We start from the raw sequence: 57671 nt of genomic DNA, 5'->3' as shown, positions 1-57671 counted from the left end.
TCCCGTGGAGCCACCAGGTAGCCACAGCGAATGGCCGGGGTGAGCGTCTTGGACAGAGTGCCCAAGTAGATGACGCGCTCGGGGTCCAGCCCAGTCAGCGTGGGAAGGGGCGGCCCATCGAAGCGGTATTCGCTGTCGTAATCGTCCTCAAGGACGAACGCGCCCTCCCTACGGGCCCAGGCCACCAGGTCAAGGCGGCGTCCGACGCTCATACGGACACCGAGCGGGAACTGATGGGACGGGGTGACGTGCGCCAGACGCGGTGCGCGCCTGCCTCGGGGCAGGTCCTGCGGCCGGGCCCCATCGTCGTCTACGGGCAAGGCCACAGCGGCGAGACCGAGGCAGTTGATAAGGGCTCGTACTGCCGGATGCCCGGGTTCCTCGCAGGCGACAGCATCGCCGGCTGATACAAGCGTCCGCATGATCAAGTCCAATGACTGGGTGGCTCCGCTTGTCACGACGACGTTCTCCGGTTCGACGGTCAGCCCACGGGACCGAGCCAGGTACGCGGCGATCGCCTCCCTCAGCGCCGGCTCACCTTGTGCGTCCAAGTACCGGTTGGGTGGTGTGATACGTGCCGTCTTCCGCAGTGCGGGACCCCAGCCGTCCGGGGCGGAGTCCGGTGCGGTGACACCGGTACGGAAGGCGAGCCGTGGTGTCGAGGCGACGGTGGCGACGGGAAGACGCTCGGGTTTCGGGCGTATGACAGCCCCTTGTCGCGCTGCCTCGTTGAGCCGGCAGACGTACGTCCCCGACCCATGCCGGCTTTCGAGGTAACCCTCGTCGACCAGTCGCGTATACGCCTCCGCGGTGACCGTGCGTGAGACGGAGAGCTCGTGGGCGAGGGTGCGTGTAGAGGGCAGACGCGTGCCGGCCGACAGGAGTCCCTCGTGCACGGCTTTGCGCAGCGAGGCGACGAGTTGGTCGGTCAGTGTCAGCCGGGACGCTCGGTCCAAGGTCACGGGCACGAGGAGGGTCGGTGTGCCGCGCCGCCGCGCGGGACGCGCCGTCCCAGAAGAAGGTGGCCTCATGGATTACCTCTGAACGGCCATTTGGAGACGTCCACTCTACTGTAGCGACACCACCGGCCGGGAGTCGGCCAACAGAGGCCTGACCAGAAACCGCCGCGTCAGGGGGCAGGCCTACCAGTCGAGTCCACCCGGATGGCGCTCTGTCGCTCGCCGAGTGGCCTTCTCGACGAGCCTGCTCGGATCGAAGCCGAGATCACCATGTCCGGAGAAGACCTCGCCCGGCTTCCGGTCAAACCGGACGAGTGCGGCGCCGCCCCTCATTCCGATGCTCGACGACGCTCGCTTCCACCGTCCCACCAGATGATTGTTCGCGTCCCGCCGCCGCATTACCGAGTCCTGTTGCTCGGACTCCCCGTGACCGGGCACGCAGGTCCGTTGTGTAAATCTAGGCTGGGGTGATGACGAGGACGGGGCGACCGAAGGCGCCGTTTTCAGTGACCGCGGCTGAACGAGCGGAGTTGGAGCGCGGGGCGCGGGCAGCGACCTCGACGCAGACATATGCATTGCGGTGCCGGATCGTGCTGGGGTGCGCCGAGCCGGGCGCCACCCACCGGTCGAGGGCCTTGATGGCCGAACGCACCAGCTTGAGCAAGTCCACCATCGGGCGGATCTGATGCCGGTTCGATCTCAAGCCGCACCGGACCGACACCTTCAAGATCTCCACTGATCCGCTGTTCGTGGAGAAGGTGGTGGACGTGGTCGGGCTCTACCACCACCCACCCGAGCGGGACGTGATGCTTTGCCTGGACGAGAAGTCGCAGATGCAGGTCCTCGACCGCTCGCAGCCGATGATGCCGGGCATGCCCGAGCGGCGCACCCACGACTACGCCCGGCACGGCACCACCAGCCTGTTCGCCGCCTTCAACATCGCCGACGGCACCGTCATCGCCGAGTTGCACCGCCTGCATCGCGCGCCCGGGTTCAAGGAGTTCCTGGTCGCGATCGACAAGGCCGTCCCGGCCGAGTTGGAGGTGCACCTTGGTCTGCGACAACCTGGCCACCCACAAGACACCGCTCGTGCGCGATTGGCTGGCTCGCCACCCCCGCTTTTACATGGGCTTCACCCCGACCGAATCGTCCTGGCTCAAGCAGGCCGAGCGCTGGTTCGCCTACCTCACCACCCAGCGCACCCAGCGCGGCGTCCACAAAAGCGTCGACTCCCTTGCCCGATATCTACAACGGGTTTCAGGCGCAGGACACTAGCCGGGGCCCTGCTGATGGCGTCCTCGCACCAGTTCTCCCCGGAGCTTGACGGCCGGCGTGGAAGACCTTGCCGGAACCACGCTGTTGGCCGTGGGCCGCCCCCGCCTCACATTGTTTGGCTGACGTTACGTTCCATCCCCTGCCCGCGCCCCTTCGTGTCGGCTACCTCGAACGATGAGTTCGGCGGATCGATCGTTGAGTAGGTCGTGCTTGTTGCGTGGGTGTGGTGGTTCGAAGCTGGTCAGGCCATTCAGATCGGCAGAAGGGAATCTCATGGCCGTCACCGAATCCTCACCTCCTCTCCGTCCCATGCATGATGTCCAGGCTCCTCAGCGGCGTGCGGCCATCGCCGAGGCGGCGTTCACCGCCCGAGAGCGGCTGGTGGTGGTCACCCTGTGCTGCGCAACTTTCATGTGCGGGCTGGACTTCTCCATCGTCACCGTCGCTCTGCCCGACATCGGTAGCGGCCTGGGCTTCTCCTCGGCGGGCACTCTGCAGTGGGTGGCCACTGCGAGCCTGCTGCCGTCTGCGAGCCTGCTGCCGCTGTTCGCCCGGATCGCCGACCTGGTCGGCCGCAAGCGGCTGTTCACGCTCGGCGTCATGGCGTTCACCCTGTTCTCCGTCGGCGCCGCCGTCGCGAACTCCCCCGTGGTGCTGATCGCCGCACGCATCGGCCAGGGCACCGCCGCCGCGATGATCGCCCCCGCCGCCATCGCGCTGATGACCGGCTACTTCAAGGAAGGCCCCAAGCGAGCCCGCGCGCTGGGCCTCAACGGTGCGGTCATGTCGCTGGGCTTCGTGCTCGGCGCGCTCGGCGGCGGCGTCATCACCAGCGGCTTCAGCTGGCGCTGGACCATGGTCACGCTGGGCGTCATAGGCGCGCTCGCGCTGGCCGGCGCGCTCGCGCTGCCGGCCATCGAGGACTCGAGTGCCGTCCGACGGCTGGACGTCCCCGGCGCGCTGCTCGCCACGATGGGCCTTTTCGGCCTGGTCTTCGGTATCTCCAACGGCAGCGATCAGGGCTGGGCCAGCTTTGAGGTGCTCGGGCCCATTGTCGGCGGCCTCGCGCTGCTCGCCGCGTTCCTGCTGGTCGAGCGGCGCCACCCGGCGCCGCTCGTGCCGCTGACCGTCCTGAACCAGCCGTCGGTCAAGTGGTCCGGTCTGCTCGGTGTCATCACGTTCGGAATGTGCGCCGGCACCACCGTTCTGCTGAGCCTCTACATGCAGAACGTCCTGGGTTTCACCCCGGTCGAGGCCGGCCTGAGCTACCTCGGCGAAGGCATGGCCGCGGTCATCGGCGGCATGCTCGTCGCCCGCCTGCTGAGCCGGTTCGGCGGCGTGAAGATGCTGATGGCGGGGTTGTTCGTGCAGGGCGCCGGTACCGCTGCGATGTTCGCCCTTCCGGAGAACGTCAACCTGCCGGCCCTGCTCGTCACCTCCTCGGTCATGGGGCTCGGCCACGTCTTCAGCGTGGTCTCCTTCATCACCGTCATGACGACGGGCGTCAGTGAGCGGGATCAGGGCGTCGTCGGCGGCCTGTCGCAACTGCCGCAGTACGTCGCCGCCATCGGTGTCTCGGGCCTGAGCGCCATCGCCGCCGCGCGCACCGGCGCTCTTTCGGCCGACTCGGCTCCCTCGCGCGCGGACGTCCTGGGCGGCCTTCACGCCGGCATGGTGACGGCCGGTGTCGTCGCCCTGGCAGGAGCGCTGCTGACCGGTGCTCTCCTGCGCGAACGGACGAGAGCGTAGACAGTCGCGCGAGCTGTTATCCACAAGGAGGGGACAAGTCTCGCCGTCATGGCCACCTCGGCCACCCAAGGCACCGTCCTGGGCCTGGACCACCTCGGTGCCGACGGCGTCTCTCGTGCTGATGTGCCGCCCTCCCTCGGCGGGTTTCGCTAGCGATTTGCTCGCCGCGGCCGTCGAGGGAGGGCTCGAGACCTTCGCCATCCACCGAGTACTCGCATCGGGTCGTCATTCCATAGGACCACCGGCTGTTCTCTGATGCCGGCCCAGGGCGCCCTACGCGAGGTCCCCTCTGGACTTCCCGCCTTGTGGGACGCGCTGCGAAACGGAGCACGCTCCTCCGTGGCTTCCAGCACTGCCACCACCTGACTTGCCAGAAATTACTCACACGGATAATTTTAGCCGCATGGATAAGCTCAGTCGTCAACGAACCCCTGTGCTGTCATGACCAGACGCGAGGCGGCGACGGCGGCGCGTAAGAAGCAGATCATCAGTGCCGCGATCACACTGCTGGCCGAACGCGGCTACCAGGCGACCACGTTCGAGGCCATCTGCGACGAGGCCGGGCTCAGCAGCAAACGCCTGATCACCTATCACTTCTCTAGCAAGGACGAGCTGTTCACAGCCGTCGCTGACCAGATCGTGGCCGATGGCGAGGCCTGGATGCGGCTCGCCATCGAGTCCGTGGCCGGTACGCGCGACCTGCTCGCCGCCGTCATCCGGGCGAACGTGGCATTCATTGCCGGTCACTCGCAAAAGGTACGGGCGCTTAGGCAGATCATTCTGAACGGCGGCCTCGGCAACTGGGAGCGGCACCATCTCGAGTCGCTGAGGCAACTCGTCCGTCTCTTCGTCAGAGGGCAGGGTGACGGCGTGTTCCGAGCATTCGACCCACAGGTCATGGCGGCCGCCGTGCGCGCTTCGATTGACGGCGCTGCGCCGCTTCTGTCCACTGGCCTCGACCCAAGCATGTACGCGAACGAACTGGTCGAACTTTTCGACCGGAGCACCCGGGCCGAGTCCCGAGACATCGGGCCTGCCCACGACGGAAGCAGGCGAGGAAACCGATGACGCGACCTGAACACTCTGGCCGGACGTACGTCGTGACTGGCTCGGCGTCGGGCGTTGGGGCCGCGACTGCGGCGCTGCTCCGTGAGCGTGGCGCCGACGTCATCGGCTGCGATCTCAGCGATGCCGACATCCAAGCTGACCTGTCCACGCCCGACGGACGGCAATCGCTGGTCGATGAGGTAGCGAGCAGAGGGGCCATCGACGCTGTGCTCGCCATCGCCGGTGGCGGTAAGAGAGGGCTTCTGCAGACGAACTACTTTGGCGCCGTCGCAACGCTCACAGGGTTGCGGCCGTTGCTGATCCAGAGCGAAGCGCCTCGAGCCGTCGTGGTGTCGTCGACCTCCTCGCTGTCGCCCGCGGATGAGCAAGTGCTGCAAGCATGCCTTGACGGAGACGAAGCCGCTGCCCAGGCCTACGTCGACGCGGACCCATCCGCCGGCAGCGCCGCTGGTGCTTACGGTGCCGCCAAACGGGCGCTCAACCGGTGGGTGCGCAGGGTCGCTCCGACTCCCGAGTGGGCCGGAGCCGGCATCGCCCTTAACGCCGTCGCGTCCGGTGTTGTCGACACGCCCGCCGCTTCCTGGATCTTCGCGAGCGAGGAGACGCGCATCGCCGTGGAGACCGCGGCGCCGCAACCGTTCGGGGGTTTCCCAGGACGCCCCGAGTGGGTCGCCGAGCTCATCTGCTGGCTGGCCGGTGCGGGCAACCGGTTCGTCACCGGTCAGATCATCTTCGCCGACGGAGGAGCGGAAACGATGCTGGTCGGAGATCGTCACTGGCGTTGACAAAACCACGGAACAACGGAATATCCGATGTAGATCGGGAGGTTGTCGATGGAAGCGCTGCAAGGTAAGAAGGTCGTCGTCACTGGGGGCTCCCGGGGGATCGGCCGCGCGATCGTAGAGCGGATCGCCGGCGAGGGAGCGCACGTGGTTTTCAGCTACGCGCAGAGCAAAGGCCGAGCCACCGAAGTCGAGAAGAAGGTCGCACAAGCCGGCGGCAGGGCGCAAGGCCTACAGGCCGACTTCACCGATCCAGCCAATGCCGAACGCCTGATGAAGGATGCTGAGGACCTGCTCGAGGGACTCGATGTACTCGTCAATAATGTGGCCATGGCCTTCACGCCGACCTCCATCGTAGAGATTGATGATGATCTCTACGATCAAGTGATGGCAACCAACCTGAAGTCGACTTTCCTTACCGTGCGTTACGCCGCCAGGAATATGCGCGATGCCGGGCGCATCATCAACATCTCCACCGTGAACACGATCAGGCCGGGGCTCGGCATAGCCCTGTACACCGCGAGCAAAGGGGCGATCGAGCAACTCACCGCCGCGGCCGCGAGGGAACTGGGGCCGCGTGGCATCACGGTGAACACGGTGTCACCCGGATTCACCGACACGGATCTTCTGCGCGGTGCGAACAGCGAACAGCAACTCGCGCAGATCCCCGCCGTCACTCCGCTCGGCCGAGTCGGGCAGCCGGCCGACATCGCCGATGTCGTGGCCTTCCTCGCCGGACCCGACAGCCGTTGGATCACCGGCCAGAACATCCGTGCCACCGGTGGATTCGCTTAGCTGTTGAGGTGCAGGGCCAGGAGCGGTGGTGACTCGTCGCCCCTGCTCCTGGTTGTCGAAATCGCGAGGCACACAGTCATCGCGAACACGTCGGGTGTCCGGGACCTGTTCAAGGACGAACAAGGTCGGCAGGTCTCTCAGGCACAATGCCGCCGTGGTTCCGGCCTGCTCTTCACCTTGACCGACGGGACGGGCGACGGGCGAGATCCAGCGCGAAGACGACGCGGCCGATTCCCGGGCCGTCGTAGTCCGGCTGGAAGGGAGTGTCGCCAGTCCCCTGTTCTCCGGACAATATATCGAAGCCGAGCCGACGATGAAATGCTTGAGAGGCGGTGTTTCCGGGGCTGGTAACGCAATGGACGTGACGGCGCCCGTGCGATCGGACCTGATCAAAGAAGCCTTGGTAGAGGGCGGTCGCGATGCCTTGTCCATGCAAGGCAGGATCAACGCCGACGAAGTGGATGTAAGCCACTTCGGGATCGCTTTGCGATAGGAAACCGATCAGAAAGGCGCCGAGACTGCCATCCGGTCGTTCAGCCAAATAGCTGGTCGTGTTGAAATGCTGAAAGAAGAGCCGCGGGAGCAGCAGTGCGCGCTCCGTGGACCCGGCCTCTCCTCCCAGCCCGCCCCACCAGCGATCGAGTACCGCAAGCACACGCGCATGATCCCCTGCCGCTGGACGCCGTACCACCAAATCCGAAGGAAAGTCGTTGATCACTCGTCAATACTCGCATGGCACGCCTCAGAGCGCACAGTTGCGGATCTGCTTCATCGGTGACTCTTTCGTCCAAGGGATCGGTGACCCGGAGTATCGGGGCTGGGTCGGCCGGGTGCTGCAGGCGACGGGCGATGGGATCACCGCCTTCAATCTGGGAGTCAGGCGCAACACCTTCCAGGACGTCCTGCGTCGATGCCGGCGGGAGATACTCGCTCGTGCGGTTCCCGACGCCGACAACAGGTTGGTGATCTCCTGCGGCAGCAACGACACCCTGGAGGAGGACGGCGAGATCCGGGTCGACCCGTCCGACAGTCTCCATGATCTGGCAGCCGTCCTGGACCAGTGTCGCCATTCGGGGATCGCACCTCTGGTCGTGGGACCGCCTCCTGTCATCGATGCAGGCGCTGACCATCTGCTGCGGACGTCGAGTCTTGCCAGCGAAATGGCGACCCTGTGTCTCTCGCGCGGCGTCCCCTTCATCGACACCACGTTGAAATTGGCGCGTGACCCGGTCTGGGTCGAGGAGGCGATGGCGGGTGATGGCGCCCATCCTGGAAGTGGTGGCTACCGCAGGATGGCCGACCTCGTCCTCGCCGACTGCTGGCATCAATGGATCGCTCACCCCCGCGGGCATCTGTAGCCCACCCCGTCTCTGCTCGCTCGCCGTTGGCGTGCGCTGAGCGATGGGCCGCACTCTGAGCAGGTTGGCCGGAAGTAGGCGCCGCCATCGACTGCACCAGTCCGGCGGTGGTTGAGACGGTCGCGCCCCCGTTCGACGACTGGAGGAAGCAAGATCCGTCTGCAACGAAACAATCTGCTACGGTTCTTGTTGGCCGGGAGTCCTGGCCGGAAGACTTCGAGTTCCGATGTGACCTTCCCATCGGAGCAATCCCTACTGGAGGGGACATGTCAGTACGCGCTCTCGTGGTGGATCGGTCGGCCAGTGAGTTGATGCGTGTGGCTGAGCTGCCCGAGCCCGTCGCGGGACCTGGACAGGTGGTGATGGAGGTGTCTCACGCCTCACTGAATCACGGGGATCTCAACGACGCTCGATCTGGCCGCGTACCGCCTGGTGCAGTACTCGGTTCAGACGCTGCAGGTGTGGTTACGCAGGCAGCGGCCGATGGCACTGGCCCGGCGGTCGGCACACGCGTGGTGGCCATGGCTCCAGGTGCTTTTGCCGAACGTGTCGCGGTCGATGTAACCGCGCTGGCTCCCGTTCCTGCGTCGGTCGACTTGGCAGTAGCAGCGGCGCTGCCCGTGGCAGGACTGGCGGCGCTCCGCTCGTTGCGCGCCGCGGGGCTGTCGAGAGAAAAGCGAGTGCTCGTCACCGGCGCGTCTGGCGGTGTCGGACTATTCGCGGTGCAGCTCGCGACCCACGCCGGAGCCTATGTGATCGCCTCTGTGGGCTCGGCCGCCCGTGCGGAAGGGCCTGCCAGGGCGGGTGCCAGCGAGGTGCTGATTGGGCTCGAGGGGCTCAGCATGTCGCCCGACATTGTGATCGACAGCGTCGGAGGCCCGCAGCTCGTGCAAGCTTGGGACAAGTTGGCACCAGGAGGCAGCCTGCAGAGCGTGGGCTGGACGTCCGGCGAACCAGCCGTCTTCCCACCGTACGCCACCGTCGGACCGGCCAAATCGCTGAACTCCTTCCTTAATCAGGGCGAGTTTGGTGGGGATCTGGCTACGCTCATCCAGCTAGTCACCGAAGGGGCTCTCACCGTTGAAATCGGTTGGCGTGGATCCTTGGAGCAGGTGGCCGAGGCGGCCAAGGCACTGCGCGAACGGCGGGTTAGCGGCAAGGCGATCCTGGCCATCGGCTCTGCCGAGACGGAAGCCTCCGTCGTCGGCCGTTAGAGATTCCAACCAGAATCATGCGTGGCTCTCACCTTGAGATCTAGCTGTGGGGTCTCAGACCACCCGACTGAAACTCGCGCTGGCGTCCAGCGCACTTCGGTATCTCGGCTTCCGCACAACGCCTCAGGAGCACATGCTCGGTCGGCCGTCTCGGTCCCTGAGGGCCGACCGGTAACGGTGAACGATCAAGTTCCCCCCAGGGGCGCCTTATGCACCTTCGTAATGCTGGTCGAATGGTCGGTCGAGGCGCCTGGGACGATGGGTCCGACCATGGGGTGATCGGGTTGGTGAGGCTGTCCCTGTGGAGCTCGCGGTTCTCCTTCGAAGGGCAGCCGACGGCCGCCCGGTGAAGATTGCCCCTTCGGTCCGCTTGGAAGCGAGCTGCGAGACCTTCGTCTCGGACTGCCACGTATGGGCTGCGGTCGAACTCATCAACTATACGTCCACCACGGGCAGACAGCTTCACCGCTCACGCAGTAGTCACTGGAGAGCCGGATGATCGGGAAACCATCAAGTCCGGTTCGGCGGGGGCCGAGCGGAAAAGGGACCAGCTCCGGCTGGCACCTCGCCGCTCGGCCGACCCATCGTCCTGGCTTATGCTGCACCGCCGCCTGGCCCGCGGCTACGAAACCCTCCCCACCAACTCCGCCGCTGTGATCCACATCGCCATGACCGACCTCATGACCCTCCGCCTCACCGGTTGCGGCGGCGTTTGGTGAGCGGACAGTTGCTGAAGCGAACCTGGCTAGGCGGTTTGCACGGAGGACCCGTGACAGAAGTCATGGGATGCGTTGCTTGAGGGAGCCGACTTGCACATTTTCGCGCACCCGCGTTTCCGCAAATCACTCGTCTCGGGGGTGGCCCTGGTGGTCGCGGTGGCGGTCACCGCGGTAGCAGTCTCCTGGAGGCTGTCCGGGGGGCCCACGACCGAGTCGCGGTTGCGCACGCATCTGAAGACGCTGCTGCGCGATCCTCGACTGGCGTCTGCGCAGAGCGGAGCCGATGTACGCGATGCGAGGACCGGTAAGACGCTGTTCGCCAAAGACCCCACCAAGACACTGATTCCGGGCTCGAATCAGAAGCTGCTCACGACCGCCGCTGCGTTGGAGGTCCTGGGCCCTGGTCACCGCTTTTCCACCCGCGTCCTAGCCACGGCCAAGCCTGGGCACAGAATGGACGGAGACCTCTTTCTCCAGGGTACGGGCGACCCCAGCATCCGGCCGGCGGACTACGACGCGCTCGCGGGCCGGCTGGCGTCCTTCGGGATCAAGGAGGTGGCGGGGAGGCTGGTGGCCGATGACACCTGGTTCGATGGTCAGCGGCTTGGATCGGACTGGGACGTCGGCGACGAGTCCAGTTACGACAGTGCGCAGATCTCCGCGCTCACTGTCTCGCCCGACTCCGATGACGACGCGGGCTCGGTGATGGTGGAGGTGGACCCGGGAGCGAATCGTCCCCAGGTGCGGCTCGCGCCGGATCCTGGGAAATTCTTCACGGTGGTCAACCGCACGACCCGGGGGCATGGGCCCACGAACATCACCATGCAGCGCGAGCGCGGCGGTAACAGGATCGTGGTCGCGGGCGAGATGGCCGCTGGCGCTCCACCGCTTATGAGGCCGGTGAGCGTCTGGGACCCTACTCGGTACGCAACAGCGCTGTTCCGCAAGGCGCTAACCGACCATGGGATCCGGGTCGGCGGACCGACCGTCGAACACGCGGCACCGCCCGGCGCGCGCCAGCTCGCCTCGCACGAGTCCGCACCTTTGTCTTCCCTGGTGGTTCCACTGCTCAAGCGCAGCAATTCCACCATGGCCGAGGTCCTCGTCAAGTCCATGGGGCAACATGCAATGCACCAGGGCACCTGGGCCGCCGGACTGGCGACGGTTTCAAAATTCCTGACCCGCATGGGCATCAGAGCCCTCCGGCTCCGCGACGGCTCAGGGCTGTCCTCGATGGACGCGGTCTCGCCACGCGAGATCACTACCCTGCTGTTCGGCGCTAGGCGCAAACCGTGGTTCGGTACGTTCCACGACGCGCTCCCCGTCGCCGGAAATCCCGATCGGATGATAGGCGGAACTCTCGCCGACCGGATGCGCAATGGACCCGCCGCAGGACGGGTCAACGCCAAGACAGGAACCCTGACCGGCGTGAGCTGCCTCTCAGGGTATGTCACCACCTCTACGGGAAAGCCGCTGGTGTTCTCCCTGATGATCAACGGTCTTCTCACCGAACCGCCCAAGGATCTCGAGGACGCCTTCGCTGACCGCCTTGCCGCCTATTCACTCCGGGGCTAGGGCTTGTTTCTTGGATCAGGTGCGTAGGCAGATGACCAGGACGGCGATGGTGATGGTGCCGGTGAACAGGTAGCGGCGTTTGTCGAAGCGGGTCGCGACGGCGCGGAACTGCTTGAGGCGGTTGATGGCGCGTTCGACGGTGTTGCGCTGCTTGTAGCGCTCGGGGTCGAAAGCCGGTGGCCGTCGACCGCGTGGAATCGACCGACACCCGCCAGGCTGCGTATGTCACCCAGGGCCACTCTTGAGATGGCCTGAGCTCAGTTGACGAGATCCCGTCGCTCGTCTTGATCGGACGGGAACCTGTCGTCCTGCCACGCGGCCACTTCTCGCACGACCGCCACGAAGTTGCCGGTCAGTGGATTGCGGGCCTGTCGATTCCACACAGCCCCGATCTGCCAGGTTGCAGCCTCGTGATCCACCGCTCTGAGCATGACCTGCGCCGGTGCTATAGAGTCCGCGCTGACCGGGACGAACGCGACACCAATGCCGGCCGCCACCAGGGCGAGCACGGTCTGCAAGTCATGTGCCTCCTGCACCACCTCGGTGTCCACACCGAAACAGGCGCGGAACCTCTCGATCTGTGAAGCCAGCCCCGGCCCCTTCGCCTGAGCCAAGGCGACGAACGGCCGCCCCGCGGACCATGGCGCCACCTCATCCGCGTTCTCTGGCAGCGAATCCCCCGCCGTGGCGATCGCGAGGCGGTCGGTCCGCAGGGACAATCGTTCCCACTTCTCACCAACCGGGAGCCGAACGAATCCGACGTCCAACTCGCCCGTTGCCAGCCGCTCCAGTTGTGCGTGTGAGGACATGTCGTCCAGGACGATGCCCACGTCCGGGTAGCGCCGCCTGAATGCCGCCACCGCCCGCGGCGCGAGCTCGATGCTCGACATGCCGAAACCCACCGACAGCCTTCCAATCTCCCCAGAAGCCATCCGGTTCATTCGCACGGCCAGGGTGTCGGCCCGCCGCACCAGGTCCTCTGCCTCGGGCAGAAGGATTGCGCCGAGGTCGGTGAGCGTGGCGCCGTGCCGACCCCGATGGAACAGCCGTCCTCCGACCTGCGTCTCCAGTGCCTGGATCTGTTTGGTCAGAGCCGGTTGGGTCATGGCCAACGCCAGCGCCGCCCGGCCGAAGGCGCGGTGCTCGACGACTGTCAGGAAGGTGCGGAGCAGTCGGATATCCATTCCCTGAGGTTATGTCATTGCTCCAAAGATTCATTGGACGAATGTGCTGCGAGAGGGTTCGGTGGTGAATGCGCAGAATGCGCAGGAGCGGCGACGAGGAGGAACCATGCGTTGTGCGACCGTCCAGTTCGAGCATCGGCCCGATGACAAGGCCTACAACCTGGCCAGGATCGAGCACTTCACCACGCGGGCGGCCGAGGCCGGGGCGCGGGTCGTCGTCTTCCCCGAGATGTGCGTGACGGGCTACTGGCACCTTCGCCGTCAGACGGCCGACCGGCTACAGGAACTCGCCGAGCCGGTGAGCGGCCCGTCCTTGACGTTCGTGCGCGGGCTGGCGGGCACGCTGGGAGTGGCCGTGGGCGTGGGCTTCCTGGAGATCGATGATCAAGGATGCCTGTTCAACTCCTACGCCATGTGCCTGCCGGACGGGCGCGTCCACGTTCACCGGAAACTGCACGCGTTCGAACACGAAGCGATCTCCAGTGGCGACCGCTTCACCGTCTTCGACACCCCATGGGGCGTGCGCATGGGGGTCCTCATCTGCTGGGACAACAACCTTGTCGAGAACGTCCGGGCAACCGCGCTGCTAGGCGCAGTGGTCCTCATCGCGCCTCACCAGACGGGCGGCACCGCCTCACGCAGCCCGCACGGCATGCGCCCGATCCCCCTGGAACTGTGGCGGGGCCGGGACCGGGATCGCCAGTCGATCGAGGCCGAGTTTCGCGGGCCGAACGGCCGGGAGTGGCTCATGCGCTGGCTGCCCTCCCGCGCACATGACAACGGTCTCTTCCTCTTGTTCAGCAACGGGGTTGGCGAGGATGACGATGAGGTACGCACCGGCAATGCGATGATCCTCGATCCCTACGGCAGGATCCTCGCCGAGACCTGGGCCGCCGAGGACACCATGGTGGTCGCCGATCTCGATCTCGACCTGCTGCCCATGTCGACCGGCCGTCGCTGGATCCAGGGGCGGCGGCCCGAACTCTACGAGATTCTCACACGCCGCTTCGGCGGCGAACGCGACGCCCGCAGCGCCCGTTTCTCGACTGAACCCGTGCCGCTCCACCGGCCGAGGTGACCTTGGAGACGGCCGCCGGTGGGCTGCCTCCTGCGAGATGCTTCCCAGGGACTGAACCGACAGTTGGCACCCGCTCCCCGTCGTGCTTGGGAAACAATCTCGCATTCGCCGGGAAGTGATCTTCAATGGCCCGTACGCCCGCCGGTCATACCCACTCGTGAACATCCCGATGTTCTCGTGGCCGGACAGTGCCATGAGCATGGGGGCTGACCAGCAGTCTTCGATGAGATGGGTGGGCCGGGAGTGGTGGAGCTGATGGAGGGTGAATCCGCGTCGACGCGGGTCGTGTCTTCGATGTTGAGTGACAGGACCTCGTCGGCGCGGGCCGCCGACTCATAGGCCAGCCGCCGAAGCGCCTTCGCTCGATGAGTGCGGCCAGGTCGGTGGTGGCCTGGCCGCGGCTGGCGGCCCAGGTGGTGAACGAGCGCAGTGCCGAGCGGTGACGGTTCCAGGCCCGCGGGGCCGCCTCGTCCCACGCGGCGGTGAACACCGCGGCGGTCTGCTCGGCGGAGAGCTGAGCGAGGAAGATGTCGTCGCCCAGGTCACGCCGTAGTCGGCGCAGCATCTGGGAGTAGAAGCGGACGGTCCCAGGTCGCGGCAGGACAGGAACTCCTCAGCGGCATGGGCGCGGGTGATCGCCGGCAGGGGGCGATCCGGGCGGTCACGGGTCAGCAGGCTCGGCGGTGCGGCCGATGGCGTCGGATGCGGTCTGCCGCCGCTCCTCCAGATCCCGCAACGTCGAGGCCTTGGACGCCATCCGTACCGGGCCAGCGCCGCCCAGCTTCACCTCCGGCACCGGCCCGGCCTGGCCCCGCGCGACCCCGATCCGGCCGGCCTCGGCGACCCGGTCGAGCTCCCGCATCAGCACCCGCCCCGACGCCTTCACCCACAGCGGCCTGTCCACGCGGCCGCGCTCGGCGGGGGAGTCCAGCACCGCTGTCCGAGCAGCAGCCGGGAGCGGCACCTCGCGCACTTGATCGCCCTGCCGTGCAGCCGGACCACGCCCGGGCGCGCGGTCACCGCGACGTCGCGCACCTCCAGCCGGGAGCACTCCTCCACCCGGGCGCCGGAGTGCAGCAGCACCGCCACGATTGCCCGGTCCCGGGCGTCCGCCCTGCCCACGTCGGCGAACGCATCCGGGTGCGGTTCGGCGCCGCCCTGCTCGACCAGCCAACCGCACGAACGCACGACAGTTGCACCGGCCGGGGTCCCCGTAGTGCTGGCGAAGTTTCAGTCGGATATAGCCGCGACCTGCCGTGGACGTCTGTCCAGGTGTGGATCGTTCGCGTGGGCCGATTCCGACTCTCTCACGCTCGTCTTGCTTTCTCGACGGTGTTTACCTCTGCTTCGGCCTGATTGCGTGGCGCGGGCTCGCCTGAGGTGGGTTGGCCTGGGTGGGTGTTGATGAGTACGGCCACAATGACCGCCATCGCCAGCAGGATCCCGGCCGCCCAAGCGCAGGCAACGGCGTTGCCGTGAACCGTGGCCTGGGCGAGGGCCGATGGCGTGTCCCGATGGGCGGTGAGGTAGACCGAAGCCGCGCCGGCGGCGATGGTGTTCAACAGCGCCGTGCCGATCGAGCCGCCGAGCTGTTGCGCGGTGTTGACGACGGCGGAGACGATGCCGGCGTCGCGTGGGTTGCCGGTGCTGGTCGCGGTGCTCATGCTGGGTGCGAAGAGACTTCCCATCCCCAGCCCGCACAGGAGTATGGCGGGCAGGACGGACGCCGCGTACGGGCTGTGCGGGGACAGTTGTGTGAGGACGGTCAGGCCAGCGGAGACCAGGACGAGTCCCGGCGCGACGATGGCCCGGGGCCGCACCCGCGAAAGGAGCCGGCGGGAGACCTGGGTCGCGGTGATGGCTGCGGCCACGTACGGCAGGAATGCCAGCCCGGCACGGAGCGAGGAGTAGTGCAGGACCGTCTGCAGGTGGAAGGTCATGAACAAGAACATGCCGAGCATGCCGAAGGTGGCGGTGGCCACGGCAAGGAACGCACCTACTCGGTTACGGTCGGCGAGCACACGCAGCGGCAGCAACGGATCGGACACTTTCGACTGCACCACCACGAAGGCTGCCAGCAAGACCACTGCGGTGACCAAGAGCCCGACGATCGGGGTGGATTCCCAGCCGTATGAACCGGCCTCTCCGAGGGCGTAGATCAATGCGGTCATTCCACCGCAGCCCAAGATCGCCCCGGGAAGGTCCAGCCTGACCCCGGCATGCCCCGGGGTGTCGGGGAGCACGGTGAAGGCTCCGACCATCACGGCGGCCGCGATGGGAAGGTTCACGTACAGGCACCAGCGCCAGCCGAGGTACTCGGTGAGGGCGCCGCCCAGGATCTGTCCGCAGGCGCCGCCGGCCATCAGGGTGACGCTGAATATGGCGAAGGCCCTGGCTCGTTCGCGTGGGTCGTTGAAGATGGTCGTGAGCAGGGCCAGCGCCGACGGCGCGAACAGCGCGGCGAACGCGCCCTGTGCGGCGCGGGCGCCGATGAGCATGGCGGGGTCGGCTGCGATGCCGCCGAGCATCGAGGCAGCGGCGAATCCGATCACCCCCGCCAGCAACGTGCGCCTACGGCCAAGAAGGTCTCCCAGCCGCCCGCCGAGCAGCAGCAACCTTCCGAAAGCCAGCGTGTAGGCGGTCACGACCCACTGCCGGCCGCCGTCGGAGAGGCCTATCGATCGCTGAGCCGAGGGAAGTGCGATGGTCACGACCGTCGTGTCGAGAACGACCATCAACTGGGCCATGCCGACTACTCCCAGCCCCCACCAGCGCCCATGTCGTCTGGCGTTCGCAAACGCGTCGGTCATCTCGCTCCCTCCGGAACTAACTGGACGGTTACTGTTCCAGTTCGCGGTCACGCTAACCTATGTGGACGGAAAGCGTCCAGTCCGCCGGGGCGGACAGAAAGAGGAGACGGGATGCAACACGCGCATGAGCAGCTGCGGTCCGACGCACGGCGCAAGCGGGACCAGATCGTGCTCGCAGCGCGCGCTCTGTTCGTGCGCCATGGCATCGACGTCCCGATGGAGGAGATCGCGCGTCAGGCCGGGGTCGGCAAAGGCACGCTCTATCGCCGGTTCCCTGAGCGTGACCTGCTCGTAGGGGCGGTGGCGCTGGATGTCTACCAGCAGCTGGCCGACATGGCACGCGCAGCGTCACGAGACGAGCCGGACGCCTGGAGTGCATTGAGCCGCTTCTTGCATGACTGGGCCGAGGTCCGGTTCGGCTTTTTGCACGCCGGGATGTGCGCGCCGCTGCCCGGGCTGCTACAGGCCAGTAAAGAGCTGCGACAAGCCCGCGATACCTGGCTCGGGCTGGTCGACCAGATGGTAGAAGGCGCACAGGCCGAGGGTGTGCTGCGCAAGGACGTCGGCACGGGAGACCTTGCACTCTTCATCAACCTGCTGGTCCAGCAGCGCGACGTCCCGGACGGCCTGACCGGCCTTCTTCCTCAACGCTTCCTCGCGCTCATGCTGGACGGACTGCGCACCAACGCAGCAGCGCCGCTGCCCGGCTCTCCCATCACAAGCGCCGACCTCGACACCGCAGACACCGCCACCGGCTGAGCCGGTCGTGATCGAACACCAAGTTCCGGCAGGATCGCCGCCCGGCAGAGCATCGTTTCATGGACGTGATAAATCAACACGTAAATGAGCTCTGAATGATCGTGGCCGACCAGCGGATCCGTGTCCTGGCCGATGCGCCACTCAGGCACGTTATCCGGTACATCGCACTCTCGATGGTTCGTCAATGACCGCAGCCGCCGACTCGAAAGTCACCGCGTTGCGCGGCAGCGGAGTCACACTTGCCGAGCGGCTGATGAGTTCCTGTCCGACCACCGGGTTGCCAACTCCAACACCCACCGCGCCTACGCCTCGGCCATCGACCGGACCATCGCGGCGGTCGGCTGCGGCGCACGCCGCCTGGCTGACATCGCCGACTCCGAGATCGGCGACGCCCTCGCCGCGCTGTGGGATGGATGCGCGCCGGCGACCTGGAACCGTAACCGCACCGCAGTGTCATCCTGGCTTACCTGGTGTGCCGTGAAGAAACGGTGGACCGTGCCGTCGGTCCCGGCCGACGCCGAACGGCGCCGCGAGAACGCCGACCACAGCAAGGCCATCAGCAAGACCAAGATCGAGCGGCTGCTATCGCGCCGCGACATCCCACTACGCGAATGCACCCTGTGGCGGATGCCGTATCAGACCGCCGCCCGCGCCGCCGAAATCCTCTCCCCTGGACGTGCAGGACCTGGACCTGGGGAACCGGCGCGCCCCGCTAACATCCAAGGGCGGCGACACCCGGGCCCGCATCCGGGAGATGGACCCGGACGTGATCGTGCTGCACGCGCCGCACTGGATCACCATGGTCGGCCACCACGTGAACTGCGTGCCCAATCCCTTGGGCTTCTCGGTCGAGCCGATCTTCCCGCACCTGCTGCGCTACCGGTACGACTTCCGGACCGACGTCGAGCTCGCCGAGGCGATCGCCGATCAGGCCTACGACGACGGCCTGGTCACCCGCAAGATGCGCAACGAGGGCGTCCGCGTCGACTACGCGACGATCACCGCGCTGCATCTGCTCAACCCCGACTGGGACATCCCTGTGGTGTCCTCGAACCTGGCGGATGCGCTCACCGGCAAGGCGCCGTCGCGGGTGCTGATGATGGTCGTCGCCAACGTCCTGGCGCTGCTGGCGGTCTGGGGAGACGTCCTGAGTTTCCTCGGCGAGCTGCTCGGCGCGCTCGGCATCGCGACCTGCTCCCTGATCGCCCTGCTGGTGACCGACTTCAAGCTCGTCCGAAGCCGCACCCCGGATCGGGTCGAGCGCGTCAACTGGGCGGGCGTCATCGCCCTGACGGTCGGCTTCGGCATCTCCTACTGGCTCTTCTGGGCCGACATCTTCGAACTCGGCTTCCTCATCACCCTGGTGCTGACCCCGGCGGTCTACCTCGGCCTGCGCCGTACCGTCCTGCCGCCCGGCACCGGCACCACCTACGTGGAGGCGACCGCCGCCCTCCGCGAGATCGACGCCGAGGAGAACCCTGTCACAGCGTGAACCCGCAGCCCACGGCCGAGAGGTTGTGATGTGCCCCGGGTTCGGTGAAGTACGTCAAGCCGGCGTGGGTTCGGCTGGCAGGGAGGTTGAGCATTGTTGCATTGTCCTCACCGCCGACACCTCCACCTCGGTCCTGCCCGAGGTCGCCCACCGTGCCGCGGAAGGCCCGCCGCCCACGCCATGAAGGCGCGGGGCGTGGTCCCGGGCACCAACCGGACCCGCCGCCGAACACCCAGCCGCAAGAAACGCCGCCGCGGCAAGAGGACGGCATCCCGGTCGAGTTCTTCCACGGCACATCCCGCGCGCCAGCTAGGCCGCCCAGAGCGACGCTGAAGCGGAGACCCGGCCGTGAGGCCGCGATCGCGCACCTACAGAGCCCCTGGCGCCCATGGAACCCGAGGCGTTGCCTGCGCTACCACCTGGGCTGGTGTCCAGAGTGTCCGTAAATGCCGGGCCCAGGACGGCCTCAGTGTGGCCCCAGGGCAATGCCACCGAGACCCTCGTGGGCCGCGTTTGCCCTGGTCAGGGGTGGTGGGTCGCGTGGGACTCGAACCCACAACCTACGGATTAAAAGCCGAAACCGTCGTATCGGAGCGGTACTCTCGGTGTCGTTCCATGTCGACCTGTCCGCATAAGGCCCCGTTCCCGTGTCGGCCCATGCCGCCCCGTGCTGATGCGTTTCGGAACCGCCGAGCCGACAACGAGCCGACATGGGCCGTTGGAGATCTTGGCGGCTTGCCGGCCGACGCCTCGTGACGTCGGCACCCGGCCTTCACCTATGTCACGCCGATGATGACCACGGTGGCGGGCTTCAGCGGATCCAGCATGACGGCGCTGCTGGTCGTTTTCGGGCTGGGAATGGCCGCCGGCAACCTGGTGGCGGGCCGCTACGCCGGGCGGCGGCTCATGCCGAGCCTGTATGTGTTCCTGGCAGGGCTGACCATCGTGCTGACCCTGTTCGTGATGACGGCGCACAGCAAGGTCCTCGCCGCCTGCACCCTGTTCCTGCTGGGGCTGTTCGGGTTCGTGACCGTCCCGGCACTGCAGATGCGCATCCTGGACAAGGCCGCAGGCGCCCCCACCCTCGCCTCCGCACTGAACCTGTCGGCGTTCAACATCGCCAACGCGCTCGGCGCCTTCCTCGGCGGCACGGTGATCAGAGCCGGCTTCGGCTACACCGGCCCCAACGCGATCGGCGCGGTACTGGCCGCCACCGGGCTGGCCTTGGCCATCTGCTCAGGCCTGGTCGACGCGCGCGCCAAGGAGGCCATCGCACGATGACCGGCGCACCCGGCACCGAACGCTACACACCCGGCCACGACACCTCCGCCATCGAATTCATGGCCGGCAGAAGAGCCGCGACGCACGCGCGGTTCTTCCTGCCGCACCTGACCCCGGGAACGACCGTGCTGGACCTGGGATGCGGGCCCGGCACCATCACCGCCGATCTGGCCGCCGCCGTCGCGCCGGGACAGGTAGTCGGACTCGACCAGCAGGCTTCCCAACTCGCCGGCGCACGCGCCCTCGCGCGCCGGAGAGGCCTCACCAACATCCGCTTCCGACAGGGATCCTGCTACGACGTCCCGCTGGACGACAGATCGGTCGACCGCGTCTTCTCCCACGCCCTGATGGAACACCTCGCCTACCCGGCCCAGGCCATGGCCGAGATACGGCGGGTACTGCGCCCCGGCGGCACAGTCGGCCTCTGCAGCCCGCTTTCTGCTGAGCCCACCCTGCGACGACGCCGTCGCCGCCTACACGCGCTTGCAGCAAGCCAACGGCGGAGACCCCTTCGTCGGCCACAAACTCAGGGACTACCTGCTCGATGCGGGATTCGAGCAATGCCACCTGGACGTCCACTACGAACGCTATGCCGACCCGTCCCGCATCGCCGACTATCTCGCGGTCCAACTCGACGCCGCGGGACAGACCGCCCACGCTCACCGGCTCCGTGACTGGGCCACCAGCGCAAGCGCGATGTTCGCACAAGCCTGGGTCACCGCCATCGCCTCACGACCCCGTTGAAACCCGGCCGGCGAATGTGCCGACCGACCAGCATTCGCGTCGCCATCGAGAATGGCACCAAGCACAGGCAACCGCTCGTTGCACGGTGGTCGGGTCGGCCGTCGAAGTGGACTAAACGGCAGCTCATCGATGGGGTCCGCGGGCGGGTGCGGACCGGCTCGCCGTGGCGGGACGTGCCTGCCTGTCACGGCTCCTGGCAGGCGGTCTGTGGGTTGTTTTCGTCGCTGGCAGCGCGATGGCGTTCGGGCGCGGATCCTGGCCGGGCTGGAACCCGCGCTGACGCGGCTGGACTGATCGGCTGGGACGTCGGCGTCGACTCCACGATCAGGCGGGCGCACCAACACGCCGCCGGAGCCCGCCAGTGCGGTGACCTGCAGCGCGAGCCACCGGGTGGTGCGGCTACCGGGCCGGGTGATCATGCGCTGGGACGCTCCCGTGGTGGACTGTCGACCAAGGTGCACCTGGCCTGCGAGCAGGGGCGCAAGCCGTTGTCGCTGGTGGTGATGGCTGTGGAGCGGGGGGACGCCCGCAGTTCGAAGCCGTGATGGCCGGCGTCCGCATTGCCCGGCGGGGGCGCGGCCGTCCTCGAACCCGACCCGATCGGGCCTGGGCCGACAAGGACGCCGCGATTTTGGTGCTGAGACACCAGGTCATCGGTGTGGAGCGCCAACTCGACGGCGCACGGGTGCGGACCACCGTCCCCGACTGGGCACTGCTTGGGGCGCTGCTGCACCGACTCCGCCCCCGCGTGTTACGGCGGCTGCGGTTACTGGTGCGGCCGGACACGGTGTTGCACTGACACCAGGACCTGATTGCGGGCTGGCATGCCGCTCGCTCCGCACCCAAGCGGGCGGGTCGCCCACCGACCGTCCGTTCCATCCGGCTGCGGGTACGGTTTTCCGGAACAAGCCGGCCGCGCGCGACCGTTCGGCGAGTGCAGCGGCCTGGTCTGCCGTCCACGTCCCCTCCAGATCCATGACCAGGTTCCGCACCGCCTGAGTCACCCACGAGGCGGTCGGGTGAGAGGTGGCGCCACGTATCCGGATGCGGCGGGTGTGCTGCGCCAGCACGTAGATGCGGGTGCCGATGAGGATCACGGTCTCTCGAAGAACGCGCGCCAGCAGTTCCTCGGCCCTTCCGTGCTACCTGAGGTCGCGCACACCGCGGCGGAGAAGACCGCCGCCGCGTACCTGGTCCGCGCGGCTGGTGTGGTGCCTGGCACCACCCAGCGCCGGGGCCGTGCTCTGGCCAGGCGCCGACGGTTGGCGGCGAGCCATACCCGGGTGGGCCCGGTGCGGCGCCGGTCGACCGGTTCGCGCCCCGAACCGGCGTGGCACCGCATCCGGGCTCGGCCTGCTGTTCGGATTCGCGTCGATAACGCGGCTTCTGCGGCGTAATCGAGAGCCTCCGCTCCCTGTCCTTGCCCGTCGACCTGCGAAGGGACTAACCGCATACCGGAGGCCCGCCGGCTGCGAGCAGCTCGGCGCGGGAACTCGGCCTTGCCCTCCGCCAGGATCGGGCGGACATGGGGGTGTTCAGCTTGGCCTGCGGGCATGGCGGCCCCAGGGCGGCCTCAGCCCGGCCCAAGGCATGATCACCAAAGGTCGCAGAAGCCGCGTTCGCCCTGGTCAGGGGTGGTGGGTGGCGTGGGACTCAAACCCACAACCTACGGATTAAAAGCCGAAATTGCCATGTCAGCGCGGTGCTCTGGATGGCATTCCATGCTGGCCTGTCCGCATCGAGCCCGATTTCCATGCCGACCAATACCGCGGCGTGCTGATTCGTTTCGGAACCGCCGAGCCGACAACGAGCCGCCATGGGCCGTTGGTGATCTAGTGGTTTGCTCGGCGGCCTCGCCTACCGGGCTGGCGGGCTGGTCAGCTATCGGATCCGGAACGGTTGTCGAGCGCGGCCTTGCCGCCGAGGACGGCGACGCCCGCTGCGAGGAGGGCGGTGGCCCCCAAGGCCGCCATCTTGAAATTCTCCGACAGGAACTTCTTGTTCTCGGAGTCCTTCTCAGACTCCATGCGAGACAACTCCATGAGCTTGTCGATGATGTACTTCCTGTCCTCGAAGGGCAGGTCGGGGGTGAGTTGCCCCTTGAGGATCTCCCGGATCTCCCGGCACGCCTCGTGGAAGGCGTCCTGGCTGTGCTTGTTGGCGATGAGCGCGGAGGAGTGCGTCCGCTCCAGTGCGCTCAGAGTTTCGGTGGCGAACTCCTTGAACATCGGGAACTGCTCGATGATCTTGATGGCCACCTCGGTGTCGAGGTCGGGCATCATCGCCGCGAACCTGAGCATCTTGTCCTTGGACAGGTTCCGCCACGAGTCGATGCCCAGCGTCCGCTTGATCTCGGCCTCGCTCTTACTGCCCACGCCCAGCTCCTCGACTTCTCTGGCTTTCTCCCCCAACTCTAGGAGTATGGGGCGTTCTGCGGAGGATCTGTGGGACGGAAGAACCAGACGCGGAACCTGAGCCCCTCGCTGGTCGGAGAGAACGGAGGGAGGCCGTGCAGTGCGGACGCGTTGTGCAGTGGGAACCGTCAATCGGCTGGCACGCGGAGGCTGCCGGTCATCGACGCCGACCACCCGGACTTCACCCTCCACGGTCGCCTCGTGGTGCAGACGTCGGGTGAGGCCACGCCCGAATCGGTGACCAACGCCAAGATCTACAGCGACGGCGGTGCTTTCACCACGCAGGTCGGCTCGGACGGATCGTTCACGTTCACTTCGACAGGCCGATCTTCGGTGACCGCTTCTTATGCGGCGGACGGGGCCGACTGCGCAACTGGCCAGGTCACCGGAGCCACCGTCACCAAGCAGGCGACGCAACTGTCCGCGCGGGTGACGACGGCGCAACCGGTTACGACGGCGCAACCGGTGGCGACCGGCGCCGACGTGACCGTCCAGGGGAAGCTGCTGAGGCACGGCGCTGCGGGCCTGGTGCCCGCACCGGGCGTCCAGCTCGCGGCGGTCGTCGGGTCGGGGCGCAACCGTGGCGAACCTCCCGCTGGGGCCGATGGCGGCTGACGGCACGTTCACCTCCCATTTCGCGGCCGACAGGCCGGGGCCCCTCACGGTCGTTGCGAGTGGTGACCCTTTTCTCGAGGATGCCCAGACCGCGGCGGACACGCTGGACGTCCGGCGTCCCACCGTCATCACCGGCCTGTACCTGGACGCAGATGGCCGTGGTGAAGACCGCGAGCACGGGTGGTTCAGCAATACGTTCAAGGCGTTCGAGGACGGCACCTGGACGGCCGCCTACAAGGGCAGCTTCACCTACCTCGCCTCCAACAAGCCGACCGACTACGTGGATGTGCATTGAGCGCCTGCGAAAAGGCAATCGTCCGTGGAGACGCGGGCCGGTCCGTATGTCGCTGTGGACGGCCGCGGGCTGTTCGCCCGGATCGACATACGGTTGCACGCCGTCCTCCTCGAGGCGGTATGCGGTGAGATCTCATCTGCGCAGGTCATCCGGCGGTCTGTGTGACAACCGGTGGGACTGGTGGCGCGTCTACACCGGGCAAGGGTTCAGGGTTGTGAGAGGTGCGTGGGGTGGTGCCGTGTACGGATGGCCAGTTGTGGATCCGCCTGCTGAGATGCCCGCACGGTTGCCTCGACTGGTCGCCGCTCCGGCCTGGATGCCGGGGCATGTTGAGGTCGAGGTTGTCGGGGAGTCGTTTCATCAGGAGGCGGTGCGAGCCGCCGCGACCGATCCAGGGGGCGATGGGGTATGGATGGCGGTGCTGGTTCCGGCGCCTTCGCATTCGCGCTATCCGACGGCGGTGGTTGTATACGTGCAGACGTACCTGGTCGGATATCTGTCAGCTGAGGCGAGCGCGCAGGTGCATCGGGCGGTGCTGGCATTTGCCGGTGCTAACGGTGGGCGGTTGCCGTCGTGTCCGGCCGAGTTCTACGACTTCGAACACGGTCAGCAGGTGGTGCTCTTGCTCGACCTCCAGCCGTTGGGGCTACCGCATGAGTTGCTGGCCAGTGTTCCGGAGATGGCCAGGAGTGTGGCGGGCCTGTTCGGTTGGCTCGACCAGCCGGCTCCGGTCCTCGCCGGTTGTGATCGGGTGGCGCGGGGGCGCCTTGAAACCGTTGAGGCCGAGTGCGCTACCGAGACCAACAAGCGCTTTGAGGAGCGGACTCCTGAGGTATGGCCTGGTCTGGAGCGCAGGGCAAGCGATCTGGTCACTCGCCTGGGTTCGGCGGCGGACCCGTGGGTGGCGCGTGCGTGGCTGGCGCTGGCACGCTGCACCCGCTATCAGAAGGGCCGGCGTGATGACACGCTGAGGGCTTACGTGAGCGCCCTGCATGTCGAGCGTGGCATCGCCGACGCCTGGGTGGAGTTGTTCGAGTATGTATGCGCGGCACCGTACGCTCCCATGCTTCTTGATCTTTACGCCCGTGTTCCAGTTCTTGCCCGACCGGCCGTAGCGGCGCATCTCCTCCGCGTCTCCTACGGAGAAGACCGCCACGGCAAGCTTCGCGCGTTCAGCGGATCGGCTCTACGGGTGGCGTTGGAGAGGTTGGCGGTAAATCAGGGCGATGATGGGACAGTTGCCGTCTTGGCGGCTGACAATGGGCTTCGGGCGGAAAAGGCTGAAAACATTGACGAGGCGGTTGCTTCCTACCGGAGAGCCGTCGCTGCAGGGAGCACTGACCCGAAGGCCATAGATCGACTCAGTATATGGCTCGTCAAGCAAGGACTTTACTCTGAAGCGGCTGCGGCGCTCACCCAAGCCTTGCGCGTTCCGCTCGAAAAGATGAGCGTGCAGGAGCGCCTCCGCAAACGTTTGGAACGGTGTCAGCGCAAGCTGCCATCGGTTGAATGAGCGGGCTTCCATCTGGGTCGTTAACGAGTTGCGGTCTGGGATATCGGTAGTTCAGGGGGCGACGCTAGTGCTCCGTTGATGCGCACGGACAAGCGATTCGCTTTGCTGACTGGTGGTCGGCGTGGCGCGTGACTGCGGCGCTGGCGTCATCGGCAAGCGCAGTGTCGAAATGGAGCTGATCGCCGGAGTCTGGACCACAACATCACGAGGTGACTTACTGTACTTGATTCGCCACGGCATGGAGGTGAGGTGTGGCCTGCTGGCGGGTTCGCCGCCGAGCCGGGGATGCGAGGCTCCTGGCTTCTTGAACGAACAACAGGTTCGATACGGTTTGTCGCAACCGTATCGTTTGCGCTGGTCGTCCACCTTCTTGGGGTGGCATATGAGGGGGTCCGGGGTGGAGTCTGGAGTGGAGATCGCCGGACGGTATCGGCTGGAGCACGTTCTCGGTGGAGGCGGCTTCGGGAAGGTGTGGCGGGCCGTCGACCTGCTGCGGGATCGCCCGGTAGCGGTCAAGGTGCTGCACCCAGAGGTCGCGGCTACCAGTCCTGTTTGGCTAAGCAAGTTCCGACAGGAAGCGCGTATTGCCGCCCGGCTGAAGCACCCGAGCATCACCACCGTCGACGACTTCGGAGAATACTGCGGCCAATGGTACCTGGTAATGGAGTTCCTAGAGGGTGTGAGCCTGGAACGAGAGATCGCCGAACACCCAGAGGGACTTATGTTCGCGCGAGCGCACGCGCTGGGAGCACAGGTTGCCGACGGACTGGCGACCTCCCATGAGCTCGGAATAGTCCATCGAGATCTCAAACCCTCTAACGTTATGGTTCTGGACGGGGACCATGTCAAGATCTGCGACTTCGGCATAGCTCACATCGCCGATGCATCGGCCACCCACACCCTCAGTGGGCAGGCTGCCGGCACTCCCACCTACATGGCGCCCGAGCAATGGCTGGGTCAGGCCGTCGACCAACGCACGGACCTGTACGCATTCGGTGGTCTTCTATATGCTCTCCTCACCGGACGGCCTCCTTTCCCTGGCCCATCAACACCAGCGTTGATGGGCCAGCATCTCAACATGACGCCGATCCCGCCAAGTGAGATTCGGCCGGATATACCTGCCGCCATGGACCAACTCGTCCTGGGGCTACTGGCAAAGGAACCGAGCCAGTGTCCCGAGCAAGCCGCTGACGTCCTTTCCAGCCTGCATCGCATGATCGGACTCCATACGCCAACTTCGCAGGAGCAGGTCCGCAGTTCGATCAGGTCCGCTCAGTTTGGCGCGACAGCCCAACTACTTCCTCCGTCATCACCTTTTTTGTCAGGCGACCAGGCAAAAGAACGCCCTCGACGCCGGTGGTCACGGCGGGCCTTGCTCGCAACAGCAGCAGCGGCCATTGTGGCCGTGAGCGTTCCATTGACTTTCGTGATTGATCCTGCAGGCAGCCGCAAAGACACCGGCGCCAAGACGTCCGATGGGACCTCCAAGGAAGTTGGAGGGATAGCCCCCAATGGTGCCGACATCGGAAACCGGCCGGATCCCGGCACCTCGAGCGGCAGTGGGATCATCCTCGACTTCGGCAAAACATATGTATACTCGGATAAGCTGACGGTCCGTATCGGCAAGCCTGAGCGCATAACTCCGACCGCCTTCGCGGCGGTGTCCATGAAGACCAAGTATTATGTAATGTTCGCGATCACGGTGACCAATCGAACTTCGAAGCCGTACAGCCCCTCGTCGTTCTATGCGACGCTGCAGAATGCGAACCGAGAAATGCAGCAAGTATTCGACTCCGGCCGACCGGATAAGTATATGCTTTCTGGCAACCCAAACACCTCGTTGCTGCCGGGACGTGAAGTTGCCTGGAGTATCGCCTTCGGAGTCAATGATCCAAATGATTTGATCTTGGAGATCGCGGCCGACTCGAACCGCGGGAAAGTGATCTTCAAGACGTAGATGGTGCCGCGCGTGAACTAACTCGCCCGGATCCATAAACGGGGCCAGTTGGACACAAGCGCCGTTTGGCGGTCTCCGCAGTGGAAAGCGGCCTGGTCTTTTTTGGAGGTGTGGAGGCCTACGCCTTTCACTTGCGACCCTTCGGCGGCTGCTTAGGAAGGCTGATGAGCACGTCGAGCCCGAGGTGCTCCTTGAGTAGGTACTTCAACTCTTCGTGTTCGATGATCTGCATTCGGCCGTGCCGGTTGGCGTGCTCGTGCCCGCCCTTGGTCACCCACGAGGTGGTCACCATGATGCCCTTGGTGGCGTGCTTATCCTCCATCGTCCCCGCAAGTTCGCGGATGGCATCGACACCGACAGCCTTCCGATAACGCTTGGCTTGGATGATGCACAGTCCACCGAAGATGGGGTCCTCGTTGGTGGCAACGCCATCGACGCCGTCGTCCTTGGAAGCCTGGGTGACCCATGACTTCATGCCCATGGCCTCGAAGAGCTGCCGCACCAGGTGCTCGAACTCAACCGGTGTCATGTCGATCAGGTCCGGACGGCTGTCCAGCCCGGCGGCCGCGTCCATGCCCTCAACGAACGCGAATTGCTTGAGCAGGTTCTCGAAATCGACCACGGGCTTGACAGCCTCCAGGTCGTACGGGTGCGGCGAGACGAGCGCCCCCAGTTTCTGCTTGACACAGGCGACAGGATCCAGATCGGCCAGGACCAGCTCATCGAAGGCTTCCCTGGTCGCGCTAACACTGATCAAATAGGGCCTGATCGGCTGGCCGGTGGCCTTGTCCTTGGCTCGGACATAGCCGCCGAAGGTGGCAGCCGCAACGATGTCGGGGACGTTGACGGCGAAGATGTGGTGCAGCGTGCGCAGAGCCACCTGGGCGATGACCGAGGCGTATCGTTCCTTGATCTCCTTGGCCGGCCGACTGATTGGATCGATGGCATCTCGCTTCTGGATGTACTTGTAGGACCGTTCGACGGGAATCACGCTCTGGGCAGGAAGCTCGTAGTCGATGACCAGTTCCTTGGACTCTGGCCGGTAGAGGATGCGTGACCGGTGCGGAGATCCTTCAGGGTAGGTGACCGCATCCAGGACCAGAGTGAAGTATTGGGCCACGGCCTCTGGGGCGCCGGCATAGAAATCGCGCTCGAACTGCTCGACTTCGGCGTTGTGTCGTCGGACCTGCTCGGCCGCCTCCCGGACGCGGCCTTCGTGTGAGGTACGCAGGTCCGCGAGTCGCCTCCGTCGGTCGGCTTCCGCCTGCGCATGCTGCGAGCGGCGTCGTTCATGTTCCTGGTGCGCGGTCTCAAGCTCGCGCTCGTATCGCGCCCCCTTGCCGAGCAGTCGTCCCAATGCTCCTGGCGGTAGAGGCGCCATGTCAGCGAAGCTCGGCTCAGGAATGGGCTGGTCCAAACCCTGTGGATCAAACGGTGGGGGCTCGATGTCTCGTTTGAAGGAGACGAAGGTCGGCGGCAGCTGATCGTTGAGACCCAGCGCCAACAGGCTTTCGAGCTTGTGCACACGGGCGTCGAGTTCGGCGCCCATCTCCTCGGCCTCTGCCTGCCGTTGCTCGATGTAGAGCCTCTTACGCTCACGTTCGTTGGCTGCGGCTCTCCGCTCGGCTTCGCGGCGGGCCTTGTCTCGTTCGCGACGCGCCCGGTCGGCTGCCTGCTGGTGGGATCGCTCCAGTTGCTGCTGGAGCCGTTGCCGACGCGCACGCTCGCGCTGTAGATCTGCCCACATCCCACCACGCTTGGCCATTAGACCTCCGCCAGCCATGCCGCCATCACCCGTCAGCCCGGATGTACCCGGCAGGAATTCGCAACCGACACTCCAAACCAAGAGAGCGAGGTAATGGCCGACATTGGCCAGGCTACTACACCCACTCCTGTCCCTTTTTGCTGTCTCGGAAGGACCGAAATGTCTCGCTAGATTATAGACAGCATTTTGTCCACCTGATGTCCTTATGTGGTTTCCGTCTTCTTTTCTGCTTTCGACTGGTACATGATGCGGCGCACCTGGCAGTGTGAGCAAGGGAGCGGGCGTGGCGGACGCGGCAGGACGCGCGGAACGGTTCTTGGAGGATGTTGACGCCGGTTCGCTGTCCTGGCTCAAACCACATAGTGGTCCTGTCGCACTGACCGCAGAAAAGGTTCTGCTCGGCCGGGGCGGCTCGGCGCTGGAGATCGCGGTTGCGTACTCCAGCGGGCCACCGAGAGCGGACGATGTTCGGCGGTTGTGGAGACTGCGTCATGGCAACCGGCCCTCCCCGGTGCTGCTGGTCGTCCTGTATCCGGCTCTCAATGGGGTTGAAGCGACCGTATGCGGCATCACCGGAGACCCCGCAGTCATCCCACGACTGGACGCCGACCGTGTGGAGCGGATCTGTGCCGTAGCTCTTGCCGAGCCGAACCGGCATGCTGCAGCCCGAACGCTGGAACGGCTGCTGACCGGCATCAAAGACCAGCTCACGCCTGGGTTAGTGAACCGGGGACTGTTCGCCACTCACGAACTGCGCCAAGGAGTACCGCAGCGAGCTGACTGGCCGCAGGCATGCCAGGTGGCCACGCCGCTTCTTGGAATGACCGGATTGGAGTTGATCCGGGCGCTCGGCCATACCAATGTACCGCGCGGCTCGAACGCGCTCCTGCTCACGGACGAGGGGACATCGCGGGCGATAGCTGTTCTGCTGGACGAGAGCGAGTTGTTTGATCGGCCGGGTGCCCGCTTCGGCTCGCAGTCGCCCGTCGCGCACGCTAGATGGCTGGCTGAACGCGAGAACGTCCGGTGGGTGATTGTGTTGCGGGGTAGCCAGATCCGCATTCACCCGGTCGAGCCCGATATCGGGGTTGGCCGGAAGAGCCCTAGCGAGACTTATGCCGAGCTGGATCTGGCGCTTCTACCGCCGGAGGACGCCGGGTACCTGCAGTTGTTCTTCTCACCGGCAGCGCTACAGCCCGGTGGCACCGTCGACCAGATCCTGTCAGCGTCAGCGAACTTCGCCGCGGACCTGGGGACTCGCCTGCGGGAACGGATTTACCGCGACGTCGTCCCAGGCTTGGCGGTCGCGATCGCCGGCCGGATGGGGGCCACCTCCGAGGACGAGCTGGCAGAGGCCTACCACCGCACCTTGCTCATCCTGTTCCGGTTGCTGTTCCTCGCCTACGCCGAGGACCGCGACCTGTTGCCCTACGGGCGTAACCCCCGCTATAGCCGCCACGCAGTCAAGACGCTGGCCCAGGAGTTCGCAGCTGAACCCGACCCGCGGTTCGATCCAGCCGCAACGTCGCTATGGGACGACATCCTCACCGTGTGGCGTGCAGTCGATGAGGGCAACCGCGGATGGGATGTCCCCGCCTACAACGGCGGCCTGTTCTCCCGTGATCCGCAACGCAACCCGTCCGGCGCCGCCCTGACCGACCTCCGACTGACCGATGCCGAATTCGGACCCGCGCTGCGGGCGCTGCTGGTGGATAGCGGGGAGGATAGCACCCAAGGGCCGGTGGACTTCCGGTCGCTGTCCGTGCGGGAGTTCGGCACCATCTACGAGGGGCTTCTGGAGTCATCGCTGTCACTGGCTCCGACAGCGCTCACGATCGACGCCAAAGGTAAGTACCTGCCTGCTGGAGACGGTGACACCGTCGAGGTTCCCGCTGGCAAGGTGTACCCCCACAACAAGTCGGGTGTGCGCAAGTCGACCGGTTCCTACTTCACTAAGCCATTCGCTGTGGACCACCTGCTGGACCATGCGCTGGAGCCCGCGCTCGCCGGCCACCTGGACAGAGTCCGTGGCCTCTTGGACGCCGGCGACGAAGCTGCAGCAGCCGACGCCTTCTTTGACTTCCGGGTCGCGGACCTGGCCATGGGATCGGGGCACTTCCTGGTCGCCGCAATCGACCGGATCGCCATCCGATTCACCTCTTTCGTGGCCGAGCACCCCATCCCCGCAGTCCACGACGAACTGACCCGGCTGGGCAACGCCGCCCGCGAAGCTCTCGGCGATCAAGCGGGCGGCGTGGAGATTGAGTGGTCCACACTCCTGCGCCGCCAGGTCGCCCGCCGATGCATCTACGGCCTGGACCTGAACCTGATGGCGGTCGAACTGGCTCGGCTGGCAGTGTGGATCCACACCTTCATACCCGGGCTGCCCATGTCGTCGTTGGACCACGGACTGGTTCAGGGCAACAGCCTGACAGGCATCGGCACCATCGACGAAGTGCTGGAGGTCTTGGACCCGGACACTGGCGGCGCCACCATCAGCATCTTCGACGAGCCCATCCGCGATGCCCTGGAAACGGCACGAAGCCGACTGGTGCGTGTGGCCCGCACAGCGGAGGCCACCAAGCAAGAAGTGCATGCGGCCGCCCGCACCTACAACGAGGCGCTCTCGGAAGCCACGGACGCCACCGCCCTGTTCAACGCGGCCATCGCGGTGCGCCTCGGGCTCCTCACCAACATCGCCACCCCTGACCAGGCGATCACGGAAGGCAACACCGCCGACATCCGCACCCGGATGGAGGAGATGCTCGTCGCCCACATGCCAGCGAGGTTCCCCGAAGTCTTCCTAAGGGACCGGCCCGGATTCGACGTGCTTCTCGGCAACCCCCCGTGGGAAAAACTCCAGGTCGAAGAGCATTCGTTCTACGCGCCGCACTTCCCTGGCCTGCGGAGCCTGAGCCCGGCCCAAGCCAACCAGGAGATGGAACGCATCCGCCGCGAGCGGCCCGACCTCGCGCAGGAATACCGTCGGCAGACGGACGCGATGCAACTCGTCAAGTCAGCCCTGGCGAAAGGGCCGTACCCAGGGATGACAGCCGGCAGGCCCGACCTGTACAAGGCGTTCGCGTGGCGGATGTGGCACCTGACCCGCGACGGCGGCCGTATCGGGGTGGTGCTTCCCCGCAAGGCACTCGAAGCCAGCGGAATGGCTGATTGGCGTCAGGTCGTCCTCCGCGAAGGAACGGTCACTGACCTCACCACGCTCACCAACACGGGCCGGTGGGTGTTCGATGACGTCCATCCGCAGTACACCATCGGGTTGGTCGCCCTGCGCGTAGACCGTTCACCCGAACCGGGACGACAACTCCCGCTGCGCGGCCCCTTCCACAACCTTGCCAGCTTCCATGCCGGAACGGTGAACGCCGCCGACGAACTGCCGGTCGACGCCCTACTGGACTGGTCGGAACCGGCTGCGATCCCCCTGCTGCCCGACGCCGATGCCCTCCGAGTCTTCCTCACCATCCGGGAGCATCCCCGGCTCGACCAGCCGGGCCCGGGCTGGCACGTCCGGGGGCTTCGCGAACTCAACGCCACCGACGACAAGCACCACTTCCGGTTCGACTGCGCCCCAGGACTATGGCCAGTCTACAAGGGCGAATCCTTCGAACGATGGAATCCCGAAATGGGGACCGTGTACGCGTGGGCAGACCCCGCACACATCACCGACGTTCTTCAAGCCCGTCGCGCCAACCAGGTCCGAACGAGGAAATCGGCCTTTTACCGGATGCCGACGACGTGGGCGGCCGACCCGAACACTCTGCCGTGCATGGCTCCCAGGATCGCCTGGCGGGATGTGGCCCGGGCCACCGACAGCCGCACCATCGTGGCCGCTCTCGTGCCACCGCAGACCATCCTCACCCACCAGGCCTTCTACTTTTTCTGGCGAGACGGAGGGGCCAAGCAACAGGCCTACGTCCTAGGCGTCATCTCCGCCATTCCCTTCGACTGGTTCGCCAGGCAAATGGTGGAGTCACATGTGACCGTCGAGTTCATGCGGGCTGCACCGATCCCGCAATTCGACCCGAACGCCGCGCTGTGCCAGCGGGTCGTTCACATCGCCGGCAGGCTCGCGGCGGTCGACCGCAGATACGCTGACTGGGCCGCCGAAGCAGAGGTCCCCGTCGCCTCAGTGGCTGACCCGGTCGAACGTGACAGCCTCATCGCCGAACTCGACGCCGTGGTCGCCCACCTGTACGGCCTGAGCCAAGCCGACCTGGAACACGTCTTCGCCACCTTCCACCGCGGCTGGGACGGCCATGACCGGCGGGCGGCGGCCTTACACCAATACGGCCGTTGGGCGCCCCACTCGGTGGCGGAGACGGCATGACCGCCACCCCTTGGCGGGACTTCAGGTCGACGTTCGCCACCAATCATCCCGAACAAGGGCAGACGGTCGCTGATGCGATCAATGTGTTGCTTGCCGGGATGCGACAGAACCTGGTGGAGCCACCGGTGATCGCGATTGCGTCGGCCTACTTCAACCCGGGCGGCTTCATGCTGCTCGCAGATGAGTTGGAGCGGGCGGGATCGGTGCGGTTGTTGCTAGGCGCCGAACCAGAGGAACCACGGCAACGGGAACGGCCACTGGCCGAAGGGGTGGGGCGTCAGGCATCACGGGTCCGGATACGGCAGGCGCTCGAGGGGCATGCGCGAGCCCTGGAACGGGAGCGTGACCTTCTGGGTTTCACCCGCACCGCCGATTCGTCGGCCCGCCGGCTGGTGCGATGGCTGCGATCCGGCAGGGTGCAAGTGCGCCACTATCAGGCGGGATTCCTGCACGGCAAGGCGTTCATCGTGGAGACCGCAATGCCGGGGGTGATCTCAGGGTCCAGCAACTTCACCTTCGCTGGCCTGTCACGTAACAGGGAACTCAACCTCGGCCAGTACCAGCCGGACACCGTCGCCGCCGTCCGTGAATGGTTCGAAGAGGCGTGGCAGGCCGCGACCCCATTCGACCTGGCTGCGCTTTATGAGGCGCGGTGGAACCCGCACCGGCCGTGGGATGTGTTCCTGCGGATGCTGTACGAGTTGTACGGCGCGGAAGTGGAGGCCGAATCGGCAGCACGCGGTGGCTCACAGCTTGGGTTGACCGAGTTCCAAACCGACGGCGTCTGGCGGGCGCAGCGGATCATGGACCGCCTCAACGGGGTGATCGTCGCCGATGAGGTCGGGCTGGGCAAGACCTACATCGCCGGTGAGATCCTCCACGAGGCCGTGATCATCAATCGGCAGAAGGCGCTGGTGGTCGCTCCGGCGACGCTGCGGGACTCGACATGGCGGCCGTTCTTGAGGGAGAAGAACCTGCCAGCCGATGTCGTGTCGTATGACGAGTTGGTGTCGGGGGTGGCGGACGCCGGGCGGGTGGGCTCGTCGCTGCAGCCGCTGGACGATTACGCGCTGGTCGTCATCGACGAGGCACATGCACTGCGCAATGCCTCCACACGGCGGGCCGAAGCGCTGCGGGGCCTCACCGAGGGAGCGGTGCCCAAGAGGTTGGTGTTGTTGACCGCCACACCGGTCAACAACAGCCTGTACGACCTTTACAACCTGATCTCCTACTTCGTGACCAACGACGCCGCGTTCGCCGACTCGGGGATCCCGTCGTTGAAGGGATACTTCGACCGGGCCATGGCCGTGCACCCGGACGAACTGTCGCCCGAGCACCTGTTCGATGTGATTGACCGGGTCGCGGTGCGGCGTACCCGCCGATTCGTCCGCCACCACTACTCCGGCGACCGCGTCGTCATCAATGGTGTCACCCGTCAGATCAGCTTCCCGACACCGCGCGTCCGTCGGGTCGACTACGACCTGGAGGAGGCGCTACCGGGACTGTTCGACCAGCTCGCCACCGCGCTCGGCGCCCACTCCGACGACGACCCGGAATCGGCGGTGAACCTGACCGCGCCCAGCGAGGTCCTCAGCCTGGCCCGATACGTGCCTTCCAGGTTCCGGCTCGACAGTGACACCGAGGAACAGTTCGAGCAGCAGAACGCCGGCCTGCTGCGCTCAGCACTGCTGAAACGCTTCGAGTCCTCGGCGTACGCCTTCCAGCGCACCGTGGAGAAGATGATCGCCAGCCACGAACAGTTCCTGTCCGCGCTGGAGCACGGCAAGGTGTTGACCGGCGACGCGCTGCGGGAATGGTCGGCCTCCGACAGCGACGAGATGGACGCCTTCCTCGAAGCTCTGCAGGACGAAACACTTGCCGGTGTCCAAGACGCCGCCGATTACGACGTGACCGCGCTACGCCGAGCCATCCAAGCCGACCGTGACCTGCTGAAATCCTTCCACCTCCAGGTCCAGCAACACCACGCCAGCGCCGACACCAAGATCATCGCGCTGATTGAGGAACTCGCCTCCATCACCCAGCAGGCCGCCGAGGAGGCCATCACCGAAGACGACGAGCGAGACAAGCGCAAGATCCTTGTGTTCTCCTACTACTCCGACACGGTCGAACACATCCACGGTCAACTCCAGACCGCGATCGAGACCGACCCCCGGTTGGCGTGCTACCGCTCCAGGCTCGCCACCGCCTCAGGTCCCGACGGGCATGGACGCGCCGAAGTCATCGCCGGATTCGCCCCCCGCACCGCCGGCGGCGACGGCGAAGAGGACCGCTACGACCTCATCATCGCCACCGATGTCCTCGCCGAGGGCGTCAACCTCCAGCAGGCCCGCCACATCATCAACTACGACCTGCCTTGGAACCCGATGCGGCTGGTCCAACGGCACGGACGCATCGACCGGATCGGCTCCCACCACCGCGAGGTGTACCTGCGCTGCTTCTTCCCGGACCGGCACCTGGAGAGCCTGCTGGGCCTGGAGGACAAACTCCAGCGCAAACTCAAACAGGCCGCTGCGGCAACTGGAGTGGGCGAGGTCCTTCCCGGCTACACCGGCCGCGACGTCAGCATCACCGAGACCCGAACCGAGATCGACCGGCTCCGCCGCGAAGACGCTACCCTCCTCGAAGAAGGCGGTGCCTCCGCATTGTCCGGTGAGGAGTACCGACGCCAGCTCGCCGCCAACCTGAACAACCCCCTGACCCGCCGAACGGTTCTCGAATTGGCCTGGGGCAGCGGCTCCGGGTTCGTTCGCACCGGAGTTCAGCCTGGGCTGGTCTTCTGCGCACGCATAGGCGACCACCCCAAACCCTGGTTCCGCTACGTCCCGCTCACCCCCGACCTGACCATCGAACCCGACGATGACGGCTCACCCATCGTCATCGACGACACCTTGGCATGCCTGACCGCAGCCGACCCAGGCGGCCCCGACACCCCGGCCGAATTTCCCGACGCGGTCTACCAGGCCGCCATCAACGCCTGGACGGTTGCCAAGGCCCACATCGTTGATGCCTGGACGCACAACACCGACCCCGCCAATCTCCAACGCCCGGTCCCCAAGGTCATGCGGGACGCCGCGGAACTCGTGCGTCAACACGGCGCGCACCTAGGTGACCAGCAAGACGAACTCGTCGAACGTCTCCAAGCCCCCTACAGCCCCCGCATCCTCCGCACCGTCCGCGCCACCATGAACCAACTGGGCAGCCCCCGTGATCGCGTCGACCAAGTCGCGGACCTCGCCGACCGCCTCGGCCTAGTGCACCAGCACGCACCACACCCCCTCCCGCCCATCACCTCAGACGACGTCCACCTGGTCTGCTGGGTCGCCATCACGCCTCGCCTTGGACCTCTAGACGCACAGTCCGAGACATGAGCTTCCCCGGTGCCACGGACACCTCATCTGAGTTGACCTTGATCAACTTGGGAAGTTCGCACCGGTCGATCGCAGCGTCGTGGGCATCGTGAATGAACTCAGCAAACCTGGCCAAGATCTACGGCGCCCACACCCGGTTCAGGAGCCGCTGGGGTGGCGATGCGTCCGGCGGACACCCTTGTGGCCCGGTCTACCGGAGGCACCTCAGTCCCGACCGTGAACTGATGCGTTCCTGAAACGGCGGCAAAATAATGGGCGGGGCCCGGAGATCAGGGCTCGCCGTTCTGGGCAGGCACGCGCAGGCCTCCTCGCGCTCGGGGGGAGCAATCACGTGGAGTCGTATCCTGCCTTCAGATGCAAAGGTGCTGGCTCGGCTCGTGACCTGGTATGTAGCGTCAGGTTTCGATGAAGGGGTCGACGTACAAGAGGTGTAAATGCCGTGGTGCGGGCGGAAAGGAACTTGCTTCCCGCTGTCCGCAGTTGCGTCAGGAGGACGGCGCCTGGAATCCGCGGCACGGTACCTGGTACTTCTACCTGGAGCTCGACGCCGGCCAGGGTGGCAAGCGCCGTCGGCTCCGCCGGGGCGGGTTCACCACGCAAGAGGAAGCTGAGAACGCTCTGGAGGACGCGCGATGCCGCGCATTGCGCGGCTTGGACCCGAGCGTGCGGTACACGGTCGGGCAATACCTGGATCAGTGGCTCGCCGACCACCGCGGCCTGCGCCGGAGTACCCGCAAATCCTATGGGCAGCACATCGAGTACTACCTCAAACCCCACCTGGGCCACATCGAACTGGACCAGCTACGCGTTGCGCATCTGAACGAGATGTTCGCCGCGATCGACGCCGACAACGAGCGCATCCTGTGGGCGGCTGGGGAACGCCGGCGACTGCTTGCTGCGGCTCGGCAGGCATGGCGATCCGGGGACAGGGCCGCGCACAGAGCCGCTCGCGCTGAACTCGCCGGGCTTCCGCCGCACCGTCGGACAGTCGGGGCAGCCACCATGCAGCGCATCTGCGCGACGCTCCGGTCGGCTCTGGCGGATGCGGTACGGCAAGACCTGACCGCAGTGAACGTGGCGAAGCTGACCAAGCTCCAAACAGGCAAGCGGCCCAAAGCGCTGGTGTGGACTACCGAACGCGTCACCGCATGGCAGACCGCCTATGAGCGGGAACTGGCGGAGCGGGAACGAACTGGCGGCCGTACGGTCAACGCGTTCAAGATCTGGATGTCGCTGCCGCGCCCTTCGCGGGTGATGGTGTGGACGCCCGAACAGACCGGGACATTCCTCGACCACGCCGCAGACCACCCGCTGTACCCGTTGTTGCACCTCATGGCTTTCAGGGGTTTGCGACGCGGGGAGGCGTGCGGCCTGGTGTGGTCGGACCTGGACTTGGCCGGGGCGTCGCTGACCGTCCGGGAGAACCGTGTGAAGATCACCTACCGGGAGATCGAGGACGGTGACCCCAAGTCCGACGCGGGCGACGACACGATCCCGCTCGACTCCGGTACCGTTGCCGTGCTCAAAGCCCACCATCGTCGGCAGGGCGAGTCCAGGGCCGAGTGGGGCCAGGCGTGGCAGGAGTCGGGAAAGGTGTTCACGCGGGAGGACGGCTCGGCATTGCATCCCGATCACGTGACCGATGGGTTCGCCCGGCTGGCCTACGGTGCCGGGCTGCCGCCCATTCGGCTGCACGATCTTCGCCATGGCGCCGCGACGCTCATGCTCGCTGGTGGCGCGGACATGAAACTGGTCCAGGCGATGCTGCGGCACTCCTCGCTCGCCATCACCGCCGACACCTACACCAGCGTCCTCCCAGAGGTCGCCCGCGAAGCCGCCGAAGCCGCTGCGGCACTGGTGCCAAGGAAGATCCCGACTCTGGAAGCCCGGCCTTCCGTCCTCCCCGCGTCCTCCCAAGGTGAAGAGGAGTAAGCCCCCCACTGCGTGCACGTGACGTGTATCCGCAAGCCACGTAGGCGATGCGTTGAGTGGGTCGCGTGGGACTCGAACCCACAACCTACGGATTAAAAGTCCGGAGCTCTGCCAATTGAGCTAGCGACCCGTCCAGCAAGCGTACCGAGAGCGGGGCGGGGTTCGCGACGGGGTTACCGGGCGGGGGCGAGCCGGACCGGGAGGTGCTTGAGGCCGTTCTGGAAGTTGGACGCGAGGCGGACGGCGGGGCCGGTGCGCTCGACGTGGAGGGGGAGGAGTTCGCGGAAGACGGCGCGCATCTGGGTGCGGGCCAGGTGGGCGCCGAGGCAGAAGTGGGGGCCGAAGCCGAAGCTGACGTGGTCGTTGGGGGTGCGGGAGACGTCGAAGCGGTCGGGGTCGGGGAAGACGGTCTCGTCGCGGTTGGCGGACGCGTGGTAGACGACGACCTTCTGACCGGCCTTGATCTCGTGGCCGGAGAGGGTGAGGTCGCGGGTGGCGGTGCGCCGGAAGTCCATGACGGGCGGCCAGTAGCGGAGCATCTCGTCGACGGCGGTGGGCAGGAGGGACGGGTCGGCGCGGAGGCGGGCGAGTTCGGCCGGGTGGTCGAGGAGGGTGAGCAGGCCGCCGGGGATGCCGTTGCGGAGGGTCTCGTTCCCGGCGACGGCGAAGAGGAAGAACATGTTCTCGAACTCGTGGTCGGTGAGGCCGCCCTCGAGCATGCGGGACATGATGTCGCCGCCCGGGTTCTCCTTCTTGACGGCCGCGAGCGCGTGGGCGTAGGCGAACATGTCCGCCAGGGCGGTGTAGGAGCGGGGGTTGACGGGGCGGCCGTCCGGGTGGGTGAACGAGGTGGGGCGGTACTGCATGGCCTTCTGGGCCATGGGGCTCATGGACGCGGCGTCCGCGGTGGAGAGGCCGGCGTACTCGTCGTCCTGGTAGCCGATGACGCGGGACGCCCAGTCGTACAGGAGCCGGCGGTCTTCGTCGGGCACGCCCATGATGTGCGCGAGCGTCCATACGGGCAGGTCGGCGGCCAGTTCGACGAAGTCGGTCTCCTTACCGAGGGCCGAGGCGATGAGGGCGCGGGCCCGTTCGTCGATGGTCCGCTCCAGGGCGCGCACTGCGCGGGGGGTGAAGGCGGCGGCGACGATGCGGCGCAGGCGGGAGTGGTCGGGCGGGTCCTGGTTGAGCATCATCGCGCGGACGAACGCGAGGTCCTCGGGCGTGTCGGGGTCGCGGATCTGGGTGGCGCCGAGGTTGGACGAGAACAGCTCGGGGGACCGTAGAACGTGTTTCACGTCGGCGTGCGAGAAGACCGCCCAGTAGCCGGTGCCGGCGGGCCAGGAGCCGACGGCGGGTTCCGGGATCCAGGCGACCGGGGATTCGGCGCGCAGTTTCCTGAACACGTCGTAGGGGACCCCGGTGGCGTAGGTGGCGGGATGGAAGATCTCCTCGTGCATGCCCACAGCGTGCATCATGACGGTGTGACGGTGAAGCCTGAGGACGCTGCCGGGATCCTTCGTGACAACTTCGCGCCCTGGGTGCTGGAGTTGGGGCTCGTCGTAGAGGAGGTGGGGGACGGGTCCGCGGTGCTGCGGTTGCCGTGGTCGGATCGGCTGGCGCGGGAGGGCGGCGCCATGTCGGGCCAGGCGCTCATGGCGGCTGCTGATACGGCGGTGGTCATCGCTGTAGCGGGGGCCAAGGGCGGCTTCGTGCCCATGACGACGGTTCAGCTCAACACCGCGTTCATGCGGCCCGTGGTGGGGACGGACGTCCTCGTGACGGTGAAGCTGGGCAAACTGGGCCGGACGCTGGCGTTCGCGGACGTCGTCATGGCGACGGACACGTCGACCGTCGCGCAGGCCAGTGCCGTTTACGCGATCATCGGGTGACATGAGCCGAATCGAAACGGTGAAGGTGCCGGACGGTGAGTTCCGGCTGCACGTGTGGACGCCCGCGAGCGCGCGCGGGCCCGGGATCCTGCTCATCCAGGAGATCTTCGGTGTGGGCGAGTACATGGAGGCCGTGGCCGAAGACCTGACGGCCATGGGCTACGTGGTGGCCGCCCCAGACATGTTCTGGCGGATCGAGCCGAACTGGACGACGAAGCACACCGAGGAGGCCCTGCCCAAGGGGATGTCCATGGTGTCCCAGTTCGACTGGGACAAGGGCCAGGACGACGTGGAGGCCGCTCTAGGGGCGCTCAAGGGCCTGCCCGAGGTGGATGGCCGGGTCGGCGTGCTCGGGTTCTGCTTCGGCGGGACGCTGGCGTATCTGCTCGCCACGCGGGCCGAGCCGGACGCCGTGGTCTCGTTCTATGGCAGCGGTGTCCCGGGTGCGCTCGGAGCGCTGGACGCGGTGCGATCGCCGTTGCAGTTCCACTTCGGCGGGTCCGACGACTTCATCCCGAGGGAGGACGTCGCGGCGGTGGAGCGCGCCGTCGCCGGACGGGACAGGACGGAGATCCACGTCCAGGAGGACGGCGGCCATGCCTTCCACAACCGGAAGGCGCCGATGTTCTACCAGCCGGAGCCCGCAGACCGGGCGTGGCGGCTCACGGAGGACTTCCTCCGCCGCTACCTGCCCGTCTCGTAGCGCGGCCTAGTAGCGCGGCCTATAGGCACCACCTAGGCAGCGGCTCGGTTTCGGCGAGCCAGGCTGCGGGCGGGTGTCCGACGATGCCGCCGACTATCGCGCAGGTGGTGTCGATGTCGCCTCCTGCGGCGGCCGTCGTCCAGAACGCCCGCTCGTAGTCGTGCAGGTGCCGGGCCGCCGCCCACAGGGTGAACGGCACCGTGTCGTGTGCGGCGACCTGGCGGCCGTTGCCGAGGACGGCCGCGGCGGTGGCCGGGTCCCCGATGGTCAGCAGCCGGCGTGCTTCGGCGATGCCCTTGCGGACCGTGCCCTGTGGTGTGCGGGCCAGTACCTCGTCGAGGAAGCCGCCCGGCGACGGCTTGCCAGGCGCGATTGCCGTGGCCACGGCTACGGCGATCGCGCCCGCAATGGCCTCTGGATGGGGGTGTGTTACCTCTGCGGACAAGGCCGCCTGGCGAGCGGCCTCTGCCGGGTCCCCTGCGAACCAGGCCCCTACTGGCGCCACGCGCATCGCTGCGCCGTTTCCCCAGGAACCCATGCCGTCGAAGGGTTCGCGGGCGAGCGTCCGCCAGTCGCCGCCCTCTCGTACAAGCCGCAACAGGCGGCCGGTAGACGGGCCATAGCCGCGGTCGAAGTCGTGGCGTTCGGCGAAGGTTGCTGCGAGGGCGTCCTGGTCGATGGTGCCGTGCTTGCACAGGACGAGGTGGACGGACGCGGCCATCTCCGTGTCGTCCGTCCAATGCCATGGGCCTGGGGGAAGCGTTTGGTTCTCGTAGGCGGGGCGGTTCTCGGGGACGAAGAAACTGAGATCCGAGCGCGTCCCCTACGGAGAGGGCTAGAAGCGCGGCGTGTGAGCGTTCCGCGGCGGATGAGGTCATGTGGTGGATGGGGCCGTGGTGGATGGGGTCATGTGGTGGATGGTTCCAGGGTGAGGCGGGACAGTTCCTTGCGGGAGGAGATCCCGAGCTTGGGATAGGCCTTGTAGAGGTGGTATTCGACCGTCCGGCGGCTCAGGAACAGTTGCGCGGCGATCTCGCGGCTGCTGATGCCCTCCGCTGCGAGCCGGACGACCTGGAGTTCCTGCGGGGTGAGGCGGTCGAGCAGCACGGGCGCCGTGGGCGTGGACGCAGAGCCGGATTCACCGGTCGCACGCAGTTCGGCGCGCGCGCGGTCCAGCCAGGGCTTGGCGCGGAGCCGCTCGAAAACCTCCATGGCGGAGCGAAGCGGCGTACGGGCGTCGGAGCGGCGGCGCGCACGGCGTAGCCATTCTCCGTACAGGAGCTCTGTCCGTGCCTTTTCGAACGGGCGGGTTGCCTTCTCGTGCAGGCGGACGGCCTGTGCGTACGCGTCCTCGCTGTCGTCCACCAGGGCCTCGCACCGGAGCGCGATGGCCGAGGCCCACGGCTGCTGCACGGCATCGGCCCAGGCGCGGAACCGGTCGAACGGCGCGCGCGCCCGCTCCGGCTGTCCGGCACGAACGGCTACCTCTACGAGGTCCGCTACGGCGAGCATGGCGTCCGCGCTGTAGCGGTGGTGCACGGACTCTAGGTGGCGGAGCGCATCGTCGTACCTTCCGAGGCCGAGTTCGAGAAGGCCCAGCGCCCCGTCGGACCGCTCCGGCATCTCGCGCAACCGCGACTCGTCGCCCTCCACTGCAGCCACGCGGGCGAACACCGCGGAGAGCCGCCAGTCGCCGCTGGGCAGGCCCGTGTCGCAGGCCAGCGAGATCGCCTCGATCAGCGTGGCCTCCGCGTCCGCGTGCAGGCCCGTCGCGACCTGCGCCTGCGCCTGCGTCCGCAGCACGCCCGGCAGCGCCCCGATCAGGCCGTTCAACCGGCAGCGCGCGGCCTCCACGGCGGCCAGCTCCAGCGCCGCCTCGTCGTCGCCGAGGACCAGCGCGAGCCCCGCCGCGTCCTCCAGGCCGGCGGTCGCGCGCGGCTCCGGGGTGCTCGTGCGCGCCTCCGCGACCAGCGCGGCGAGGAGCGGGACGCCGCGTGCGAGGTCGTCGCCGGCGAGGTGCGCGAGGCCGCCGACCATCGCGTCGCCCGGCAGCGCTTCGGCGGCGCGCAGCAGGGCCGGCGTCTCCCCGGCGGTCCACGCATAGGTGGCGCCCGTCCGCAGCATCGTGGCCTTGTCGTCCGGCTCCGCATAGGCGGAGTGCTCCACCATCATGCGCGCGGCGGTGCGCCGGTTACCGCGTTCGTACTCGACCACCGCGCGCACACGGCCGAGCCTGGCGAGCTCAGCGGGGTCGTCGGTGAGCGTGCCGGCTCTGGCGGCGAGGTGTTCCGCCTCGTCCGGACGGCCGGCCTGGAGCATCATGTTGGCCGCGGCGCGCAACCGTGCGGCCTGCGCGTCCCGGGCAGGGGTGAGGTCCGCCGCCTGCTGGTAGAGCCTCGCCGCCGTGACGTACCCGGTGCGTTTCCGCGCGCGCTCGGCGGCGTCCTGCAGATCCACCGCGACGTCCTCGTCCGGACCGAGAGCGGCTGACGCGCGGTGCCGCGCACGGCAGTCGGCGTCCTCGGAGGAAGAGGCCAATGCCTGATGCACGGAGATACGGCATGCCGCTACAGCGCCCTGGTAGACGGCGGCCCTGATCAGCGGATGGCGGAAGGCGATGGACCGTCCGCTCACCTCCACCAGCCCGTCCCGTTCGGCCTGCTCCAAGTCCTCTAGGCCGACCCCCATTTCGCGCGCGGCGCCCAGCAGGCTCGGCATGTAGCCGCGTCCTTCCGCCGCCGCGATGAGCAGCATCAGACGGGTCTTCTCTGGAAGCTCATCGATCCGGCTCTGGAACCGCGCGACGACACGATCCGCGACGGGCAGCGGACGGGACCCGTCCGGCAACCGATCCCCGGCCATACCGAACTCGCGCAGCGCCAGCGGATTGCCGTCCGCGTCATGCAGGACCCGGTCCCGGGCGTCCCGCGACAGGCCGTGCTCGGCGAGGAACCGCACGGCGTCGTCGCGCCCGAGCCGCTGTAGAGGCAGCTCAGGGAGGCCGGTGCCGGTGAACGCGTCGTCCCGCGCGGCGAACAGCATGACCACCGCCTCGGCCGCGAGCCGCCGAGCGGCGAACAGCAGCGCCTCGGCCGTCGCGCCGTCGAGCCACTGGGCGTCGTCGACCAGGCAGAGCACCGGGCCGTCTTCGGCGAGGTCGGCCAGGAGCGTCAGGACGCCGAGGCCGGTCGTGAACCGGTCCCGGGCGGCCGGGAGGTCTCCGGACGGCCCGGAGCCGCTCAGCGCGGCGTTCAGAGCCGCGGCCTGAGGTCCGGGAAGGCCGGCCAGGCGGTCGCGGACGGGCCACAGCAGCTGGTTGATCCCGGCGAACGCGATGCCCGACTCCACCTCGATCCCGGTCACCCGCAGGACGCGCCCCCCGGCGTCGCCCGAAGCGAGTTCCGCGGCGTGGTCCAGTAGCGCCGACTTGCCGATGCCCGCCTCGCCGCGCAGCAGCAGCGCACCGCTGCGTCCCTCGTCGCGCGCCCCCGCGAGCAGGGAGGAGATCCGCGCCTGTTCGTCGTTTCGCCCGTAAAGCACGACTACAAAGTACGGGGCGTACTACCGAAACCTTACTGATTCGCCGGGCGGCGGCCTGCTCGTAGCTTCTTCACCAGCGAGAACGCCACTAGGAGGACGTCATGCACGAACTGTTCGAGGAGCTGTCGGCCGGGAAGCTGGAGCTGTCCAACCGGTTGGTGATGGCCCCGATGACGCGCAGCAGAGCCGTCCACGACGGGAAGGTGACGGCCCTGCACGCCGAGTACTACGCGCAGCGGGCCGGCGCGGGCCTCATCATCACCGAGGGGACGCAGCCCAGCGTGCGGGGCCAGGGCTATGTCTGGACGCCGGGGCTGCACAGCGACGAGCAGGTGGAGGCGTGGCGGGCGGTCACCGATGCCGTCCACGCGGAGGGCGGCGTCATCTTCGCACAGCTCATGCACACGGGACGCGTCGGCCACCCGTCGCTCTATCCGGACGGCGGGCTGCCCGTAGGGCCGTCCCCGATCGCCACAGGCGAGAAGATGTGGACGCCGGAGGGCATGCTCGACCACCCCGAGCCCCGCGAGATGACCCTGGACGACATCGCCGAGGCGGTGGCCGACTTCGCCGCTGCGGCGCGCAACGCCATCGCCGCCGGGTTCGACGGCGTGGAACTGCACGGCGCCAACGGCTACCTCATCCAGCAGTTCCTGGCGGACGGCAGCAACAAGCGAACCGACGCCTACGGCGGCACCATCGAGAACCGCATCCGCTTCGGTGTGGAGGTGGCGCAGGCCGTCGCGGACGCGATCGGACCGGACCGCGTCGGGTTCCGCGTGTCGCCCGGGAGCGTCGCCAACGGCGTCAGTGAGAGCGACACCGGCGAGCTGTACGACGCCCTAGTGGCGGCACTGGCGCCCTTGGGGCTCGCCTACCTGCACATCATGGAGCTGGGCGACCGGGAGAGTACGCGCCGCATCCGTGCCGCCTGGCCCGGCACGCTCATCCTCAACCCCCACCCGACGCCGGAGTCGTTCTCGTCCACGCCGGAGGACGGTGTGGAGGCGCTGAGGGAGGGCGTCGCGGACGCCGTGGCGTTCGCCCAACTGTGGCTCGCCAACCCGGACCTTCCCACCCGCATCAAGGCGGGCGGCCCCTACAACGAGGGCGACCGCGCCACCTTCTACGGAGGCGACCACCGCGGCTACACCGACTACCCCACCCTGTCCTAGACGGGGCTCAGGCCGAGGGCCCCGCGCCGGTGTCGACCGGTACGGGGCCCTCGCCTGTGCGCGCGCTTGGGCTTCAGCCCAAGCGTGTGCGTACGTCTATCCCCGGCTTAGTAGCCGGGCCGGACGCCGCCGTTGAACTGGCTCTTGTAGTAGTGGGTCAGCTTGATCTTCTTCACGTGGGAGCCGGAGTGCGGCGCGTGAATCATGTAGCCGTGCCCCACGTAGATGCCCACGTGCGTACGGCCGCTGTAGAAGAAGAGCAGGTCGCCCGCCTTGGCGCCCTTCCAGGAGACCTTGTGCTTCACCGCGCGATAGATCTGCTGGGTCGTGCGCGGAAGCTTGACGCCGGCCTTGCGCCAGGATCCCTGCGCCAGGCCTGAGCAGTCCCACGAGCCCGGCCCGGAACCGCCGTAGCGGTACGGGTCGCCGATCTGCTTGTAGGCGTACTTGACGGCTACGGCCGCGCGCTTGCTCTGCTTGGCGGCGCGGGACGTCGCGGACGCGGCCTTGGTGGTCGCGGTCTTCGTGCTCGTCGCCTTGGCGGCCGACGCCGCGAGCTCGACGCGCTGCGGAACGTTGGCCGAGGCTCCGGCGGGACCCGCCGCCAGGAGCGTCGCTCCGAGCGCTGCGGTCGTGGTGAGCACGAGCCCACCGGCGGTGATACCGATCTTCAGGGGGTTTCGGGGGGTATGCAGGATGACTCCAGATCTCGCGGGTGATGCCTACCGGGGCAGCCGTCATCCCGCGCTGAGCGCTGGACGTTCGGGATGCGCCGCGGCCGCCCGGTGCCCGCGGCGCCATGGGAGGGCGCCACGGCCGGCGAGCCGCTTCCGGCTCCGTGCTTCTCGTCTGCACGGATGAGGCGATCGACGCGGGCGTGCTCGTATGGCGGCGCTCTAGGGGCGTCCTGGTGGACGGTGCCCGGCCGCTCTTCGCCGAGAGGCCGGACGCGTGCCGCCGCCGCGCGTCGGTGCGTGTTCTGTTGTCCGAGCGGCCCGTCGTGCCGCATGAACCGGGCAGGAACGTAGCCAGACTCCAGCGGCGCAGGCAAATCTCAGGTAGATCACGAACCTTCCCGGACGCATGCGACGGAAGTGGTGTCCTCCGTGCGGCCTGCGCAAATCGAGATCATTTTCCGCGAATTGTGAAGTGGGTCACAACCTGCGGAAACGCGGGGCGATTCGGTGATCTGGACGGGCGTCTCGGGCCGGGTTATCCACAGAACACGGTTCTGGTTCCGCTGTCCGGGCGGCGGTGCTCGACTGGTGCGGTCCCGGATTTCCGGGCGCTTTCCGCGTCTGGCAAGGAGATCGATCAATGGCCGCGAATGTGTTAGTTGTGTCACTTCCCTCCATCGCTCTGTGGCGGATCGAGGACGCTGCGTTGCCGGATCCGGCCACGGTCCGGGGATTGACTGCGGCGCCTCCCGGCCCTGTAGTCCGAGAGAGATTCATGTCCGGTGCCCGGAGGGAGTCCCGTGTTCCGCAGGTCCGGCAGAACGCGCCTCGCGCGCGTGCTCCCCGCTCTCGCCCTCGCGGCCGCCGTCACGGTGACCGCCTCGCCCGCCGCCCACGCCCGTACCGGCCCTGCGCCGTCCACTGCCAAGGCCCCCACGACCGCCAAGTTCCCCCGAGGGTTCCTCTGGGGCGTCGCCACGTCCGGCTTCCAGGGCGAGGGCTCCTTCCCCGACAGCAACTGGACGCGCTACATCAAGCGGAAGGCGCCCGGCATCAGCGACCCGTACAAGAAGTCCGTCGACTTCCTGCACCGCTACCCGGGCGACATCGAACTCGCGCGCAAGCTCGGCGTGAACGTGTTCCGCACCTCGATCGAGTGGGCCAGGATCGAGCCGAAGCGGGGCGTCCGCGACCCGAAGGCGATCGCCTACTACGACGACCTCGTCCGCCGGATCCGCGCCGCCGGCATGCGGCCGATGATCACACTGGACCACTGGGTGTACCCCGGATGGGTGGCCGACCAGGGAGCCTGGGACAACCCGAGGACCCAGGCCGACTGGCTGCGCAACGCCCGGTTCATCGTCGACCGCTACAAGCGCCAGGGCGTCATCTGGATCACCTTCAACGAGGCCAGCGCCTACATGTACAAGGAGCTGACCATGCGGCCGATGGGCCTCGGGCAGCTCGCCGCCATGCGGACCGCGCTCACGAAGACCCACCGCGCCGCCTACGACATGATCCACAAGCTCGACCCGGGCGCCCCCGTCTCCACGAACGTCGCCTACGGGACGGCGCTGAACGGCATCTTCGACGCCGCGCTGTTCAACGACGTCACCGACAAGCTCGACTTCGTCGGCATCGACTACTACTACGGCGCCAACGCCCAGAACCTCACCGCCGGGTACGCGCTGACCGGCGAGTTCTGGAAGATCGACCCCGAGCCGGAGGGGCTGTACTACGTCCTCAAGAGCTACCAGCGGCGGCTGCCGAAACTGCCCGTGTACGTCGTCGAGAACGGCATGTCCACCGACAACGGCAAGCCCCGCCCCGACGGCTACACGCGCAGCGAGCATCTCCGCGACCACATCTACTGGGTGCAGCGGGCGATGGCCGACGGCGTCAAGGTGATGGGCTACAACTACTGGAGCCTCACCGACAACTACGAATGGGGCAGCTACGAGCCGCGCTTCGGCCTGTACACGGTGAACGCGCTGACCGACCCGTCCCTGGCCCGCCGTCCGACCGACGCCGTCGCGACCTACCGCTCGATCATCGCCGACCGTGGCGTCCGGGCCGGATACGTGCCGGTCCGCCGCCCGGGTTGGTGCTCGGTCGAGGACCCGGTCGCCACCTGCTTCGGCACGACTCCGACCCCGCCCGCCGCCTACCGGGTCCCCGCCGGCTGACGCCCGGAAATCGCCGCCTCTCACTGCTGGAATGATAATCATTTTCATGGCACCCTGAATCCGTCCGCACAACGGAGGAAGGGAGCACGGCCATGTCCTTGACCGTCGACGACCGGCTGCTGGAGAAGGCGATGCGGGGCGAGGTGGACGACGCCTCGTTCGTCGCCTGCGTCCGCGACTCGCTGCCCTACGCATGGGAGGTCATCAGCGGCGTCGTCGCCCGGATGCGGGACGGCGGCGCCGGATTCGCCGACAACCGGACCCCGCCGCCGGACGAGCGGGCACGCGGCCAGCTGCTACGCGTCCTCGCCAGCGACGCGATGCGCGGCGCCCTGGAACGCCACTTCGGCGTCCGCCTGGCGTTCCAGAACTGCCACCGCGTCGCCGCGTTCGACCTGACCACCGACGGCGCCGCCGCCCGCTACGAACGCTTCGTCTCACCCCGCGCCCAACTCCTGAACCAGTCCCCAGACCTAGTCGACTGCTGACCCGCCAACCCCCCGCCCACGGCCCCTGGGCCACGCCCCACCACTCCCACCAAGCCCACCCGCCACCACGCCAACGCTCGCGGTGCCACCCCCTCGCGCTGCCGAGAGCCGCGCCGAGCCAAGGCACCGCGCCGAGCCAAGGCACCGCGCCGAGCCAAGGCACCGCGCCGAGCCAAGGCACCGCGCCGAGCCAAGGCACCGCGCCGAGCCAAGGCACCGCGCCGAGCCAAGGCACCGCAGTGAGGCGCTGGCAGCGAGGCGCCGCTAGCGAGGCGTTGCGAGTGAGGGGGCGCGAGTGGGGGCGGCGAGTCAGGCTCCGCCAGCGAGGCTCCGTCGGCGAGGCGGCGCCCGCAAGGCGGCGCCCGCGGGGGGCCGTCAGGGAGGGGTCGCCAGGGGCCGCCAACGACGGGCCGCCAACGACGGGCCGCCAACGACGGGCCGCCAACGACGGGCCGCCAACGACGGGCCGCCAACGACGGGCCGCCAACGACGGGCCGCCAACGACGGGCCGCCAACGACGGGCCGCCAACGACGGGCCGCCAACGACGGGCCGCCAACGACGGGCCGCCAACGACGGGCCGCCGGGGAGGGGCCGCGACGGGCTGCCGGGGAGGGGCCGCCAGGGAGGGGCCGCCAGGGGCCGCCACGACGGGCCGCCAGGGAGGGGGCGTTAACGAGGGCCGCCAACAAGAGGCCGCCAGCAGGCGGACGCCAGCAAGGGGCCAGCGCGGGGGCGCCAGGGAAGGACACCAGGAAGGGGGCAAGCGAAGGGGCGGACGGGTGAGGTCGTGTGGTTGGGCTTGGGCTTGGTTCACCGGAGTGGGAGCTTGCCCGGCCGCGGGGCGATGAGGGCGCGGCCGGGCAGGGGTGGGGTGGGGCATGAGGCGGGGTTTCTGGGGTACCGGCGCGGTGACCGCTAGGAAACAGGGGTTCGCGTGGGGGATGTGCAGGCCGGGACGAGGCGCGCGGGGAGCGTGCCGAACCTCGGTGTGGTCCGGGGCAGCGGGTCACCGGGCCCGGGCGGCGCCGGGGACGGGCTGCTCCTGAGCCTCAAGCGGGCCGCCGCCGCGCTGCGGGACGCGGGGGTCGAGTACGCGCTGGCGGGCGGGTTCGCGGCGTACGCGCACGGCGCGGCGGTGTCCACGCACGACGTGGACTTCGTGGTGCGGGAGCGGGACGTCGATGAAGCGCTCACCGCGCTCGCCGGCGCCGGCATGGGTCATTTGGACAGCCCGGAGAACTGGCTCGCCAAGGTCTGCGACGGGGAGCACCTCATCGACCTCATCCACACGCCGTCGGGCCGTCCCGTGGACGGCGCGCTGCTGGGACGGGCCACGGAGATGGCGGTCGGCGCGGTGTACATGCCGGTGCTGCCCGCGACCGACCTGGTGATCATGCGGTTGATGGCGTTCAGCGAGACCGCGTGCGACTTCAGCGGATTCCTGCATGTCAGCCGGGCCCTGCGGGAGCAGGTCGACTGGCCGTACGTGGCCGAGGAGACGGCGGAGTCGCCGTACGCCTACGCGTTCCTCGCCCTGCTGTCCCGTCTCGGCGTCATCGAAAGGGGCGTGCCGTGACCGAGTACCTGCCGGCGCACATCCAGGAGACGCTCGCGGCGCGCGCGCACGAGCTCGGCATTCGCGTGGACGTGCGGGGGGACGTCGTCCATCTGCGCGGTGAGGTCGCCAGCGAGGAGCAGCGCCGCGAGGTCGAGGAGGCCGCCCGGGTGGCCGCGGAGGGGCACGAGATCTGCAACGAGGTGCACGTCGTCGCGGTGCCGGAGCCCGAGGGGGAGGAGAGGCTGTCATGATCCGTGTGGCGGCGGCCGGGGACCTGCACGTGGGGGCCGACATGGCCGGGGTGTACCGGGGACGGCTCGGGCAGCTGGCCCGGCAGGCGGACGTGTTCCTCGTCGCGGGCGACCTGACCAGGCACGGGACGGTCGAGGAGGGCCGGGTCGCGGCGGGCGAGCTGCGGGACCTCGGGGTCCCGGTGATCGCGGTGCTGGGGAACCACGACTACCACTCCGACAGCGAGGAGGAGATCGCGGACGTCCTGCGCGAGGCGGGGGTGACCGTGCTGGAGGGGGACGGGACGGTCGTGGACTGCGACGGCTCGCGGCTCGGCGTCGCCGGCGGCAAGGGCTTCGGCGGCGGGTTCGAGGGGAAGTGCGCGAGCGACTTCGGCGAGCCGGAGATGAAGGCGTTCATCCGGCACACCAAGTCGTTCGCCGACCGGCTCGGCACCGCGCTCCTGGAACTGGACGCGGACGTGCGGGTGAGCCTTACGCACTACTCGCCCGCCGAGGACACGCTCGAAGGCGAGCCTCCGGAGATCTACCCCTTCCTCGGGAGCTACCTGATGGGCGAGGCGATCGACGCGGCGGCGCCGGCCCTGGCGATCCACGGGCACGCGCACAAGGGGACAGAGAAGGGGATGACGCAGGGCGGCGTCCGGGTGCGGAACGTCGCGCTGCCGGTGATCCAGCACGCCTACGCCCTGTACTGCCTGGACCTGCCGTCGGCCGCCGACACGGCGAGCCCCGACCGCACCGAGGAACGAGTCTCCGCCTGGTAAGCCCCCAATGTTCCGTGCGGAACCGGCCCCGGCGTCCCGCGCGGAACCGGCCCCGGCGTCCCGCGCGGTGTTGGCCCCCGACGTCCCGCGCGGTGTTGGCCCCCGACGTCTTGCGCGGAGCTGGCCCTTGACGTCCTGCGCGGAGCTGGCCAGACGTGCAGCGGGTAGTTGGCTGGGCGTCCCGCGAGGAGGTGGTCTTCGGCTGGTGATTGCCTGCTGGGTGTGCTGGGGAGGCGTTTCCGCCTGGTGGCGGCTCGCCGGACGGGCTGAGGAGCCCGCGTCCGGCTGGTGACTGACCTCGGGCGTGGTGGGGGAGCGTGGGTGGTGTGCGGGGTGGTGGGGTCAGGGTTTTAGGAGGGATTGGACGGCCTGTTCGACGGGGCCCTGGGTGGCGAGTTCGCCGGGGGAGGCGTCCACGCCGAGTTTGGTGAGGGCGGGGGCGATCGTCCGGCCGGACTCGTAGAGGGAGATGATGCGCGGGTCGATGTAGGAGGCGCGGGCCACGGCCGGGGTGTTGCCGAGATAGGCGGCGACCTCCTTGACGACGCGGACGACGGCCTTGTGGCGGGCGGTGTCGCCGGTGCCGGCGCGGGTGGAGACGGCGAGGCCGACGGCGGCGAGGACGGTCGCGTGCCAGGTGCGGAAGTCCTTGGCGGTGAAGTCGCCGCCGGTCACCTCGCGGATGAACGCGTTGATGTCGGACGCGGTGACGTCGTGCCAGCCGTTGCGGGTCCGGTAGGCGAGGAGTTCGGGTGATGCGTCCTTGCGGCGCATCAGGCCGGCGACGACCTTGCAGACGTTCTCCTCCGCGACGGACTGGTACCGGTCCTTCGAGCCCTTCGCCGGGTACTCGAACGTGACCTGCCCTCGGCGGCAGGTGACGTGCTCGCGCAGGACGGTGGCGAGGCCGAACGTGCCGTTCTCCGCGGCGTACTCCTCGCTGCCTATGCGGAAGAAGCCGAGGTCGATGAGCCGGACGGCAGCGGACAGCACGCGGTCGCGGCGGTAGCCGCGGCCGGCGAGGTGCCGGGCGAGCGTGTCGCGGACGTCGGGGAGGCGTGCGGCCAGGTCAAGGACGTGGTCGTGCTTCTCGCGGTCGCGCTGCTCGCGCCACGCCTCGTGGTACAGGTACTGGCGGCGTCCGGCGGCGTCGGTGCCCATCGCCTGGATGTGGCCGTCGGCGTCCGGGCAGATCCACACGTCCTGCCAGGCGGGCGGGATGACGAGGGCGCGGATCCGCTCGCGTTCGGCGGCGTCGGCCAGGGCGCGTCCGTCGAGGCCGAGGTAGGTGAAGCCCTTGCCGCACCTGCGCCGCGCGAAACCGGGTTCGGAGGGGTCGCTGCGCTGGAGCTCCATGGGCGCCTCAGCCGGGATGGATCTCGCCGCCGGCCGGCACCAGCGTCTGGCCGGTGTAGTAGGACGACTGCCGGTTCGCGGCGAAGAAGACGTAGGAGGGGGCGATCTCGTCGGGGTCGGCGGGGCGGCCCATCGGGGCCTGGCCGCCGAAGCCCTCGACGCGCTCGGCGTCGAAGGTGGCGGGGATCAGCGGCGTCCAGACGGGGCCGGGGGCGACGCAGTTGACGCGGATCTCGCGGTCCATGAGGTTCTGCGCGAGGGAGGTGGCGAGGGTCATCGCGGCGGCCTTGCTGGCGGCGTAGTCGATCAGCGTCTTGTTGCCGCGCAGCCCGTTGATGGACCCGGTGAAGACGATGGACGACCCGGGTCCCATGTGGTCGAGGGCCTCCTGGACGGTCCAGAACAGGGCGTACACGTTGACGGCGAACGTCCGCTGGAGCTGCGCGTCGTCGATCTCGCGGACGTCCTTCACCGGGGTCTGGGTGCCGTGGTGCAGGACGAGGACGTCGAGTCCGCCGAGGTCGCGGACGGCGTGCCCGACGACTTCGCGGCAGTGCCGCTCCTCGGCGAGGTCGCCGCCGAAGGTGAAGCAGCGGCGTCCTTCGGCCTCGACGAGGGACCTGGTGTGCCGGGCGTCGTCGTCCTCTTCGAGGTAGGTGAGGGCGACGTCGGCGCCCTCCTTGGCGAACGCGACGGACACGGCGCGGCCGATCCCGGAGTCGCCGCCGGTGACGAGCGCGCGCTTTCCGTCGAGGAGACCGCTGCCGGTGTAGCCGCGCATCTCGTCGCGGGGCTCAGGCGTCATGTCCCCCGTGCGGCCCGGGTAGGACTGGCTCTGTGCCGGAGGTTCGGTCATGCCGGACGGGTGCCCGGGGCGTCCCCGGGCAAACGTCCGCCGTATTGTGACTCCCGGGTAACATCGCGCCCGGGCAATCCGCCGGGGTGTGAGCAGAACGCCGGGATGACGTCTGGGTAACATCATCCCGAACCACATTCGGTCCCTCACGTAAGGTGCTGCTTATGGACCTGAACGGAGTTTCCGCCGTCGTATCCGGTGGCGCGAGCGGCCTCGGTGAGGCCACCGTGCGCGCGCTGGCCGCCGAAGGCGCCAAGGTCGTCGTCGCCGACATGAACGAGGACAAGGGCAAGAAGGTCGCCGACGAGGTCGGCGGCGTCTTCGTCAAGACCGACGTCTCCAGCGAGGAGCAGGTGCAGGCCGCCGTCCAGGCCGCCGTCGACACCGGCGCCCCGCTGCGCGTCATCGTCAACAGCGCCGGCATCGGCTGGGCCTCGCGCACCGTCGGCCGCGACGGCACCCCGCACGACCTGGCGTCCTACGAGACCGTCATCCGGGTCAACCTGATCGGCACCTTCAACCTGATGCGCATCGGCGCCGCGGCGATCTCCAAGACCGAGCCCGCCGACGCCGACGGCGCCCGCGGCGTGGTGATCAACACCGCGTCCATCGCCGGCATCGAGGGCCAGACCGGGCAGATCGCCTACTCGGCCTCCAAGGGCGGCATCATCGGCATGACGCTGCCGGCCGCCCGCGACCTCGCCGCGATCGGCGTCCGGGTCAACACCATCTGCCCCGGCATCATCGACACCCCGATCTACGGCGAGGGCGAGGCCGCCGACGCGTTCAAGGCCAAGCTGGCCGCGCCGGTGCCGTTCCCGAAGCGGATGGGCAAGGCGTCGGAGTTCGCGCACCTCGTCAAGTCCCTCATCGAGAACGACTACATGAACGGCGAGACCATCCGTTTCGACGGTGGCATCCGCTTCCAGCCGAAGTGAGGCACTGAATGACCGACGCTGTTCTCACCGAAGAAGACGGCGCCGTCCTCATCATCACCATCAACCGGCCGGAGGCCCGCAACGCGGTCAACGGCGAGGTGGCGAAGGGGATCGCGGCTGCCCTGGACGAGCTGGACTCCCGCAAGGACCTGTCCATCGGCGTCCTGACCGGCGCCGGCGGCACGTTCTGCTCCGGCATGGACCTCAAGGGCTTCCTCACGGGCGACAACCCGACCGTGGAGGGCCGCGGGTTCGCCGGCATCACCGAGCGTCCGGCGGCCAAGCCGCTGATCGCCGCGGTGGAGGGCTACGCGCTGGCCGGCGGCTGCGAGGTCGCGCTGTCCTGCGACATGATCGTGGCCTCCCGGGACGCCCAGTTCGGGCTGCCCGAGCCGAAGCGCGGCCTGGTCGCCGCGGGCGGCGGGCTGCTGCGGCTGCCGCAGCGCATCCCGTTCCACATCGCCATGGAGATCGCCCTGACCGGCGACAAGTACCCGGCGGAGCGGATGGCCGAGCTCGGGTTCGTCAACCGGCTCGCCGAGCCGGGCGGCGCGCTCGCCGCGGCCAAGGAGCTGGCCCTGAAGGTCGCGGAGAACGCCCCGCTGGCGCTCGCCGCGACCAAGAAGGTCATCGTCGAGTCCGCCGACTGGTCGTCCGCCGAGGCGTGGAAGAAGCAGCAGGACATCACGCTGCCCGTCTTCACCTCCAAGGACGCGCAGGAGGGCCCGGCGGCCTTCGCCGAGAAGCGCAAGCCCAACTGGAAGGGCGAGTGACCGCCCTAGCCTGACCGTCCACGCCTGACCGCCTTCCAGCGGCGATCCACGGGCGGTGATCGGGGGACGTTCTCCGGTCACCGCCCGCGGCATGTCCGGCGCCCGGAGCATGTCCGGCGCCCGGAGCCGAACCGGCTCCGGGCGTCCGCCGTTCCCGCGACCAGTGACGCGACCAGTGAGGCGCGTGAGGCGGTGCGGCCTGTTCTGGCCGACCGGAAAGTCGGTCTTACTTGGAAGTAAGCCTTCCCGTACTCTTTGGCGTGCGCTTGAACTGATCTTGGGAGCTCATATGGGACGGAACGCGGTGACCGCCGCGGCCCTGGCCATCGCCTGCGGCGCCGGCACGCTCGCCGTGGCCGCCGCGCCCGCCCAGGCCGCCGCCGGGTGGAGGAATGTCGGCGGCGCCGGGCTGGCCTACGACGGCAGCCTCGACCGCGTCGACTTCGGCGCGGCGAACGCCGGCTGGGCCGTCGGCGCCGCGGGCTCGTTCTTCAGCCCCCAGACGAAGATCGCGAAGTGGAACGGGTCGGCGTGGGTCGCGCAGGCGAGCCCGGTCGGGTTCACCCCGACGGACGTCGCCGTCGCGAGCGCGAGCAAGGCGTGGATCGTCGGCTACAACCTCGGCGGCGCCGTCGGCCTGTACTGGAACGGCGCCAAGTGGAGCAAGGTCGCCTACCCGCTGGTCGGCCTGCCGGGCCAGGTCGCCGCCGCGCCGGACGGCACCGCCTACTCCGTCGCGGGCGTCGACGCGACCGCGGGCGGGCTCAGCGCCGTCCTGCGCTGGACGGGCACCGCGTGGGCGGACGCGAAGGTCCCGCTGCCCGCCTCGTCGGCGATCACCGCCGTGGACGTGAAGTCGAAGAACGACGTCTGGCTGGCCGGGACGACGTCCGCCACCGGCACGTCCGTGACCGGCCTGGTGATGCACTACGACGGCAAGGCGTGGAAGCGGATCGCCGTGCCGGGCTCGCTCGGCGTCCCCGCCTACCAGGGTACCCTGTACAGGATCGTGGCGAACTCGCCGACGAACGTGTACGTGCTGCGCGTCCGGCAGAACGCCCAGATCACCAACGCGATCCTCCGCTACGACGGCACGTCCTGGAAGACGATCAACACGCCGCTGAACACGGCCGGCATCGGGCTGTCCGCGGACGGCAAGGGCGGCGTGGTCATGCTGCCGATCACGACCGGTAACAAGACCCAGTACATGCACTACAACGGCACGTCCTGGACGACCCTCAACGGGCCCGCCCGCACCGGCACCGTCCAGGCGTCCGACGCCGACGCCCGGCCCGGCACCACCGCGGTCGTCAGCGCCGGCACCGCGACGCAGACCGGCAAGAAGGTGCCCTTCATCGAGTACTACGGCTGACCCCGCCGCACCGCGGCGATCCGCCCGCTCAGCGCGGCGGGCGCCGCGGCCGATCGACGGACTTCGGCCGG

The 57671-nt window shown here is 67.8% G+C and carries 47 protein-coding genes, 1 tRNA gene and 3 pseudogenes (1 of these 51 running past the window's edge); 33 read left to right on the top strand and 18 right to left on the bottom strand.

The features are described 5' to 3' along the window. Together pdxR and F9B16_RS54115 are read right to left on the bottom strand one after the other, a co-directional pair. Window positions 1-962 carry the 5' portion of a MocR-like pyridoxine biosynthesis transcription factor PdxR gene (gene pdxR / locus F9B16_RS11535; RefSeq protein WP_192808730.1) on the bottom strand. Its footprint begins 466 nt before the window's first position, so the window shows 962 of its 1428 coding nt (coding positions 1-962); the start codon lies at window positions 960-962; its stop codon lies beyond the left edge, outside the window. Window positions 963-1462: 500 nt separating this feature from the next. Then, window positions 1463-2023: a hypothetical protein gene (locus F9B16_RS54115; protein WP_404800493.1), complete on the bottom strand. Its 561-nt coding sequence runs from the start codon at window positions 2021-2023 to the stop codon at window positions 1463-1465. On the opposite strand from F9B16_RS54115, the gene F9B16_RS54110 reads away from it, so the two are divergent. From F9B16_RS54110 to F9B16_RS11510, 5 genes are all read left to right on the top strand, one after another. Then, complete coding sequence (locus F9B16_RS54110; RefSeq protein ID WP_404800492.1) at window positions 2010-2234, top strand: transposase; 225 nt, start codon at window positions 2010-2012, stop codon at window positions 2232-2234. The two genes, F9B16_RS54115 and F9B16_RS54110, sit on opposite strands and share 14 nt — an antisense overlap. Window positions 2235-2543: 309 nt before the next feature. Beyond that, window positions 2544-3983 carry an MFS transporter gene (locus tag F9B16_RS11525; protein ID WP_225991556.1) on the top strand — a complete coding sequence of 480 codons (1440 nt, stop codon included), beginning with the start codon at window positions 2544-2546 and terminating at the stop codon, window positions 3981-3983. A gap of 441 nt (window positions 3984-4424) precedes the next feature. Continuing rightward, window positions 4425-5051 carry a TetR/AcrR family transcriptional regulator gene (locus tag F9B16_RS11520; protein ID WP_151540006.1) on the top strand — a complete coding sequence of 209 codons (627 nt, stop codon included), beginning with the start codon at window positions 4425-4427 and terminating at the stop codon, window positions 5049-5051. Next, window positions 5048-5836, top strand: coding sequence for an SDR family oxidoreductase (locus tag F9B16_RS11515; RefSeq protein WP_151540005.1), 789 nt, complete (start codon window positions 5048-5050; stop codon window positions 5834-5836). The genes F9B16_RS11520 and F9B16_RS11515 overlap by 4 nt, the downstream gene beginning before the upstream one ends. Window positions 5837-5884: 48 nt before the next feature. Then, window positions 5885-6628: an SDR family NAD(P)-dependent oxidoreductase gene (locus tag F9B16_RS11510; protein WP_151540004.1), complete on the top strand. Its 744-nt coding sequence runs from the start codon at window positions 5885-5887 to the stop codon at window positions 6626-6628. Between the two features lie 172 nt (window positions 6629-6800). On the opposite strand, the gene F9B16_RS11505 is transcribed toward F9B16_RS11510, so the two are convergent. Continuing rightward, window positions 6801-7346 (bottom strand): GNAT family N-acetyltransferase, encoded by a 546-nt coding sequence (locus F9B16_RS11505; RefSeq protein ID WP_151540003.1) that lies wholly within the window; start codon window positions 7344-7346, stop codon window positions 6801-6803. On the opposite strand from F9B16_RS11505, the gene F9B16_RS11500 reads away from it, so the two are divergent. From F9B16_RS11500 to dacB, 3 genes are all read left to right on the top strand, one after another. Then, entirely contained in the window at window positions 7339-7986 is a 648-nt protein-coding gene (locus F9B16_RS11500) for a GDSL-type esterase/lipase family protein (RefSeq protein ID WP_225991555.1), read from the top strand. The two genes, F9B16_RS11505 and F9B16_RS11500, sit on opposite strands and share 8 nt — an antisense overlap. A gap of 266 nt (window positions 7987-8252) precedes the next feature. Beyond that, window positions 8253-9200, top strand: coding sequence for a zinc-binding dehydrogenase (locus tag F9B16_RS11495; protein WP_192808729.1), 948 nt, complete (start codon window positions 8253-8255; stop codon window positions 9198-9200). An 809-nt stretch (window positions 9201-10009) separates the two neighbouring features. Continuing rightward, on the top strand, window positions 10010-11494 hold the full coding sequence (dacB, locus tag F9B16_RS11485) for a D-alanyl-D-alanine carboxypeptidase/D-alanyl-D-alanine endopeptidase (protein WP_192808728.1): 1485 nt from the start codon (window positions 10010-10012) through the stop codon (window positions 11492-11494). A 15-nt stretch (window positions 11495-11509) separates the two neighbouring features. Here dacB and F9B16_RS11480 read toward each other — a convergent pair. Both F9B16_RS11480 and F9B16_RS11475 read right to left on the bottom strand, forming a co-directional pair. Continuing rightward, window positions 11510-11677: pseudogene (locus F9B16_RS11480) on the bottom strand (IS5/IS1182 family transposase); the annotation flags it as partial. 74 nt (window positions 11678-11751) lie between these two features. Then, a complete protein-coding gene (locus F9B16_RS11475; RefSeq protein ID WP_151540000.1) occupies window positions 11752-12678 on the bottom strand; it encodes a LysR family transcriptional regulator in 927 nt (308 codons plus the stop codon). Between the two features lie 106 nt (window positions 12679-12784). Here F9B16_RS11475 and F9B16_RS11470 point away from each other — a divergent pair, with 106 nt between their 5' ends. Then, window positions 12785-13756 carry a nitrilase family protein gene (locus F9B16_RS11470; protein ID WP_151539999.1) on the top strand — a complete coding sequence of 324 codons (972 nt, stop codon included), beginning with the start codon at window positions 12785-12787 and terminating at the stop codon, window positions 13754-13756. 145 nt (window positions 13757-13901) lie between these two features. Here the strand turns inward: F9B16_RS11470 and F9B16_RS54105 are convergent, their stop codons facing one another. The 4 genes from F9B16_RS54105 to F9B16_RS11450 form a co-directional block, all read right to left on the bottom strand. Continuing rightward, window positions 13902-14357 (bottom strand): site-specific integrase, encoded by a 456-nt coding sequence (locus tag F9B16_RS54105; protein ID WP_225991559.1) that lies wholly within the window; start codon window positions 14355-14357, stop codon window positions 13902-13904. Window positions 14358-14417: 60 nt separating this feature from the next. Further along, window positions 14418-14660, bottom strand: a complete 243-nt coding sequence (locus tag F9B16_RS50805; protein WP_192808727.1) for a hypothetical protein — start codon at window positions 14658-14660, stop codon at window positions 14418-14420. After that, complete coding sequence (locus F9B16_RS11455; RefSeq protein ID WP_151539997.1) at window positions 14639-14944, bottom strand: site-specific integrase; 306 nt, start codon at window positions 14942-14944, stop codon at window positions 14639-14641. Before F9B16_RS11455 ends, F9B16_RS50805 begins: the two co-directional genes overlap by 22 nt. Window positions 14945-15063: 119 nt before the next feature. Beyond that, complete coding sequence (locus F9B16_RS11450; protein WP_225991553.1) at window positions 15064-16503, bottom strand: MFS transporter; 1440 nt, start codon at window positions 16501-16503, stop codon at window positions 15064-15066. 174 nt (window positions 16504-16677) lie between these two features. Between F9B16_RS11450 and F9B16_RS11445 the strand changes: the two genes are divergently transcribed. The 6 genes and pseudogenes from F9B16_RS11445 to F9B16_RS11425 all read left to right on the top strand — a co-directional run bounded on the left by F9B16_RS11445 (window position 16678) and on the right by F9B16_RS11425 (window position 21387). Continuing rightward, window positions 16678-17325 carry a TetR/AcrR family transcriptional regulator gene (locus tag F9B16_RS11445; protein WP_192808726.1) on the top strand — a complete coding sequence of 216 codons (648 nt, stop codon included), beginning with the start codon at window positions 16678-16680 and terminating at the stop codon, window positions 17323-17325. Between the two features lie 676 nt (window positions 17326-18001). Continuing rightward, a complete protein-coding gene (locus tag F9B16_RS11440; protein ID WP_225991552.1) occupies window positions 18002-18817 on the top strand; it encodes a DODA-type extradiol aromatic ring-opening family dioxygenase in 816 nt (271 codons plus the stop codon). A 789-nt stretch (window positions 18818-19606) separates the two neighbouring features. Beyond that, on the top strand, window positions 19607-20098 hold the full coding sequence (locus F9B16_RS11435) for an MFS transporter (protein ID WP_151539994.1): 492 nt from the start codon (window positions 19607-19609) through the stop codon (window positions 20096-20098). Next, a pseudogene (locus F9B16_RS54100) lies at window positions 20095-20568 on the top strand (class I SAM-dependent methyltransferase); the annotation flags it as partial. The gene F9B16_RS11435 and the pseudogene F9B16_RS54100, both read left to right, overlap by 4 nt. Before the next feature lie 13 nt (window positions 20569-20581). Continuing rightward, a complete protein-coding gene (locus F9B16_RS52585) occupies window positions 20582-20842 on the top strand; it encodes a hypothetical protein (RefSeq protein ID WP_225991560.1) in 261 nt (86 codons plus the stop codon). Window positions 20843-20856: 14 nt separating this feature from the next. After that, window positions 20857-21387, top strand: a complete 531-nt coding sequence (locus tag F9B16_RS11425; RefSeq protein WP_404800491.1) for a transposase — start codon at window positions 20857-20859, stop codon at window positions 21385-21387. A gap of 1332 nt (window positions 21388-22719) precedes the next feature. On the opposite strand, the gene F9B16_RS11415 is transcribed toward F9B16_RS11425, so the two are convergent. Further along, window positions 22720-23217: a hypothetical protein gene (locus F9B16_RS11415; RefSeq protein ID WP_151539992.1), complete on the bottom strand. Its 498-nt coding sequence runs from the start codon at window positions 23215-23217 to the stop codon at window positions 22720-22722. Window positions 23218-23457: 240 nt separating this feature from the next. Here F9B16_RS11415 and F9B16_RS11410 point away from each other — a divergent pair, with 240 nt between their 5' ends. From F9B16_RS11410 to F9B16_RS11395, 4 genes are all read left to right on the top strand, one after another. Then, on the top strand, window positions 23458-23871 hold the full coding sequence (locus tag F9B16_RS11410) for a hypothetical protein (RefSeq protein WP_151539991.1): 414 nt from the start codon (window positions 23458-23460) through the stop codon (window positions 23869-23871). After that, the gene (locus F9B16_RS11405) at window positions 23861-24166 is read left to right on the top strand and encodes a hypothetical protein (RefSeq protein ID WP_151539990.1); all 306 of its coding nucleotides are present in this window, start codon (window positions 23861-23863) and stop codon (window positions 24164-24166) included. The genes F9B16_RS11410 and F9B16_RS11405 overlap by 11 nt, the downstream gene beginning before the upstream one ends. 412 nt (window positions 24167-24578) lie before the next feature. After that, window positions 24579-25679, top strand: coding sequence for a tetratricopeptide repeat protein (locus F9B16_RS11400; protein ID WP_151539989.1), 1101 nt, complete (start codon window positions 24579-24581; stop codon window positions 25677-25679). 409 nt (window positions 25680-26088) lie between these two features. Then, on the top strand, window positions 26089-27636 hold the full coding sequence (locus tag F9B16_RS11395) for a serine/threonine-protein kinase (protein ID WP_192808725.1): 1548 nt from the start codon (window positions 26089-26091) through the stop codon (window positions 27634-27636). Window positions 27637-27763: 127 nt separating this feature from the next. Here the strand turns inward: F9B16_RS11395 and F9B16_RS11390 are convergent, their stop codons facing one another. Then, window positions 27764-29401: a restriction endonuclease gene (locus tag F9B16_RS11390; RefSeq protein WP_225991551.1), complete on the bottom strand. Its 1638-nt coding sequence runs from the start codon at window positions 29399-29401 to the stop codon at window positions 27764-27766. Between the two features lie 283 nt (window positions 29402-29684). On the opposite strand from F9B16_RS11390, the gene F9B16_RS11385 reads away from it, so the two are divergent. The 3 genes from F9B16_RS11385 to F9B16_RS11375 all read left to right on the top strand — a co-directional run bounded on the left by F9B16_RS11385 (window position 29685) and on the right by F9B16_RS11375 (window position 39067). Continuing rightward, window positions 29685-33746 carry an Eco57I restriction-modification methylase domain-containing protein gene (locus F9B16_RS11385; RefSeq protein ID WP_151539987.1) on the top strand — a complete coding sequence of 1354 codons (4062 nt, stop codon included), beginning with the start codon at window positions 29685-29687 and terminating at the stop codon, window positions 33744-33746. After that, window positions 33743-37135 carry a helicase-related protein gene (locus tag F9B16_RS11380; RefSeq protein WP_225991550.1) on the top strand — a complete coding sequence of 1131 codons (3393 nt, stop codon included), beginning with the start codon at window positions 33743-33745 and terminating at the stop codon, window positions 37133-37135. Before F9B16_RS11385 ends, F9B16_RS11380 begins: the two co-directional genes overlap by 4 nt. 405 nt (window positions 37136-37540) lie before the next feature. Then, window positions 37541-39067: a site-specific integrase gene (locus F9B16_RS11375; RefSeq protein ID WP_151539986.1), complete on the top strand. Its 1527-nt coding sequence runs from the start codon at window positions 37541-37543 to the stop codon at window positions 39065-39067. Between the two features lie 57 nt (window positions 39068-39124). On the opposite strand, the gene F9B16_RS11370 is transcribed toward F9B16_RS11375, so the two are convergent. Then, window positions 39125-39197: transfer RNA gene (locus F9B16_RS11370), tRNA-Lys, on the bottom strand. Window positions 39198-39240: 43 nt separating this feature from the next. Beyond that, window positions 39241-40527 (bottom strand): cytochrome P450, encoded by a 1287-nt coding sequence (locus tag F9B16_RS11365; RefSeq protein WP_151539985.1) that lies wholly within the window; start codon window positions 40525-40527, stop codon window positions 39241-39243. Between F9B16_RS11365 and F9B16_RS11360 the strand changes: the two genes are divergently transcribed. Beyond that, window positions 40507-40959: a PaaI family thioesterase gene (locus F9B16_RS11360; RefSeq protein WP_225991549.1), complete on the top strand. Its 453-nt coding sequence runs from the start codon at window positions 40507-40509 to the stop codon at window positions 40957-40959. The two genes, F9B16_RS11365 and F9B16_RS11360, sit on opposite strands and share 21 nt — an antisense overlap. A gap of 1 nt (window position 40960) precedes the next feature. Further along, window positions 40961-41662 carry a dienelactone hydrolase family protein gene (locus F9B16_RS11355; protein ID WP_151539984.1) on the top strand — a complete coding sequence of 234 codons (702 nt, stop codon included), beginning with the start codon at window positions 40961-40963 and terminating at the stop codon, window positions 41660-41662. 19 nt (window positions 41663-41681) lie between these two features. Here the strand turns inward: F9B16_RS11355 and F9B16_RS11350 are convergent. Then, window positions 41682-42386 (bottom strand): annotated as a pseudogene (locus F9B16_RS11350) (ADP-ribosylglycohydrolase family protein); the annotation flags it as partial. 182 nt (window positions 42387-42568) lie between these two features. After that, the gene (locus tag F9B16_RS11345; RefSeq protein WP_151539983.1) at window positions 42569-45202 is read right to left on the bottom strand and encodes an ATP-binding protein; all 2634 of its coding nucleotides are present in this window, start codon (window positions 45200-45202) and stop codon (window positions 42569-42571) included. Window positions 45203-45303: 101 nt separating this feature from the next. On the opposite strand from F9B16_RS11345, the gene F9B16_RS11340 reads away from it, so the two are divergent. Continuing rightward, complete coding sequence (locus tag F9B16_RS11340) at window positions 45304-46377, top strand: alkene reductase (RefSeq protein WP_151539982.1); 1074 nt, start codon at window positions 45304-45306, stop codon at window positions 46375-46377. A gap of 107 nt (window positions 46378-46484) precedes the next feature. On the opposite strand, the gene F9B16_RS11335 is transcribed toward F9B16_RS11340, so the two are convergent. Next, window positions 46485-47021, bottom strand: coding sequence for a C40 family peptidase (locus tag F9B16_RS11335; protein WP_192808724.1), 537 nt, complete (start codon window positions 47019-47021; stop codon window positions 46485-46487). Between the two features lie 869 nt (window positions 47022-47890). Between F9B16_RS11335 and F9B16_RS11330 the strand changes: the two genes are divergently transcribed. From F9B16_RS11330 to F9B16_RS11315, 5 genes are all read left to right on the top strand, one after another. Then, window positions 47891-49240 (top strand): glycoside hydrolase family 1 protein, encoded by a 1350-nt coding sequence (locus tag F9B16_RS11330; RefSeq protein WP_151539981.1) that lies wholly within the window; start codon window positions 47891-47893, stop codon window positions 49238-49240. Between the two features lie 92 nt (window positions 49241-49332). Then, on the top strand, window positions 49333-49728 hold the full coding sequence (locus F9B16_RS11325) for an SCO5389 family protein (RefSeq protein WP_151539980.1): 396 nt from the start codon (window positions 49333-49335) through the stop codon (window positions 49726-49728). 935 nt (window positions 49729-50663) lie between these two features. Further along, complete coding sequence (locus F9B16_RS11320; RefSeq protein ID WP_225991548.1) at window positions 50664-51305, top strand: nucleotidyltransferase; 642 nt, start codon at window positions 50664-50666, stop codon at window positions 51303-51305. Continuing rightward, window positions 51302-51538, top strand: a complete 237-nt coding sequence (locus tag F9B16_RS50800) for a BON domain-containing protein (RefSeq protein WP_192808723.1) — start codon at window positions 51302-51304, stop codon at window positions 51536-51538. Before F9B16_RS11320 ends, F9B16_RS50800 begins: the two co-directional genes overlap by 4 nt. Continuing rightward, the gene (locus F9B16_RS11315) at window positions 51535-52305 is read left to right on the top strand and encodes a metallophosphoesterase family protein (RefSeq protein WP_151539979.1); all 771 of its coding nucleotides are present in this window, start codon (window positions 51535-51537) and stop codon (window positions 52303-52305) included. The genes F9B16_RS50800 and F9B16_RS11315 overlap by 4 nt, the downstream gene beginning before the upstream one ends. A gap of 342 nt (window positions 52306-52647) precedes the next feature. On the opposite strand, the gene F9B16_RS11310 is transcribed toward F9B16_RS11315, so the two are convergent. Together F9B16_RS11310 and F9B16_RS11305 are read right to left on the bottom strand one after the other, a co-directional pair. Then, on the bottom strand, window positions 52648-53661 hold the full coding sequence (locus F9B16_RS11310; protein WP_151539978.1) for a DNA topoisomerase IB: 1014 nt from the start codon (window positions 53659-53661) through the stop codon (window positions 52648-52650). A 7-nt stretch (window positions 53662-53668) separates the two neighbouring features. Continuing rightward, window positions 53669-54517: an SDR family oxidoreductase gene (locus F9B16_RS11305; protein WP_151539977.1), complete on the bottom strand. Its 849-nt coding sequence runs from the start codon at window positions 54515-54517 to the stop codon at window positions 53669-53671. Window positions 54518-54681: 164 nt separating this feature from the next. Here F9B16_RS11305 and F9B16_RS11300 point away from each other — a divergent pair, with 164 nt between their 5' ends. The 3 genes from F9B16_RS11300 to F9B16_RS11290 all read left to right on the top strand — a co-directional run bounded on the left by F9B16_RS11300 (window position 54682) and on the right by F9B16_RS11290 (window position 57600). Then, window positions 54682-55455, top strand: a complete 774-nt coding sequence (locus tag F9B16_RS11300) for an SDR family NAD(P)-dependent oxidoreductase (RefSeq protein ID WP_151539976.1) — start codon at window positions 54682-54684, stop codon at window positions 55453-55455. 8 nt (window positions 55456-55463) lie between these two features. Beyond that, window positions 55464-56228: a crotonase/enoyl-CoA hydratase family protein gene (locus F9B16_RS11295; protein ID WP_151539975.1), complete on the top strand. Its 765-nt coding sequence runs from the start codon at window positions 55464-55466 to the stop codon at window positions 56226-56228. 289 nt (window positions 56229-56517) lie between these two features. Next, window positions 56518-57600 carry a hypothetical protein gene (locus F9B16_RS11290; RefSeq protein ID WP_151539974.1) on the top strand — a complete coding sequence of 361 codons (1083 nt, stop codon included), beginning with the start codon at window positions 56518-56520 and terminating at the stop codon, window positions 57598-57600. The last annotated feature ends 71 nt before the right edge of the window (window positions 57601-57671 follow it).

Source organism: Actinomadura montaniterrae, assembly GCF_008923365.1.
Taxonomy (GTDB): Bacteria; Actinomycetota; Actinomycetes; order Streptosporangiales; family Streptosporangiaceae; genus Spirillospora; species Spirillospora montaniterrae.
This window is presented reverse-complemented; position numbering and strand designations above follow the sequence as displayed.

What these genes read in the sequence shown, in the direction of transcription:
- F9B16_RS11525 (WP_225991556.1), top strand. Translation starts at nt 2,544, where the DNA reads ATGCATGATGTCCAGGCTCCTCAGCGGCGTGCGGCCATCGCCGAGGCG.
- F9B16_RS11520 (WP_151540006.1), top strand. Translation starts at nt 4,425, where the DNA reads ATGACCAGACGCGAGGCGGCGACGGCGGCGCGTAAGAAGCAGATCATC.
- F9B16_RS11515 (WP_151540005.1), top strand. Translation starts at nt 5,048, where the DNA reads ATGACGCGACCTGAACACTCTGGCCGGACGTACGTCGTGACTGGCTCG.
- F9B16_RS11510 (WP_151540004.1), top strand. Translation starts at nt 5,885, where the DNA reads ATGGAAGCGCTGCAAGGTAAGAAGGTCGTCGTCACTGGGGGCTCCCGG.
- F9B16_RS11495 (WP_192808729.1), top strand. Translation starts at nt 8,253, where the DNA reads ATGTCAGTACGCGCTCTCGTGGTGGATCGGTCGGCCAGTGAGTTGATG.
- F9B16_RS11475 (WP_151540000.1), bottom strand. Translation starts at nt 12,678, where the DNA reads ATGGATATCCGACTGCTCCGCACCTTCCTGACAGTCGTCGAGCACCGC.
- F9B16_RS11470 (WP_151539999.1), top strand. Translation starts at nt 12,785, where the DNA reads ATGCGTTGTGCGACCGTCCAGTTCGAGCATCGGCCCGATGACAAGGCC.
- F9B16_RS11450 (WP_225991553.1), bottom strand. Translation starts at nt 16,503, where the DNA reads ATGGCCCAGTTGATGGTCGTTCTCGACACGACGGTCGTGACCATCGCA.
- F9B16_RS11445 (WP_192808726.1), top strand. Translation starts at nt 16,678, where the DNA reads ATGCAACACGCGCATGAGCAGCTGCGGTCCGACGCACGGCGCAAGCGG.
- F9B16_RS11435 (WP_151539994.1), top strand. Translation starts at nt 19,607, where the DNA reads ATGATGACCACGGTGGCGGGCTTCAGCGGATCCAGCATGACGGCGCTG.
- F9B16_RS11425 (WP_404800491.1), top strand. Translation starts at nt 20,857, where the DNA reads ATGTGCCGACCGACCAGCATTCGCGTCGCCATCGAGAATGGCACCAAG.
- F9B16_RS11405 (WP_151539990.1), top strand. Translation starts at nt 23,861, where the DNA reads ATGGCGGCTGACGGCACGTTCACCTCCCATTTCGCGGCCGACAGGCCG.
- F9B16_RS11400 (WP_151539989.1), top strand. Translation starts at nt 24,579, where the DNA reads ATGGCGGTGCTGGTTCCGGCGCCTTCGCATTCGCGCTATCCGACGGCG.
- F9B16_RS11390 (WP_225991551.1), bottom strand. Translation starts at nt 29,401, where the DNA reads ATGGCCAAGCGTGGTGGGATGTGGGCAGATCTACAGCGCGAGCGTGCG.
- F9B16_RS11380 (WP_225991550.1), top strand. Translation starts at nt 33,743, where the DNA reads ATGACCGCCACCCCTTGGCGGGACTTCAGGTCGACGTTCGCCACCAAT.
- F9B16_RS11375 (WP_151539986.1), top strand. Translation starts at nt 37,541, where the DNA reads ATGAAGGGGTCGACGTACAAGAGGTGTAAATGCCGTGGTGCGGGCGGA.
- F9B16_RS11360 (WP_225991549.1), top strand. Translation starts at nt 40,507, where the DNA reads ATGGAAGATCTCCTCGTGCATGCCCACAGCGTGCATCATGACGGTGTG.
- F9B16_RS11365 (WP_151539985.1), bottom strand. Translation starts at nt 40,527, where the DNA reads ATGCACGAGGAGATCTTCCATCCCGCCACCTACGCCACCGGGGTCCCC.
- F9B16_RS11355 (WP_151539984.1), top strand. Translation starts at nt 40,961, where the DNA reads ATGAGCCGAATCGAAACGGTGAAGGTGCCGGACGGTGAGTTCCGGCTG.
- F9B16_RS11340 (WP_151539982.1), top strand. Translation starts at nt 45,304, where the DNA reads ATGCACGAACTGTTCGAGGAGCTGTCGGCCGGGAAGCTGGAGCTGTCC.
- F9B16_RS11325 (WP_151539980.1), top strand. Translation starts at nt 49,333, where the DNA reads ATGTCCTTGACCGTCGACGACCGGCTGCTGGAGAAGGCGATGCGGGGC.
- F9B16_RS11315 (WP_151539979.1), top strand. Translation starts at nt 51,535, where the DNA reads ATGATCCGTGTGGCGGCGGCCGGGGACCTGCACGTGGGGGCCGACATG.
- F9B16_RS11310 (WP_151539978.1), bottom strand. Translation starts at nt 53,661, where the DNA reads ATGGAGCTCCAGCGCAGCGACCCCTCCGAACCCGGTTTCGCGCGGCGC.
- F9B16_RS11305 (WP_151539977.1), bottom strand. Translation starts at nt 54,517, where the DNA reads ATGACCGAACCTCCGGCACAGAGCCAGTCCTACCCGGGCCGCACGGGG.
- F9B16_RS11300 (WP_151539976.1), top strand. Translation starts at nt 54,682, where the DNA reads ATGGACCTGAACGGAGTTTCCGCCGTCGTATCCGGTGGCGCGAGCGGC.
- F9B16_RS11295 (WP_151539975.1), top strand. Translation starts at nt 55,464, where the DNA reads ATGACCGACGCTGTTCTCACCGAAGAAGACGGCGCCGTCCTCATCATC.
- F9B16_RS11290 (WP_151539974.1), top strand. Translation starts at nt 56,518, where the DNA reads ATGGGACGGAACGCGGTGACCGCCGCGGCCCTGGCCATCGCCTGCGGC.